Origin of the sequence: Aeromonas popoffii, from assembly GCF_000820025.1 — a bacterium.
Lineage (GTDB): Bacteria > Pseudomonadota > Gammaproteobacteria > Enterobacterales > Aeromonadaceae > Aeromonas > Aeromonas popoffii.
Window position 1 is genome coordinate 1 of sequence record NZ_CDBI01000016.1, and the last position, 56,153, is coordinate 56,153.

The window sequence follows — 56,153 nt, forward strand, 5'->3', positions numbered from 1 at the left end:
GCCGCCATGGCGGCACCACTCAGCAGGGTAGTGGCCAGGGTCAGGTTGCGGATCAGGGTGTTGTTCATCGGGTATTCCTCATCAAGTCATCAGGGGTTCATCAGATGGACACAGTTTATTGGATCATTAACGGTACAAATACAGCATAATAAGCGCATCACTGTTGCATTAATCGAGCATATAGAGGGCCTGCATATGGATCGACTGACCGCATTACGGGTCTTTGTCAGCGTAGTCGAGCAAGGTAGCCTGAGCGGCGCCGGGGAGAAGCTGGAGATGTCGCGCGCCATGGTGACGCGCTACCTCGCAGAACTGGAGCAGTGGATGGGAGCCCGTCTGCTGCATCGCACCACGCGACGCCTGAGTCTGACCGGCCCGGGGGAAGAGGCATTGAACCGCGCCAGGGCCATGCTGGCATTGGGGGAGGAGATGGAGCAGATCGCCATTCGCGGCGATGAGGCGCCCAAGGGGCAACTGCGCATCACCAGCAGTTACTCTCTCTCCGAGGCCCTGCTGGTGGGGGCCGCCAACGACTATCTGGCCCAGTATGCCGGTACCGCTATCGATATCCTGCTGCTGGACCGCACCGTCAACCTGGTGGAGGAGCGGATCGATCTGGCCATTCGCATCACCAATGATCTGGATCCAAACCTAGTGGCCCGCCGGCTCGGCACCTGCCACTCCGTGGTCTGTGCCAGCCCGGCCTATCTGGCCAGACACCCGACCCCGCACAAGGTGCAGGAGCTCGCCCTGCATAACTGCCTCACCTACACCTATTTCGGCAAGAGCCTGTGGGAGTTTCAGGGGCCCACCGGGCCTGAATCCGTGCCGGTCAGCGGCAATCTCAGTGCCAACATTTCCAACCTGCTGCTGGAGGCGACCCTGGGTGGTGCCGGCATCAGCATGCAGCCCCGCTACTCGGTGCAATCACACCTGGAGAGTGGCGCCCTGGTACCGCTGCTCGACGCGTGGCAACCCAAGCGACTCGGGGTCTACGGGGTCTATGGCACCCGCAAGCAGATGTCCCCCCTCTTGCGCAGCTTTCTCGATTTCCTGGTAGTGCGCATGGCAGCCGATCCCATGTGGCAGGAGTAACGTCACCATGCACAAGGGGCCCGCAGGCCCCTTTTTAATCATGACATCCCGGTCACTTGCATCCGGATCAGGCTTCGAAGCCGGTGAGCGGCGCCTCGGTGTGTACCTCCTGCGACACATCCAGATAGATATCCCGATACGCCACATAGATGGAGTAGTTGAGGGCCGGTATCACCACCAGCAGGCCGACCAACATCAGGGCGGCACCCAACAGCATCAGCCCTGCGCCGATCAGCCCCCACCAGAAGAAGGGCCACATGTTGATCAGACAGCCTTTGAAGCTGAGCCTAGCGGCCTGCAATATGCCGACATCATGGAAATAGATGAGGGCCGGTGCGAAGGTGATGGCCATCAGTACGGGGATCAGCAGTGCTAACCCCAGCAACAGGCAGAGCAGCAGCCCCTGCACCTGCGCCACGCTCGCCACCATGGATGCGGGATCCTGGGTCAGCAGGGGGGTCAACCCCCACATGGAGAGCAAGGCCAGGCAGATGAGTCCGATCAGGGTAAACAGAGCCAGCACCAGCAGGCCACCCAGCATCAGCGGAGTCAGCTTGTTGCGAAACCCGGCGAAGAAGTCGGCAAACTTGAGCTGATTGCCCTCGTAGCCGCGCTGGGCTACCACCATCCAGCCCGCGCCCCACACCATGTAGAGCAACTGAGAGATGAGGCCACCCGCCGGCAGGCGTTCCAGCAGCAGACCGACCGCGAACCAGATCAGGACCATGGCGACACTGACGCCCATGCCCTTGTTGAAGACATCGAAGCCAGATCGCACCCAGACCCAGCCACGCCCGATGGGGTGACGGGCCGGCTCGGCGCGCAGGGGGGACAATCCATTCATAACGTTTCCTCAGATGATGACGGGCTGGCTGCTGATTCTAGAGCCATGGGCCGGCTGACTCAATGGCGGACGATCATGGGTTGGCGCTTCGCACATCAAGGCTGCTTGTATCAGGCGTTACGGTTATCATAAGAGCCCCCCGCACAAGGGGCATTTACTTATTCAAGAGAATCCAAGATGCGTACACTTCATCTGGCACCGATCCTGCTTGCTTCCCTGCTGCTCAACCTCTGGCAATGGCAGGCTCAACCCGCCACCAGAGCGTCTCACACGCAACCCGACTCCGCTGAAAACCCAGCCGTGGCCCAGTGCGACACAACGGCCAGCCAGAGCGCCAGTCAGAACCTGATGGCCAAACTACCCGGCAAAGGCACGCAGGGAGAATCCGCCCCCGCGCAAGAGGCCATGGCCCCCAATCCGGAGCTGGAGGCCGCCATCAGCCAGTGGAGCCAGTCCAGCGACGGCTCTGTGCTGATAGAGCGGCTCTACGATGCCGAGCAGGGCAGCCAGCTCACTACCGTTTTCGATCGGCTGGACGTGGTGGAGGACGTGCGCGGTCAGGTGCAGGAGCAGTTGCGCGAACTCTATCGCCTTGGCTTCGATCACCCCGATGCCTACGAGCAGGAGAGCCAACGCATCTGGAGCAACATCAGCAACCTGCTGGGTGACGACACGCGCACCCGCTTGGAACAGGAGCTCTACTCGGGTGACATCAACCGCCTGCTGGAGATCCAGGGCCGACTGGCGGAGCGCGGCGAGCTGCTGGCCCCGACCCAGCGCCAATCCCTGACGCGTCTGCTGAGCGATGCCAACCAGCAACTGGCCCAGCAGGAGAGTGGCGATGCCAGCACCTATCTGGAGAACCAGAAGGCCTATACCCAGCGTGTGCTGGAGAGCAGCCGCGCCTTCCTCAACCCGAGCCAACTGAAAGTCGTGCAAGAGATGCTGGAGCTGGAGCTGGTTCGCCAGGAGGTATCGGTCCAGATGGAGGCCATCTATCAGCGCTTCCAGCCAGCCTCCTGATGCCCTTACCCTTGTTCGTTTGACCCAGCCCATAGCGTGGAACCGTCATGAGAGTTGTTTGTTGTATTTTGTTGCTGCTGGCCAGCCAATCTGCCCTCGCCGAGGGATTTATCAGCCGTCTGCTCAACCATCCAGTGCCGGGCGGCGTTGCCGTGGTGCCGCTTGGCAATGCAGAGCAGGCCCCAGCCGCCCGTTATCAGGAAAAGCCCGTGCTGGTGGTGCGGGAAGAGGATCGCCGCTGGATCGCCATCGTCGGCATTCCCCTCAACAGCCAGCCGGGGGCTCATACGCTGATGGTGAATGATGGCAGCACCCTCAGTTTCACGGTCGGCAGCAAGCACTACCGCGAGCAGCACATCAAGCTGAAGAACGGCCGCCAGGTCAATCCGCTGGCTGAGGATATGGTGCGCATCAACCGCGAACTGGCGGAGCAAACCCGTGCCTACCAAACCTTCAGCCCTACCCAGCCCAGCAACTTGCTGTTCGACAAGCCGGTACAGGGCCCGCTCTCCAGCCCGTTCGGCCTGCGCCGTTTCTTCAACGGTGAAGAGCGCAACCCCCACTCAGGCCTCGACTTCGCGGTCGGTTCCGGTACCCCGATCAAGGCCCCGGCCGCCGGCAAGGTGATCCTGATCGGCAACTACTTTTTCAATGGCAACACCGTCTTTGTCGACCACGGCCAGGGGCTGATCAGCATGTTCTGCCACATGTCGAAGATCGATGTGACCCTGGGACAGAGCCTGCCCCGTGGCGGCATCGTCGGCCGGGTTGGCGCCACAGGTCGCGCCACTGGCCCCCACATGCACTGGAACGTCAGTCTCAACGATGCCCGCGTCGATCCCGCCATCTTTATCGGGGCCTTCAAACCCTGACGCGACATAGCCAATCCAGGCCATCTGCAGTGATGAGCAGGCCGGATAAAACGAAAAAGGCAGCCTGGGCTGCCTTTTTCATGGAGGGATGGCGGTGTATCAGGTGGCGGCGGCGTGCAGGCGGGCCTCCTTGCGCATGGCCCGCCACATCACCAGCACCAGCACAGTGCTGCAAGTCGGCAACGCCAGCCAGACCCCGGCCACACCCCACAGGGAAGAGAAGCCCCACAGGAAGCCGCCAATCAGTACCAGCTTGCCGCCGGTGAGCAGGGAGGCGATGCGGGGCCGGTTGATGGCCTGGAAGTAGGTGGCCCCTACCAGCAATAGCCCTTCCATCGGCAGGCCCCAGAAGTAGAGCCAGATGCCGAGGCTCGCCACCGGCAAGAGAGCCGCGTTGTCGCCGACAAACAGATAGACAACCCCTTCCGGCCAGAGATAGAGCGGGATGATACCGCACAGCGCCACCAGCAGGGTGACTCCCAGCGCCAGGTTGCGCACCCGCAGTACCCGTTGCCAGTTGCCCGCACCGGCGTTGAAGCTGGCGATGGGCTGTATGCCCATGGCGATCCCCTCGAAGATGAGATAAAAGAAGGCCTCGCTGTAGCTGATGACGCCATAGGCGGCCACGTGCAGCGAGGTGCCCACCACCAGCAGCGCCTTGTTGTGCAACGTCAGCACCACCGACAGGTAGAGGTACATCAGAAAGCTCGATACCCCGAGCCGCAGCGTCTCCCGCATCAGTCGCCAGTCCGGCATGAGCGTATCCCAGCCAATACGCAACTGGCTGCGCGGGGTGAAGAAGTGCCACAGACAGAGGCCACCGGTCACCGCCTGGGAGAGCATGGTGGCGATGGCCGCCCCTGCGAGGCCCCAGGGGAGGACAGCCATCAGCAGATAGTCGAGCAGCACGTTGAGCACGCCGCCGCCGACCAGGATCCAGGTGGCGAGACCGGGTCGTCCGTCATTGCGCAGCAGGGCAGTGAACGCCATGGAGAGTACGGCAAACACCCCGAGCCAGGCGTACCACTGCAGATAAGCGAGGCCGGCATCGAAAATTTCCCCCTCGGCCCCCATCCAGGCCAGCATGGACTCGCCATAACGGATGCCGATGAAGGCGAGCACGGCCGAAGCGAGCAGCACCATCACCAGCGCATTGCCGACTATGTGACGCGCCTTCGCCTGCTCCCCCTTGCCGAGGTAGAAGGAGGCGAGGGACGAGGAGCCCATGCCGATCAGTGCCCCCACCGCATAGAGCACGGCGCAGATGGGATACGCCAGCATCATGCCAGCCAGCCCGTTCTGGCCCAGAATATGGCCGACAAAGATGCCATCTATGGTGACATAGATGCCGGTGACCAGCATGGCGGCCACGGTCGGTGTGACGTAGCGCCAAAGCAGGCGGGAAAGGGGGGCGGTGCCCAGATCGACTGCAGACATCAGATACTCAAAGGAGGGAAAAACGGCCAAAATAATAGCCAAACATGGTCCGAAGCGCCCGTTATTTATGTTACAAATCATTAATATGGAAAACTTTACCCGCCTCAGCCCCTGCTTTAGGCTAGGGCGACCTCTCATGAACGGAAACGTGCGCCATGTTGCAACGCCTGCTCTCCCTGCTGCTGATCTCCCTCTGCCTCTTCCCCGTATTCGCTCAGGCCAATGACGCTATCACCGAGGTGGAGGAGCTGCTGCAGAGCGTGCCCAAAACAGACACCCCGGAAAACCAGAAGCTGCGGGAAAGTTATCAGCAGGCGCTGCAATTTGCCCGGGAAGCCCAGCGCTATCGCGAGCAGGGCAAGACCTATCAGCAGATCCTCATCGACTACCCCAAGGAGTCGGCCCGCCTCAAGGAGCGCCTGCACAACTATCAGCCCCAGCCCCGCCCGCAGCTCTCCTCCCTGAAGGAGGAGGCGCTGCGCCAGGCCATCGGCCTGAGCAGCAACCGCCAGCTCAACCTGCGCAAGGAGCGCCAGGCTGTGATGGACAGCCTCAACCAGCTGGAGAGCACGGGTCAGGAGTATCACCTGCGGGTCGACGAGCTGCGCAAACAGTTGCAGCAGACTCGCACCCTGCTCGATCGACTCAGCTTCAGCAGCGAATCGGACCGCCAGCAGGAGGCCAAGCAGCTGGTCACCCACCTCAAGGAGCAGAGCCTGTCAGACCGGATCCAGATGCTGGAGCTGGAGCAGCTCTCTGCCCAGCAACGCAACGATCTCGGCAAGCTGAAGTTGCAGGATCTCAACCTCGCCATCACGGACGAGGACGAGTGGCAGACCAGCCTGCTCAACCAGCAAAACCAGCTACGGCGCGAGAAAACGGAGCAGGCGCTGGCGGAGAGCGAGCGGATGCGCAAGCAGCTCACCTCCGACATGCCGCTGCTGCTGGAACAGCAACAGCAGAACCAGGCGCTCTCCATCCAGCTCGGCGCGCTGGAAGATCAGATAGAGCGGGTACAGGACGATCAAAGGGCCATCGACAAGAACCTCTCGGCCCTGAACGATCTGGCCAACTCGGTGCGCGAGCAGATGGAGTGGCTGCAGATCAGCAATGCCTACGGCGAGAACCTGCGCAGCAAGCTCTCCGATCTGCCGGCCTACTTCCCGCTCGACAAGCTGGAATCCGCCATCGTCAACGCGCGCATGGCCAAGTACCAGTACGAGACAGAGCAGGACGCGCTCAAGGATCCGCGCCAGATGCGCGAGCAACTGATGGCCACCGGTGACATGGCCCTCGACCGATCCCAGCAGGCCGTGCTCGACAACCTGCTCAAGGCCAGGCGGCAGTTGCTGACCCGCCTCAACGACGCCTCCGACAGTCTGATCCAAGAGCTGACCCGACTCAAGCTGCTCTACAGCCGCCAGAACAGCAAGATCGACGAGATCCGCGATCTCAGCGCCAGCCACCTGTTCTGGATGCCGGATGTGCGCCCGCTCACCCCGGCCGTGCTGCTCGGGGTACCGGCAGCCCTCGGCCTCGCCCTCAACCCGGTCAACTGGTTGCAACTGCCCCAGGCCATTGCCGATAACCACCCCATCACCCTCACCTTCGCCGGTATCGGTATCCTGGTGCTGGCATGGTGCTGGTTCAAGCTGGCCCGCCATCTGACCCAATTCAGCCAGCACATAGCGCCACGCATCGGCAAGGTGACCCAGGACAAGTTCAGCCTGACCAGCCGGCTGCTGATGCGCTCCCTGCTTGCCTCCCTGCCCCTGCCCGCTATGGTGCTGATGGTGCGCGGCCTGCTCGACGACGCCTGGCAATATCCGTTCGCAGTGGCGGTGGCCCGCGGCCTCGGCGAGATCTGGTTCCTGCTGCTGGCACTCTTGATGGCACGTCACCTGACGCTTGAGAAGGGGATCCTGATCCTGCATTTTCGCTGGCAGAAGGAGCGAGTACAGAAGGTGTGGGGCCAGTTTCGCACCCTGCTGCTGGTGATCATCCCAAGCTTCTTCGTGCAGGGGATGGCCAACAGCTATCAGGATCACGCCTTCTACGACTCCCTCGGCCGGATGGCCTTCATCCTCGGCGCCCTCTGGCTGCTGCTGTTCTTCGCCCGTCTCAACCGGGAGCGGCTACCGCTAACCTGGGGCCAAGCCGACATGAGCAAGCCCCACCTGCTGCACCATTTCATCTGGAACAGCCTGATGATGGCCCCGCTGCTGGCGGTGATAGGCTCCCTGCTCGGCTATTTCTACACCTCGCGCATCCTGCTGCGCCAGCTGGAGCTGAGCCTGCTAATGGGGCTGGGCTGCCTGCTCATCTACTATCTGGCGCACCGCTGGATGTTGATCCAGCGCCGCCGTCTCGCTTTCGAACGGGCCAAGATCAAGCGCGCAGAGATAGTGGCCCAGCGTGGCAGGGAAGAGGGCCACGACGATCTCAGCTCGGAGATCCCTGACGTGGTGGAAGATACCGAGCTGGATCTCGAGACCATCAGTGCCCAGTCGCTGGGGCTGGTGCGCACCCTGCTGATGCTGGGCTTCACCATGCTGGTGGTGGTGCAGTGGTCCGAACTCAACTCGGCGTTCAGCTTCCTGCGCAGCATCGAGGTGTGGCAGGTCACCAACAAGATTGGCGGCATAGAACAACTTTCCGCCATCACCTTGCAGGATCTGATGCTGACCGCATTTACCTTCATCCTGACCGTGGTCACGGCCCGCAACCTGCCGGGCCTGATGGAACTGACCCTGCTCCAACACCTGAGCCTCTCCCCCGGCACCGGCTTTGCCATCACCACTGTCACCAAATACATAGTGTTGGTGGTGGGGGCGCTGAGCGGCTTCTCCATCCTCGGCATCGACTGGTCCAAGGCGCAGTGGATGGTAGCGGCACTCTCTCTTGGCCTCGGTTTCGGCCTGCAGGAGATCTTCGCCAACTTCGTCTCCGGTCTCATCATTCTGTTCGAGAAACCGATCCGGCTCGGCGATACCGTCACCATCCGCGAGCTGACCGGCACAGTGACCAAGATCAAGACCCGCGCCACCACCATAGTGGATTGGGATCGCAAGGAGATCATCGTCCCCAACAAGGCGTTCATCACGGAGCAGTTCATCAACTGGTCCCTGTCCGATGCCATCACCCGGGTACGGCTGCGCATCCGCATCGGCCTGACCCAGGAGCCAAGGCGAATACAGACCATTCTGGAAGAGTCGATCCGGGCCTCCACTCTGGTGCTGGAGACCCCCTCCCCCGAGGTATTTCTGATCGAATTTACCGACTCGGCGCTGATCTACGAGATCCGGATCTATGTGAACAGCATGGATCACCGCATGCCCATCACTCACGAGGTGCACTCGCTGGTGCTGGAGAAGCTGCAACAACAGGGGCTGGGGCTGCCGCACCAGCAGATCGACATTCGACTGAGCCGCGCCTGAGCAGGGTGCAACAGGAGCCATATCATGCAGATCATCGCCCATCGCGGAGCCAGCGGGCTGGCGCCGGAAAATACCCTCAAGGCCATTCGGCTGGCTCTGGCACTGGGAGCCCAGGCCATAGAGATAGACGTACAGCTGGCTGACGGCGAGCTGTGGGTATTTCACGACCGGCGACTGGAGCGTTGCACGAACGGCGGCGGCGTGCTGACGGCGCAATCCCGTGCCTATCTGGCAGGACTTGATGCAGGAGAAGGAGAGCCTATCCCTACTCTGTGGCAGGTGATGGAAGCCATTGCCGGTCGCGCCGAGCTGCATATCGAGCTGAAAGGGGTGCAAACAGCCGACGAGGTGGCCGTGCTGACCCGCCGCGCCGAGGCACAGCTGGGCTTCACGCCAGCGCACTGGGTCGTCTCCTCCTTCCACCACCCGGAACTGGCTCGTTTTGCCGCCTTGCGACCCGAGATCCGGCTTGGGGCACTGACCGCCACGATTCCGTTCACCCTGGCCGAGTTTGCTGCCGAGCTCGGAGCCTGGTCGCTCAACTGCGACGTGGACTTTGTCGACGCAGCACTGGTCATGGATGCCCATCGACGGGGATTAAAGGTACTGGTCTATACGGTCGATCATACTGCCGATCTTGCCGCACTGGTCGCCATGGGGGTGGACGGGATATTTACCAACCGGCCAGATCGCTTCCTTCCGCCAGCCTGATCGGACGCCTTATTTCGGCAGGTGACCGATAAACGCTGACTTAGGCTATACATTTATCGCACGTACCGGGATACAAAAAGTTCTACTTTGGCCGATAACAGTTGGCTCATAACAATAAAACAACACATCGCAGACTGACGCTCACAAGGATGTAAATATGAACTTATCCATCAAGAACAAGCTTGTCCTCGCCATCGGGGTCATTATCCTGGTCATCACAGGCCTGCAGGTCTGGTACAACACCACCCAACTGAGAAACGAAACCCAACGACTGATCTGGAGTTTTATCAACGACAGCTCGGCTGCCAATGTGAAAGGCATCTCCCGCTGGCTGGACGCCCGGATGAGCATAGTCACCGCCACCAAGGATGCCTTCACCAAGGAAGATGAACCTGTCAGCCATCTGGCCCAGGCCATGAACGCCGGCAATTTCAATCTCATCTATGTGGGCACGAAAGATGGCAAGATGATCCAGAGCAGGCCGACCAATTTGCCGGCCGGCTATGACCCCCGTCAACGTCCCTGGTACAGGGATGCCATCGCGGCAGGCAAGATGGTGGTGACAGCCCCCTATGCTGACATCACCACGGGTCAACTCATTATCACCATCGCCGAGCCCTTCACCCGCGGCAATACCCAGGGGGTGATCGCCGGTGACGTCTCCATCGATGCGCTGATACGCGATGTACTGGCCATCAGCTCGGAGGGCACCTACGCCCTCCTGATGGACAGTAATGGCACCATCATTGCTCACCCGGACAAGGGGCTGACCCTCAAACAGGCCACCTCCCTCTCTCCTATTCTGACTGCCGCCAAGGTCAACGAGCTGGCCCATGACAACACCATCTCCGAGATGGAGATCAGCGGTAAGCCAAGCGTGTTCGACCTGACCGAGATCCCCAATACCAACTGGTATTTCGGCATAGTGGTGGATGAGGCGGTTGCTTATCAGTCCGTGTCACGCATGGTCACCTCCGCCCTGCTGCAAGGCCTGCTGACCATTCTCATCGTGGCCGGCTTCTCCTATGTGGCCATCAACAGCTCCCTGGCCCCGCTTAAAACCCTGGGGGAGGCCATCGCCGACCTCTCTCGCGGCAACGGTGATCTGACTCGTCGTGTCAAGATCGAGCGTGAAGATGAGGTGGGGATTGTAGCCAAGCACCTCAACACCTTCATCGATCGCATCCACGTGATGGTGCAAGATATCTCCAACTCTTCCAGCCAGCTGAACCAGCAGGCCAACTCCTCCCACAACATGGCGGAGAAATCCAGCCAGGGTCTGGCACGTCAACAGAACGAGATCTCCCAGATCGCCACCGCAGTGCACGAGATGTCCGCTACCGCAGTGGAAGTGGCCAGCAACGCAGAGCAGACCGCAGATGCGGCCCGCAGCTCCGCCGGCAGCTGTGATCATGGCAAGCAGGTCATCGCCCGCAACCAGCGTTCCATCACGGATCTCGCCACCCAGGTCAAACAGGCTTCCGGCATCATTCAGGAACTGGAGAAGAACGCGCAGGAGATCAACACCATACTCTCCACCATTCAAGGCATAGCCGAGCAGACCAACCTGCTGGCGCTGAACGCCGCCATCGAGGCGGCACGGGCCGGCGAACAGGGCCGTGGCTTTGCCGTGGTGGCCGACGAGGTGCGGGTGCTGTCACAGCGTACCCACAGCTCCACCGTCGAGATCCGCAGCATGATAGAGACACTGCAACGCAACACCCAGGGCGCGGTCAGCACCATGCACGAAGGCCAGCTGCTGGCCCAAAACAGCGTAGAAGATGCGAACGATGCGACTCAGGCGCTGGAGCAGATCACCGCCTCCATCAACCAGATCTCCGACATGGCCACCCAGATCTCCAGTGCCGCCGAGGAGCAACGCGCCGTGACCGACGAGGTCAGCCGCAACATCCAGGCAGTCAAGGATGTCTCGGACGAACTGGCGGTAGACGCCGACAGCTCTCGCCATCTGTCTGAGCAACTGAAAAATATTTCAGGTGAACTGAGCAATCAGGTCGGCATGTTCCGCATCTGATCAGCGCAAAGCAAAGGGGCCACACAGGCCCCTTTTTTATGAAAAAATGCTTTTATTTCAATAGTTATTACCACATCAACGATCAGGGTTATGGGAATGGAAATTCTCATACGATGCGGAAACTCGTCATAAAGCAACACATCACCACCAACTTTATGATTAGTTTTTCTAACTATTGCGCGCCATTAGCCAATCAGCGAATAATTCTTATTAAATATTTTTGATAAAAAACTTAAAAACTTTATGGGTAATACCTAAAAAGAGAGGCATTTCTCATTTTTTTGAAAGAAAACTACATATAATCCTGAGCTTAAAATAACCATAGAAATAACAGCGGCTGATACCGATAACTGAAGGATGGCGATAATTACGGCGTTTTCATCCAGGGAATGGGGTGATTTTGATAAAAGTCACCATTGCCAAGCACTAAAACAAACCAGTTTGACTTGCATCAAGCCTGAATTTTTTTTATAGCGCAAAATCGTGCCCAGCAAATCTATCCCTTAAGGAGGCAGATGTGGATATTATCAAGACCGATGTTGCTATCATCGGTGCCGGTGGTACTGGCCTGCGTGCCGCTATCGCCATTGCAGAAGCCCATCCGGAACTCGAAATCGCCCTGATTTCCAAAGTCTATCCGATGCGTAGCCACACAGTGGCTGCGGAAGGCGGTGCGGCAGGCGTAGTACGCGATGACGACTCACTCGAAAACCATTTCAATGACACCGTTTCCGGTGGTGACTGGTTGTGCGAGCAAGACGTGGTCGACTACTTCGTCAACAACGCCACCAAAGAGATGGTCCAACTTGAGCACTGGGGTTGCCCCTGGAGCCGCAAGCCGGATGGCAAAGCCAACGTGCGTCCTTTTGGTGGAATGAAGATCCCCCGCACCTGGTTTGCAGCAGACAAGTCCGGTTTCCACATTCTGCATACCCTGTTCCAGACCTCTATCAAATACCCGACCATCAAGCGCTTCGATGAGCATTTCTGTCTCGATTTGATCGTGGATGATGGCCGTGTACAAGGTGTTCTGACCTTTGACATCCAGAACGGCATTACCCGTTTCATCCAGGCCAAATCCGTGATTATGGCTACCGGTGGTGCGGGTCGTGTTTACCGCTACAACACCAACGGTGGCATCGTCACCGGTGACGGCATGGCGCTGGCTTATCGTCACGGCGTACCGCTGCGTGATATGGAGTTCGTCCAGTATCACCCGACCGGCCTGCCTGGTACCGGTATCCTGATGACCGAAGGTTGCCGTGGTGAGGGTGGTGTTCTGCTGAACAAAGATGGCTACCGTTACCTGCAAGACTACGGCTTGGGCCCGGAAACCCCGATTGGCCAGTCAAAAAACAAACACATGGAGCTGGGTCCGCGTGACCGTCTCTCTCAGGCATTCTGGCAAGAGCAGCAAAAAGGCCGCGTGATCCAGGGCCCGATGGGCGATGTGGTTCACCTTGACCTGCGCCACCTGGGTGAGAAGTACCTGAAAGAGCGTCTGCCTTTCATCTGCGAACTGGCCAAAGCCTACGTGGGTGTGGATCCGGCCAAAGAGCCGATCCCGGTACGTCCGACTGCCCACTACACCATGGGTGGTATCGAAACCAACAGTCTGTGCGCAACCCGCATGCCAGGCCTCTATGCCGCAGGCGAGTGTGCTTCTGTGGGTCTGCACGGTGCCAACCGTCTGGGTTCCAACTCCCTGTCCGAGATCGTGGTATTCGGCAAGCTGGCGGGTGAACAGGCTGCCGAATTCGCAGCGACTCAGCAGCACGGCAATACCGAAGCACTGCTCGCCAAAGCCGAAGCGCTGATCAAACAGCACCTCTCGCTGATGGACATCGACGGTACCGAAAATCCGGCGGATATCCGCAACGAATTGGGCCTGTCCATGGAAGCCGGTGTCGGTATCTACCGTACCGAAGAGCTGATGCAGGGCACCATCGACAAGATCAACGAGCTGAAAGCCCGTTACAAAAAGGTCAAAATCAACGACAAGTCCTCTGTCTTCAACACGGATCTGCTGTACGCCATCGAACTGGGCTACATGCTGGACGTGGCCGAAGCCATGGCTCACTCCGCCATCAACCGTAAAGAGTCTCGTGGTTCCCACCAGCGTCTGGACGGTTATGAGGAGCGTGATGACGTGAACTTCCTCAAGCACTCTCTCTCCTTCTACGCACCGGAAGGCGCCCCGACCATCGATTATTCCGATGTGAAGATCACTAAATCCCAACCGGCCAAGCGCGTGTACGGTTCCGAGGGTGAGAAACAAGACGAGGCTAAGAAGAATGGCTGAGATGATTGAAATTGAAATCCTGCGCTACCGCCCAGAGCAGGACAATGAACCCTGGATGCAAACCTTCCAGGTACCGTACCTCAGAGAGATGTCTCTGCTGGATGCCCTGCAATACATCAAGGATCACCTGGACTCTACCCTGAGCTTCCGCTGGTCCTGCCGGATGGCGATCTGCGGCTCCTGCGGCATGATGGTCAACGGTGTACCCAAGCTGGGTTGCAAAGCGTTCCTGCGCGACTATCTGCCAGGCAAGATGACTATCGAGCCGCTCAACAACTTTCCGATTGAGCGTGACCTGGTGGTCGACATGTCCGATTTCATCGAGAAGCTGGAGAGCATCAAGCCCTACATCATCCCGAGCGAACCGCGCAGCCTGTGTGATGGCGAATACAAGCAGACCCCTGCTGAAATGGCCAAGTATCACCAGTTCTCCCAGTGCATCAACTGTGGTCTGTGCTACGCCGCCTGCCCGCAATATGGCATCAACAAGAAGTTCACCGGTCCGGCGGCACTGGCGTTGGCCTATCGCTACAACGCCGACAACCGCGACAGCGCGTCCAAAGAGCGGATGAAGATCATCAGCCAGGATGAAGGCGTCTGGGGTTGTACCTTCGTGGGTTATTGCTCCGATGTCTGCCCCAAGGGTGTGGATCCGGCCGCAGCCATCCAGCTTGGCAAGGTCGAGAGCGCCAAGGACTACATGATCGCCATGTTCAAGCCAGATTGAGATCAGGAATGAGACCATGAACAACACCAATAGCAAACGTAAGCCTTACGTCCGCGAAATGAAGAAAGACTGGTGGCTGAAGAATGCCTTCTACACCGGTTACATGATCCGCGAAGGCACCAGCATCTTCGTCTCCATCTATGCCGTTGTGCTGATGTGGGGTCTGCTGCGTCTGGTCCAGGGTCAGGAAGCGTTTAACGGCTGGCTGGAATCCCTGCAAAGCCCGGTGGCCATCCTGTTCCACGTGATCGCACTGGCAGCCTGCCTGTTCCACGCCAAGACCTGGTTCGCCCTGGCGCCCAAGGCCATGCGTATCTTCCGTGGTGAAGACCTGGTGCCGGAGAAGCCTATCGTTATCGCCCAGTATGTGGCGCTGGCAGTGGTATCCCTGCTGATCCTGATCATCGTGGCTTGAGGAGAAAATAATGAGACGTTCTGACGAACCCATTTACTGGGGTCTGTTTGGTGCCGGTGGCATGGTGGTTGCCATGCTGCTGCCGGTGATTGTCCTCATCACAGGTCTGCTGGTGCCCATGGGCATCATGGACGTGGAGACCATGAGCTACGAACGTGTACTCGAGTTCGCCAGCTCCTGGTGGGGTGCCTGCATCCTGCTGGTGATCATCGCCCTGCCCATCTGGCACGGCATGCACCGTATCTACCACGGCCTGCACGATCTGGGGATCCACACCACCAAGCTGCACCACTATGTGTTCTATGGCTTCGCTTTCCTGGTGTCTGCCATTACCGTCGGTCTGCTGATGGTGCTGGTATTCCAGTAAGCGCATCCTGACTGAATGACCAACCGGGCCAAGTGCCCGGTTTTTTTATGACGTTCACTTCACCGGCGGCAAGAATCTGCGCATCACCTCGTCGCTGTCATCACTTCCCTGAAAGTCGATGAGCACCTGATTGAGACGGATCAGCAGCGCATAGACACATGGCCAGCCCTTGCGACTGGGCTGGGTGAGGGTGAGCAGACCGCTCTCGCTCATCAGCTGCTCGATGTCACTTGGCAAACCGTCGCAACGACGCCCCCAATCCTATCAACAGCCGCATGGCTCGGTTCATCTTGTCCTCCTTGACAACCCTTTGCCGCTTAGTTCCGAGGGCAGTATCGATCACATCCATCAGGAGCCGTCGAGATCGCGCCACAGAGCCAGCAGGGGGGGGAATGGCGCCGTATTGCAGGCGCGGGGTCAGCAGCCACTGGCCGCCAGTTGCAGATGACGGGCGTCCATCAGCGAGAGATGGGGCATCGACATGAAAAACCACTCCTTGGTTTCAGGGTGCCGCGCTCGCCGCGCCAGTGCGATGATAAACGGGGAAGCAACGTCCTGCGGTCAGGTCATCAGCATGCCCAACTCGGCGGTAAATGAAAATGCCCCGCTCAGGGTTTGGTGATGACGGCCACATCGGCATGGGGAAAGAGAACGTCGGCCTGCCAGCGGGCCGCCAGGGCGCGAAACGAGGCCTCGGCAAAGAAGACAATGTGGGTCGGGTCGTGGCGGTAGCGCCAGCTCCTGAAACGCTCGTCGCTGAGCACCCGCTGGGTCTGCAACACCAGGATGCCGCCTGGCTTGAGGCAGCCCCATAGCCCGTCCAGCACGGCGCGCGGCTCGGCGATATGTTCGATCACCTCGGTGCTGGTGATGAAGTCATACTGCCGCGTCAGCAACTCAGGGAAGTCGGCATAGAACTTGTCGTAACCCGCCATCTCGTAGCCCGCCTCTGTGCCCATGGCCACCAGCGCCGGCCCCGGGCCGCAACCGAAATCGAGACCACTGGCAGGCAGCGGCACCCGACTCAACACCTCGCCAAAGGCCCGCATCAAAAAAGCGCGATAACGGGGATCATCCACCTGATTATCGTGACCGTCATAAACCGCCTTCTCCGCCGCTGGCGCCAGATGGCCGCTGGCATCCAGCCAGACCAGCTCGCAGGCCTGGCAACGATGGTACTGCTTGCCGGCCACCGGCAGCACATAGGAGTCGACTGCACCGCACAGCGGGCAAGGGGACGGGCACATGGGGTTTCCTCACGAGAGTGGCTGGCCCAATCCGGGATGGGCTCGAAATGGGCGCCAGCTTGCCTGCCCTGACCGCCGCTGACAAGGGGTTTGTCCCCGGGGATCATGGCCTGCCATTTGGCTGACAACCCCGTTTTTCACCACCTACCGGTACAAATCGACACTTATTTTCCCCTCTTAAGGGTTTCTTAAGTTTGCCCATTTAGTCTGACAGCAACAGACCAGAAGGAGCCATCCATGACCACAGACATTCAAGCACCCTACCGTTTGGTGCTGGCCGATACCCAAGAGCAGGTCATGGCGTTGCAGGCCTACATACAGGCGGCCTACAGCCACGAGTTCGACGCCCGCATTCCCCATTTCCTGCCCTGCCTGCTCGGTCTCTATCGGGCAGATGGCATCCTGGTGGGTGCTTGTGGCCTCAAGTTGGCCAGCACTGAGCATCTCTATCTGGAACAGTATCTGGACCACCCCATAGAGGCCGCCATCGAAACCCGATTGGGGGTACGCGCCCGGCGGGATCGCATCGTCGAGGTGGGCAATCTGGCTTGCAGCGAACCAGGCAACGCCCGCCTGATGTTTGCCGCGCTGTGCCGCCTGCTGTGTGACAACGACCTCGATTACGTTGTGTTCACCGGCACCGCCAAGCTGCGCAACAGCTTCCATCGCCTGCACCTCACCCCGGTCGAGCTGGCTCCCGCCCAAGCCGACAAGGTGGGTGACGATGCCAGCGCCTGGGGCGCCTATTACCACTGCCAGCCCAAGGTGATGGTCGGGGATCTCGGCCAGGGACGTCAGGCGCTGACCCAGGGCAGCCTGCTGCTTTCCCTGCTGGCGCCCATGCCATTCCTGTTCAACTGCCCGCACCGGAGCGCCTTATGATGCTGTTTGACCAGATAGCCCACTTCGCCCGTCATGCGCCCCACAGCCCGGCCCTGAGCGGCAGCGAGCATCGCATCAGCTACGCACAGTTGTGGTTGCAGATCTCCGCCCTGGCCGAACGCCTGCAACAGGCTGGTATTGCCCGGCTGGCGCTGCAACTGGACAACGGCCTGCCCTGGGCACTGATCGATTTGGCCTGTGCCAAGGCTGGCATAGTGGTGATCCCGGTCCCCCACTTTTTCAGCCCGGAGCAACAGGAGTGGCTGCTGGAGAGCAGCGGGGCCGACGCCCTGATCGGCCCCCATCACCCGGGCTGGCAAGCAAGCGAACCGCTGCACCTCTCGATCGGTGAGCTGCCACTGTGGCGCAAAGAGCCGCCCCACATAACTCCCCTACCTGCTGGCACGGCCAAGATCACCTACACCTCCGGCAGCACGGGGCAACCCAAGGGGGTCTGCCTCTCCCTTGCACATATGATGGCGGTCTGCGAATCGCTGGCGCAGCGTGTCGCCCCGGCCGGGGTCGAAAAGCACCTGACTCTGCTGCCACTGACCACCCTGTTGGAGAACCTGACCGGCCTCTACGTGCCACTGCTCACCGGCGCCAACAGCCATATTCCCTCGCTGGGGGAGCTGGGCTTTTCCGGCTCCAGCAAACTGGATCCCGCCACCCTGGCCCAGGCCCTGCTGCGCTGGCCCACCCACAGTCTGGTGCTGGTGCCCGAATTGCTGCGCCTGCTGCTGGCCCTGTGCAACGCCAATCCGGCACTGGCCAAACAGCTGGCGGCGCTGCGTTTCGTCGCCGTGGGCGGGGGCAAGGTCTCGCCCGAGCTCATCAGTCGCGCTCGCAAGCTGGGACTGCCGGTCTATGAAGGTTATGGCCTCTCGGAATGCGGCTCAGTCGTTGCACTCAATGGCCCGGATGGACACAGCCTTGGCAGCGTCGGCCAACCGCTGCCCCACTGCCGGGTATCGATCGCCGCCGACGGTGAAATTCTGGTGGAAGGAGCCGCTATGCTCGGCTATCTGGGGGCTGAGGAGCCACAACGGCTCCAGCTTGCTGTCCCCCAGCAGATTGCCACCGGCGATCTGGGCCGCCTGGATGATGAGGGCTATCTGCACATCACGGGCCGCAAGAAGAACGTGCAGATCACCGCCTTCGGTCGCAACTTCTCCCCCGAGTGGATCGAGGCGGAAGCCCAGCTCTGCCCGGCCATCGCCCGCATCGTGATCTTCGGCGACGGCCAGCCCGCCAACGTGGCCCTTATCCAGCCGCTGCCCGGTGCAGACGCCCAACTGACCCAACAGATAGCGCAGCTCAACCACCGCCTGCCCGATTACGCCCGTATCCATCACTGGCTACCGGTGGCACTGGATCAGCATCCCGACCTACTGACCGCCAACGGTCGCCCCCGCCGCGAGCGGATCTTTCACCACTTTTCCCGGCAAATAAGCCAATGCCTTACAGGAGAAACTTCATGAGCTTCTATCACCTGCTGCAACAAGCCACAGCCCCGGATCGGGAGCATCTGTTCAAGGCCCCCATCATAGAGGCGTGTCGCAAGGGCGAGATCTCCCGTGACACCTATCTGCGCTTCCTCTCCCAGGCCTTCTATCACGTGCGCCACACTGTGCCGCTGTTGATGGCCACCGGCGGCAAGCTGGGTCAGGAGTATGAGTGGGTACGCGGCGCCATTGCCGAATATATCGATGAGGAGTATGGCCACCAAGAATGGATCTTAAACGATATCCGCGCCTGTGGCGGCGATGCCGAGGCGGTGCGGCACGGCCAGCCCGGGCTGCCCATCGAGCTGATGGTGGCCTTTCTCTATGACCAGATACAGCGCGGCAACCCCATGGGCTTCTTTGGCATGGTGCAGGTGCTGGAAGGCACCAGCGTCGCCATCGCCCTCACCGTGGCAGACCAGCTGAAAAAGGGCCTAGGTCTGCCCCCTCAGGCGATGAGCTACCTGAGCTCCCACGGCGCACTGGATCAGGAGCACCTCAAGTTCTTCGAATCGCTGATGGATCGGGTCGAAAACCCGGCGGATCAAGCCGCCATCATTCACTCGGCCAAGGTGGTTTACCGCCTCTACGCCGACATGCTCTATCAACTCACGGAAACACAAGCATCATGAAGCTTGAAGGAAAAAAGGTGTTGCTCACGGGCGCGAGCGGCGGGATCGGCGAAGCGCTGGCCCAAGCGCTGGCGGCCCAGGGGGCGCACCTGCTGCTGCATGGACGCAGAGCCAGCGTGCTGGAGCGCCTCTGCAAGGAGCTGCCGTACCCGGAGCGCCATCAGATAGTGATCGCCGATCTGGGATCTCCTCAGGAGCGGGCCCGGCTGTTGCAACATCCCGCGCTGGAGGAGGGGCTGGACGTGCTGATCAACAACGCTGGCTGCAACCAGTTTGCCTGGCTGGAAGATCAGAGTGTGGAGCAGGTAGAACGCCAGCTGCTGCTTAATATCGAGGCGCCGATCCAGCTGACCCGCGCCCTGCTGCCCCGGCTGCGCAAACCCGCCGTGGTAATGAACATAGGCTCCAGCTTCGGCGCCATCGGCTATGCGGGTTACAGCGTCTACTGCGCCAGCAAGTTCGCCCTGCGCGGCTTTAGCGAGGCGCTGGGCCGCGAGCTGGAAGGCACCGGTATCAAGGTGCTGCACTTCGCCCCCCGCGCCACCCGTACCCGCCTTAATTCGGAGGCGGCCTACGAGATGAACGCCGAGCTTGGCACCCAGACTGACAGCCCGCAGGACGTGGCCGAAGCCGCCGTCATCGCCCTGTGCAACGAGACTCGCCGCAGTTGGCTCGGCTGGCCGGAGAAGCTGTTCGTGCGACTCAACGCCCTGCTACCCGGCCTCGTTGACCGGGCACTGGCCAAACAAAAACCCATCATAGAGCGCTACGCTCGCCACTCGCCGCCCCCACCCGCGGCGGGCAAAGGCAACCCCACCGCCGTCATGACAGAGAAGGAACGTTAACATGAAGCACGCCACTCTCCGCCCCCGTTTGGGTCATAGCGCTATCCTGCTCCTCGCGCTGGGCTCTGGCCTGGCTCAGGCCGCCGACTCCTTGCACGTCATCCAGCAACAGTGGGCCGTCTGCCAGTATCAGCAGACCGGCAAGGCCAAGGAGAGCTGCCTGGAGCAATTGAGCAGCCAGGCCGATGAGGCCAGCGCCAAGGAAGCCTTTCGTACCGACCTGTTGATCTGGTCGGCCATCGTCAAGAGCAGCTGGGCCGGCGCCAAGGGCGGGCTGGGGGCCCTGGGTCTGGTCAAGGAGGCCAAGGCCAAGCTGGAGATAGCCCTCAAGCAGGATCCCAAGATGCTGGAAGGCTCCGCCTACACCAGCCTGGGTTCGCTCTATTATCAGGTGCCGGGTTGGCCGGTGGGATTTGGCGATAACGAGAAGGCCGAACAGCTGCTCAAGCAGGCGCTGGCCATCAACCCGACCGGCATAGATCCCAACTTCTTCTACGGCGACTTCCTGCTCGATCAGGGCCGCAAGGACGAAGCCAAAACCTATCTGGACAAGGCACTGGCGGCGCCGGACCGCCCCGGCCGCGAGGTGGCAGATCAGGGTCGTCGCATCGAGATCCGGGACCGCCTTGCCAAGCTATAAAATCAAGCTGGATCAAACAGCTATTTAAACTCTGCCCGCCCGCTTGCATACTGGTGGGCAGCGTCGTTTAAGGGGTAGTGACTATGCGGATCCTGTTGGTCGAAGATGATGTGATGCTGGGCGATGGCATGGTGGATGCCCTGCGCAGTAGTGGCTATACGGTGGACTGGTTGCAGCAGGGGCTGCCCGCCCTGCAGGTACTCAAGAGCGAAGAGTTTGCGGCCCTCATTCTGGATCTCAACCTGCCGGATATCGACGGCATCAGCCTGCTATGCAAGTTGCGACGGGAGGGCCAGACACTGCCCGTGCTGATCCTCACCGCCCGCGATGCCCTGGACGACAGGGTACTGGGGCTGGATGCTGGCTCCGATGACTACATGGTCAAACCCTTCGCCCTGCAGGAGCTCAACGCCCGTCTGCGCGCTCTGGTGCGGCGCAGCAAGGGCCAGGCTCAGGCGATACTGGAATATGGCGAACTGCTGCTCAATCCCGAGTCACAGCAGGTCACCTATCGGGGCGAACCGGTCAAACTGACCCCTCATGAATACAAGCTGCTGAAGGAGCTCATCACCCAGAGCGGCCGGGTACTGAGCAAGGATCAGCTGCAACAGAGCCTCTATGGCTGGGACGAAGGCGCCGAAAGCAACGCGGTGGAGGTCCATATCCACCACCTGCGCAAGAAGTTCTACAGCGACCTCATTCGCAATATTCGCGGGGTCGGCTACATCATTCCGCAGCTTGAACTGCCACAACACAGAGACAACCGGGCATGAATCGTCCCCGCTCCATCCGCCATTTTCTGCTCTCAGGCATACTGGCTCTGGTCAGTGCCAGCCTGGCTATCAGTGCCCTCATCGGCTATCTCGAGGCCAGCCATGAGATGGAGGAGCTGTTCGATGCCCGCCTCGCCCAATCTGCCCGCATCACCAACCAGTTGCTCAGCCGCTATCTGGAGCAAAATGGCGATCTGCCCGCCAACGGCACCGTCTACGAAGATTGGGAGCAGCAAAACCCGGATCAGTGGCAGAAGGACACCAGCCTCAATCTGCGCGGCGAAGACAGGGAGCTGACCCCCTTCGGCCACGAGTTCGAGCGCAACCTCTACTTCCAACTGCTGAACGAGCAGGGCAGCATACTGCTGCGCTCCCCCAGCGCCCCAAGCCAGCCGCTGGTCGAACTGGCACCCGGTTTCAACACGGTCGAAAAAGACCAGCATCAGTGGCGCACCTTCACCCTCTACAACCAGGATGAACATACCTGGCTGGTGGTGGCAGAGCGGGACGACGAGCGCAGCGAACTGGCCAGCAAGATAGCCATCCTGACCATGTTGCCGCTGCTGATCACCTTGCCCTTCCTGCTCGGCCTGCTGTGGTGGCTCATCTCCCGTGGTCTGGCGCCGCTGCGGCTGCTGGCCCAGGCCATAGGCGAACGTCACCCCGCCAATCTGAGCCCGCTCAACCTGAAGATCCGCGCCCAGGAGCTGACCCCGCTCACCAACGAGCTCAACCGCCTGATGCACGCGCTGGCCGACACCATAGAGCGGGAGAAACAGTTCACTAACGAGGCGGCACACGAGCTGCGCACCCCGCTGGCGGTGCTGCGCATACACAGTGAAAATGCGCTGGCTGCCGAAGATAACGCCAGCCGCGAGCAGGCATTGCAAAAGATGCTGCTGGCGCTCGATCGCAGCGATCGCCTGCTGCGCCAGCTGCTGACTCAGGCCCGCATCGACAGCCAGCAGGGAGTGACGCTGACCGAGCTCAACCTGAACCAGCTGCTGCGAGGTACGCTGGCGACCCTGGCCCCCATCGCCCTGAAAAAGGATCAGCAGCTGTCGCTGGAGGGGGCGGAGCAGCTGACCGTGATGGGCCAGGCCACCCTGCTGGATCTGATGTTCAGCAACCTTATCGACAATGCGCTGCGCTACACCCCAGCCCGGGGTGAGATTGCGGTCGAGGTGCGGCACGAAGGTAACAGGGTCAGGGTCGATATCCGCGACACTGGCCCCGGTATCCCCACCGCCGCCCTGCCACGCCTGTGCGAACGCTTCTTTCGGGTCAATCCCCAGCAGGGAGACGGCGTCGGCCTCGGCATGGCCATCGTTTCGCGCATCGCCCAGCTGCACGGCGCGGATCTGGATATCCACAACCGGCCAGAGGGAGGGCTGGAGGTGAGCGTGCTGCTGCCTGTTCCGCCGCGGCCTTCCTCATAAAATCGAGTCGGCGCACATAGCACACGGGGGCCTGAGCCCCCGTTTCTGTTGTTTGCAGCGCATCGGTGCGACACCACTCAGCGGCAGCCGGGCTGCACCGTGAAGGTACGGCTCGCATCCACGGCCCCCAGATCCGCCAGCAGACGGCGACCAAGCAGCACCGGATAGATCATCTTGCTGCGATCCCGCAGGGTGAACCACTCCTCATACACCTTGTCACCCAGGCAGATAGCCATGGTGACAGTGGGTCTCTGCTCCATGCCGCCAGCGCCGCGCACCGTCACCATGTGCTCCACCGGCCGCTCCAGGGTCTGGCGCACCTGCTGGGCGGTGTTGGCATCCGTCAGCTGCAAGGTAAAGCGCACCCAGGGTTTGCCATCGCGCTTGAAGTGGTGCAGATCCCGTGCATCCATCGAGGAGGTGAGCGCCCCGGTATCCAGCTTCATCTTCACCGCCACGCCGCTTGGCATGAGGAGCCCCTTCTCGATCCAGCCATACACGGCGGGAGCAGAGACGGCACGGGCCGCCCCCGGCAGGGAGAGGCAGGCAAGCAGCAACAGCGGCATCATTCGCGATCCAAACATGTCAGTTCCTCGTCCAGACAGGGCCCAGGCTGGCCCGAGAGGCCAAGAATGAGGATGCAAACGGCGGCTGTCAACTGGCGAAACCCGGCGGCTGGCGGGCTTGTTCTGCCAGGGTCGGAGGCGCAACATGGGTGGGTAAAAAGGCGTGATTGAGGGCTATGTTCGCAGGGAGGTTCAAACCGAAAGGTGGTGTTGGATGACACCCAGCGCCGCACTCAGGTTGTGACGCCAAAGGCTAACACAATGATGAGCGAATTATCAGTCTTGTTCTGGCGGGATTTGTGCCTACACTGTTGTAAACCGGAGGCCCTGAAAACCACCGGTTTTTTTGCGCCTGCCGAAAATTGACCACTGCAAAAGTGACTTTCAACAAGGCTCAATAAGGAATTCGTCATGCGTATCGAAGAAGACTTGAAGCTCGGTTTCAAGGATGTTCTGTTTCGCCCCAAGCGCTCTACTCTCAAGAGCCGTTCCCAAGTTAGCCTGACCCGTCAGTTCACCTTCAAGCACACCCAGACTCAATGGCAGGGCGTCCCCGTCATCGCCGCCAACATGGATACCGTCGGCAGCTTCGCCATGGCCAGAACCCTGGCCGGTTTCGAGATGATGACGGCGGTACACAAGCACTACAGCCTTGCGCAGTGGCAAACGTTCGTGAGCGAGACAGACCCGACCCTGCTCGGTCATGTGATGGTATCGACCGGCACCTCCGAAGAGGACTTCATCAAGACCCGCCAGATCCTGGCCATGTCAACAGCCCTGCGCTTCATCTGCGTGGACGTGGCCAACGGCTACTCCCAGCATTTCGTCGAGTTCCTGCGCAAAATACGTGAAGCCTGCCCGAACCACGTCATCCTGGCCGGCAACGTGGTGACCGGCGAGATGGTGGAAGAGCTGATCCTCTCCGGCGCCGACATCGTCAAGGTCGGCATAGGCCCGGGCTCGGTCTGCACCACCAGGGTCAAGACAGGTGTCGGCTACCCCCAGCTCTCTGCCATCATAGAGTGCGCCGATGCGGCCCACGGCCTCGGTGGCCAGATCGTCGGTGACGGCGGCTGTACCTGCCCGGGGGACGTGGCCAAGGCGTTCGGCGGTGGCGCCGACTTCGTGATGCTGGGCGGCATGCTGGCAGCCCACGAGGAGTGCGGTGGCGAAGTGGTTGACGTGGATGACGCCCCTTTTATGAAGTTCTACGGCATGAGCTCATCGAGTGCCATGGACAAGCACGCCGGCGGCGTCGCCGACTATCGCGCATCCGAGGGCAAAACCGTGCTGCTGCCCTATCGCGGCCCGGTCGAGAACACGGTGCGCGACATCCTGGGTGGCGTGCGATCCACCTGCACCTACGTCGGCGCCAGCCAACTCAAAGAGCTGACCAAACGCACCACCTTCATCCGGGTGCGTGAACAAGAGAACAACGTCTACGGCAAGGAGTGAGCCTGTCCCGAGAAAGGCGCTGAACTCAGCACACACCACCTTCATCCGGGGGCGCGAGCAAGAGAACAACGTCTACGGCAAGGAGTAAACCGGCCCCTGCTAGCCACGAGCGCAAAAAGCTGAGGCAAGCAGAATGACGACGCCCCCTCTGCCAGGGGGAGCAGGGAGAGGGTCAATGCCCCCTTAGAAGCCAATCCACCGGTGTGCTACCCTGCACACCGGTTTTTTTGTATCTCTCATTTCCATCGGATCCCTGACATGACGACCTCTTCGCCAAGCAATCTGCCGCCATTCGACTGGGATATCTTCTGCTGCGTCGTGGATAACTTCGGTGACATTGGCGTCACCTGGCGGCTCGCCCGCCAGCTGGAGCAGGAGGGGCATGGTAAGGTGCGGCTCTGGGTGGACGATCTGGCCAGCTTCGCCCGCATCTGCCCGGGACTCGATCCCGCGCAGGATGGCCAGTGGGTAGCCGGCATCTATATCCAGCTCTGGCACGACGCCCTGCCGGCGGATGTTCTCCCGGCAAAGGTGGTCATAGAAGCGTTCGCCTGCGAACTGCCCGCCCCCTTTATCGATCGCATGGCCGGGCTCACACCATCCCCCTGCTGGGTCAATCTGGAGTACCTCTCGGCGGAGAGCTGGGTCGAGGATTGCCACGGCCTCGCCTCGCCCCAGCGGGTCGGCAACCAGAGCCTCAACAAATACTTCTTCTTCCCGGGCTTCACGGCTAAAACCGGTGGTCTGCTCTGCGAGCGTGGGCTCATCGCCGAACGCGATCAGTGGCAACAGGATAAGGCGGGCCTTGCCGCTTACTGGGCCAGCCTCGGTTTGCCCGCGCAACAAGAGAACGAGCTGCGGGTCAGCCTCTTTACCTACGAGAGCGACGCGCTGGTGAGCCTGGTTGCAAGCTGGTGCCAAAGCCCAACCCCTGTCACCTTGCTGCTGCCGCTCGGTCGCTCGCTACAGGATGTGCTGCGCGGCGCTGGCCTTGAACAAGCTATCGCCACCGCCAAGGCGGGTGACCTGCTCCACTCGGGCAACCTCACCATCAAGCTGCTGCCCATGACGGATCAGGCCGGTTACGATCAGCTGCTGTGGAGCTGCGATCTCAATCTGGTGCGCGGCGAGGACTCCTTCGTGCGGGCCCAGTGGGCCAGCCGTCCCTTCCTGTGGCACATCTACCCGCAGGAAGAGCAGGCCCACATGGTCAAGCTGGACGGTTTTCTCGATCACTACCTGGCAGACTTGCCCCCGGACACAGCCCAGTGGCTGCGCGCCTTCAGCCACGCCCTCAATCAGGGGGAGCAGACCTGCGAACTTTGGGCCCAATGGCCCCGATATAACGCCAGTTGGCAGCAACATGGGCGAAGCTGGTCACAGAAGCTACTCACGGACGGGGATCTCGTCACGCGATTGGTGAAATTTTTAGAAAGCCGTATATAATCTGGCAGTTTTTATCCGTCCGTTTCACGAACAGGAATTTTTTACATGAAAACCGCACAGGAAATCCGCGCTGGTAACGTAGTCATGATCGGCACCGAGCCGATGGTGGTCCAGAAGGCTGAGTTCAACAAATCCGGCCGTAACTCCGCCGTGGTCAAGATGAAACTGAAGGGTCTGCTCAACGGTAGCGCGACCGAGACCGTATTCAAGGCCGACGACAAGCTGGACGTGGTTCAGCTGGAGCGTAAAGAGTGCACCTACTCTTACTTCTCCGACCCTCTGTATGTCTTCATGGACACCGAGTACAACCAGTACGACGTCGAGAAAGACAACCTGGGTGACGTGCTGAACTACCTGGTAGACGGCATGGAAGACATCTGCGAAGTGACTTTCTACAACGAGAAAGCCATCTCCGTAGAACTGCCGACCACCATAGTGCGCGAAGTTGAGTACACCGAGCCGGCCGCCCGTGGCGACACCTCCGGTAAAGTGACCAAGCCTGCCCGCCTGAAGGGCACTGCCTACGAGCTGGCTGTTGCCGCCTTCGTAGAGATCGGTGACAAGATCGAAATCGACAGCCGCACCGGCGAATTCAAGCGTCGCATCTCCTGATCGACCCCTTGAGTTGAATGCAAAAAAGCGAGCCAATGGCTCGCTTTTTTATTGATGCCATACCCGCGCTTCAGAAAACCGGCCCAGTGCCGCTAACCCAGTTAACCGGGGAGCGCACTATGGCCAGATTATCCTTATCACTGCTGTTACTGACCCTGCTGGCAAGCCACGTTTCGCAGGCCAGCGACGTCGCGCCCCCCATCGCCAAGCCACAGCCCCTCGACTACTGGCAAAACAGCGACTGGCAGGGGCTGCCCAACAGTATCCAGATAGACAAGCAGACGGTGCTGTTTGCCAAGCACGACAGCGACAGCTATGTCGGACTGGCGATCCTGCTGCCGGACTGGCAGCGCAGCGGCCAGCTGTGGCAGCTGACCCGCACCCTCGGCCAGCTTGGCTTCGATACCCTGCTGCTGCTCCCCTCCCCCCAACAGATTGAGCTGGATCCCGCTGCCGAGAAGAAACAGCAGGCCATTGATGACTTTCGCAAGCAGTTTGCCACCCGCATCAGCACGCTGGGGGACGCCAAGCTGCAGGAGGGGGGCTTCAAGCTGATACTGGCGCAGGGCACCAGCGCCGCCTGGGCCGTCAACCTTATCGCCAGCGAGCAACTGCCCGCCCCCGATGCTCTGGTGCTGCTGGACGGCTTCTTCCCCAATCAGCAGAGCAATCAGACCCTGGCCAAGCAGATAGCCCAGGCCACCATGCCGACCCTGGATCTCTATCAGGAAGAGGGCGGCCGCTGGCCCCTGCTGGCCGCCGAGGCCCGCCAGAGCGAGAGCCGCCGCAGCCACAAGCTCAACTACCGTCCCTACGCCCTGATGGATCTGGATGAGACGTCAACCCGCATTCAGGGCTGGCTCAACCACCTCGGTTGGCTCTGAGCCCTGCCGCCGCGCCAAAATGCTGCCTGCCTCACATCCGTCGCGATCAGATCGCCGCTGAGCCCGTTCGGGCTGGCTCCCGGACGCCCATATTTGGCATCATGACGGCTCCAATGGCAGGAGGCGTCATGCAGCAGATAGTTTTTCTCGATAGCGATACCCTGGATGCGGGTGTCACCCTGCACCATCCCGGCTTCCCCCACCACTGGCAAAGCCATGCGAGCACGGCTCCCGAACAGGTGGTGGAGCGGCTCCGATGCGCCAGCATTGCCATCATCAACAAGGTGCGCATCGGTGCCGCCGAACTGGCCCAGTTGCCGGATCTGAAACTCATCGCCCTGGCCGCCACCGGCAGCGACAACGTGGATCTGGAGGCATGCCGCGCCGCTGGCGTCGGGGTGTGCAACATCCGCAACTACTCGGGCCCCTCGGTGCCGGAGCACGCCATGGCGCTGATGCTGGCCCTGTCGCGCAATGTGTTCGCCTGGCGCCAATCTCTGCAGGAGGGGCGCTGGCAGCAGAGCGGCCAGTTTTGCTTCTTCGATCACCCCATCATGGATCTGCACGGCAAGCGGCTCGGCATCATCGGCAAGGGCACCCTGGGCCAGGCGCTCGGCGAGCGGGCCAAGGGGATCGGCATGGAGGTGCGCTACGCCCAGAGTCAGGTGGGCGCCAGTCACGATGAAGATCGGCTGCCACTGGACGCGCTGCTGCAAAGCTCGGATGTGATCAGCCTGCACTGCCCGCTCACCCCCTACACCCGTCACCTGATTGGCGAGCGGGAGCTGGCGCTGATGAAACCGGGCGCGCTGCTGATCAACGTGGGCCGGGGCGGTCTGGTGGATGAAGAGGCCTTGCTGCGGGCGCTGGCCAACGGCCGGCTCGGTGGTGCCGGCTTCGACGTGGCGAGCGTCGAGCCGCCGCCCCCCGATCACCCGCTGATGCAGGCCCTGCAATACCCCAACTTTATCCTGACCCCACACGTGGCCTGGGCCAGCGAGGAGTCGATGCAGCGTCTCGCGGATCAGCTGATCGACAACATCAACGCCTTCGCCGAGGGACGACGCCAGCACCGGCTGGTCTGAACCACAGCATGCGAAAAGGGGCCGGTTGGCCCCTTTTGCTTATGGCTCATCACTATGGTGCGCCAGCCAGCACGGCTGACATCAGTCATCGTGGTGCCATCTGTGTTTCTTGTGCTTCTTGTGTTTCTTGTGGTGCCTGTGCCTATCGTCGTAGTAGCGGTCGTTGTTGCTCTTGTGACCATCTCCCGTCTTGGCACCTATGGCCGACCCACTGGCACCGCCGATGCCGGCACCGATCAGCTGGCCCGTGCTGCCTCCCACGCTCTTGCCGATGGCTGCCCCGCCCAGCGCACCGACGGCGCCCCCCAGGGCCGCTTCATTCTTGTTGCCCTTGTTGGCAGTGGCGGCGCCACCGGCCGCGCCACCGACGGCCGCTCCCACCAGGGCGCCGGTATCGCCTCCCAGCTCCTTGCCGATCATGGTGCCCGCCACGCCACCGGCACCACCGCCGAGTATGGTGTTGAGGGTTTCCGAGGCCTGCACTGCGCCGCTCACCAGCAACAGGGAGCCCAACAGGGCCAGGGCGCTCATGCCGTGCTTTTTCATCTCCATGGGATACTCCTGTCAAACCTGATTAATTTCCCCTGCACTATACAAATCGCCGCCCACTCCGCCAGTGGCCCCCGCGGCCTGACACCTCATACAAAAGCATCCGAGCCAGAAAAAGGCGCTCAAGATGAAAGACTAATTATATGAAAATAAAGATAAAAAAATGCTGTTCAGCACAAGGTGAGCGGTATCTCCCCCCGGCCAGGACTGTCGCAGCCCGCTACGCTCACGCCGGGATAAGACAGATATTGTCAGCGAAGGGGAGCCAGACTCACCGCCAGTCTCCGGTGACGAAGAGGGATGCCAGCGATCCCGCCCCAGCCACTTGCGCTGATAGCGGCAGTCGTCGGCCCGCTCGAACAGAAAAGAGGGCGAACAGCCGGAGTGACAGTATCTGATGGTGAAAATACCGGATTACTCATTGATTTAAATACGCTGAACGAGGGCTAATTGACAAAAAAGATAACAATGTGAGCGCACTCATTCAGGCTGTGCATATGTATATCCACAAAAAGTAAAAACAGTGACCACTGTGCGTTGACGGTTAAGCGGGAAGGCGGTGTTATAGTCTATAGCTTGCACAATCGTAGCCGGATGGCCTTCTCTCTGGCCACCGAATGCGATTATCTGTCAAACCAAGGAGATGTTATGAGCAGTCCGTTTATCGAACAGATCAAAGCACGTCGTACCATCTATGCCCTGGGCGACCAGGTCTCTCACACACCGGAGCAGCTGACGGCCCTCATCCAGGATGCCATCAAGCACAGCCCCTCCTCTTTCAACTCCCAGAGCTCCCGCGCCGTCATTCTGTTTGGCGCCCAGCACCACACGCTGTGGGACATCGTCAAGGCGGAGCTGAAGAAGATAGTACCGCCGGAGGCCTATGCCCAAAGTGAAGCCAAGGTGGATGGCAGCTTCCGGGCCGGCTTCGGTACCGTGCTCTTCTTCGAAGACACCGACGTCATCAAAGATCTGCAACAGAAATTCGCGCTGTATGCCGACAACTTCCCCATCTGGTCCGAACATGCCACCGGCATTGCCCAGTTTGCGGTCTGGACGACCCTGGCTCAGGAGAAGATCGGCGCCTCCCTGCAGCACTACAACCCGCTGATCGACGAAGCGGTGCGCAAGGAGTGGAACCTGCCCGCCAGCTGGCTGTTGCGCGCCCAGATGCCCTTTGGCAGCATCAAGCAACCGGCCGGAGACAAGACCTTTATCGACGACACCAGCCGTTTCCGCGTGTTCAAATAACGGTTGAGATAGCAAAACGCCCCCGGAGTTCGGGGGCGTTTTTATTGCGGCAGGCCGTGCTGATGGCGATAACTCATACCGCAATATGCGGCCGCCGCGCGCTCCGCCGCTCAGGCGGGCAGCGTCACCAGCAGGGACTCGCCTTCCCCCAACTCCACCTTCACCTCTCGCCAGTCGCGGATCACCGCCACCACCGCCGGATTGAGCGGCGCATCGCCCCCTACCTGCACCACGGTGCAGCCTGCATGCAAGGCGCTCTCGATACCGGCCGGCGCATCCTCGAATACCAGACAGTAAGCGGGCGACCGGCCAAGCCGTTCGGCGCCCAGCAGATAGGGTTCGGGATCGGGTTTGCCATTGGTCACCGCTTCGGCCCCCACCAGCACGGCGGGCAACGGCAAACCGGCACAATTCAGGCGATGGCGAGCAACCCGATCACTGGCGGAGGTCACGATGGCCCAACGCTGTGGCGGCAAGCGGCGCAGCAGCTCGTCACACCCGGTGATGGCCTCGCCACCGGTATGCAGCATCTCCAGCTCGTCGAGCCGCGCGGCCTCCCGCTCCACATCCAGTTGCGGGGCCAGCGCCCGGATCACCTCCCGCGAGCGCATGCCGTGGCACATCGCCAGCACCGGCTCGGGGGCAAGCTGATGATGCTGGCACCAGAGCCGCCACACCTTCTCCACATCACCGGTCGAGCAGACCAGGGTGCCATCCATATCGAGCAGCAGGGCGGATACCGACAAGGTGATATTACTCATGCCGGCACTCCTTTCTGTTCTCATATCGGCGCTCATACCAGTACTCATGCAGACACCCCGGCCAACTCGGGTGCAGCGCCAGAGATCGCATCGGCAAAGGCCTGTTGCTGGGCGGCACGCTCATAACAGGCCAGCGCCTGCTCGGCACTGCCAGCCCACACCTGCAAGGGACCGACCACAAACCCCTGTTGCAACAGGCTGGCGAGCAGCTCCCCCGTCTCAGGTGCTGCCAATGGCTGGGCCAGCACCAGCGTGCCCTTGATCAAAAAAAGATAACGTTGAGTCGACATGATATGGCTCCTTGTTTCAGGTCGGAGGGAGCTGCGACTCCCTTTACCGGACCATTAGAACAAGTCGATTAGATAATTTATAATCAATAAATCACCACTTTAGATAACCATATGGAATGAAATTCGACCTGAGGCAACTGCAGGCATTCGTGATGCTGGCCGAGACCGCCAACTACCGGGAAGCAGCCAGCCGGCTGTTCATCACCCAACCGGCCCTGACCAAGCAGATCCAGGGGCTGGAGCAGGCCCTTGGCAGCACCCTGTTCAATCGCGGTCGCCACGGCGCCGGATTAACGGCCATCGGCGCCCAGCTGCTCACCCAGGCGAGCGCACTGGTCGAACACGGCAGGGAGTTTGAAAGCCACGCGCTGGCGGTGGCGAGTGGCGTGGCCGGGCGGCTCAAGATTGGTTTCGGCCTGTCGAGCTTTGCACTGGCCCCTGCGCTGGTGGCCCGCTTCAAACAGCAGGTCACGGACGTGATGGTCCATCTGCAGGATATGCCCTCCGCCATCCAGCAGGAGCAGCTGATCTCCGGCCAGTTGCAGCTTGGCTTTATGCGCAGGCCCCAGATACCACAGCTGCGGGAACACCGGCTGCTGATCGATCGGCTGGTGCTGGCAGTACCGACCCGGATGACCGCGCCCGATCCGGCCGCATTCGATGTCCAGCACGCCTTGGCCAGCCAGCCACTGCTGCAGATGGTGGGCCGCCGCTGTCCCGGTCTCAGCCAGCAGATCGCCGGTTTTCTCGGCGCCAACCGGCTGACGGGCATGATCCAGGAAGCCGAAGATATCCAGACCCTGGTGGCACTGGTGGCCGCTGGCATCGGCAACGCCATACTGCCGCGCAGCGTCAGCTTTATCGCACGCCCCGATGTCACTCTCTACCCCCTCTTTGGCCCCGGCTCCGAGTGGGAAGTCAGCATGGTATGGAACCCTGATGTGGCCGACCCCATACGGGATCACTTCGTCAGGCAGGTGATCGCCAGCCACCCCACGCCGGTATCGGCCACTCCCGAGCGCTGATACCGACGCTCACGGGCGGCCAAAACAGTGCGCCCCATGAAGGGGCGCATTCAGAATGAGAGCAGCAGCAAGGATCAACAGTTGGCACAGTGACGGCGGTGTTTACCCGCCCCTTTGACGCAATAGAGCACCGCATCGGCCACCGCCAGCTTCCCCCTCCCCGTCCATCTTCATATTCGGGCAGTGTTGCAGGAATCAGGTTGCCTCGTCGCAGGAGGTCATCTGGGAACAATACTCACGACCATCGTACTCATAGCGACGAGCCGGCATCTGCGAGGCGCTGGAGGCACGGCTTTCGCCGCCGACGGAGGAAACCGGCAAGGGGGCCATCGACTCGCCAGAAAAGCGGGAATAGATGGAAAATAGGCCAGCGAGCGCCAGCCGTACCTTGTTCATGAACTCAGATCCCTCGTGATGGCGCTCGGCGTCTTATACCAGCCCCAGCGCATAGCGCAGCGCCATCTCCTTGACCGGGCCTGCCTTGTCCGCCAGATTGAGGGCCAGATTGCGGGCCAACTTGAGGGGACCTATCTCGTTGCTGAACACCCCGTAGAAGAGATCCATCCCCGATTGCATCAGCAGGTTATCGGGGCGACGGCGACGCTCGTAACGCTCCGCCAGGGCCAGCTGATGCCAGTCGGCACCGGCCTTTTCCAGTAACCCGGCCCAGCAGGCCACGTCCTTGAAGCCGAGATTGACCCCCTGCCCCGCCAGCGGGTTGATGGTGTGGGCAGCATCGCCGAGCAGCACCACCCGACCGGCGTGATAGTCATTGGCGTGGCGTCGTACCAGCGGGAAACTCCCCTTGGCCGTCACGGTAAACCCGCCGAGCCGGGCCGGAAAGTGGCGACGCACCTCCTCCCCCAGCCTTTCGTTGCTCATGGCCGACAGGGCGCGAATGCGGGCCGGGCTGTCATACCACACCAGGGAGCCATGCTGGCCGGGCAGCGGCAGGAAGGCACGCGGGCCGCTCGGGGTAAATTGCTGCCAGGTGATGTCCTCCTGTGCAAACGCTGTGTCGATATTGATCAGCATACAGTGCTGGCGATACTCGAAGCGCGACACGCCTATGCCCGCCAGCCGACGCATCTGGGATTCGGCGCCATCGCAGGCCAACACCCAGTGGGCGGCGAGTTCAGTGCCATCGTCCAGGGTCAGCACCGCCTCGTTCCGCCCCTGCTGCAGGCGAGTGACCGCCGCCGGTGTGTGGGTCTGGATGTTGGGAAAATCCTCCATCCGCTTGAGCAGGGCCAGCTGCACCAGCCGGTTTTCGATGATGTAGCCAAGCAGGGGCAGGCCCAGATCGGCCGCATTGAAGCGGGTGGCAAAACCATCCAGCTCCCAGGTCTCCAGCCGGCGGTAGGAACAGAGTCGCATCTGCTGCAAGTGCGACCAGGCGCCGGCCTGAGCCAACAACGCCACCGAGGCCTGGCTGATAGCGGAAACCCGCAGATCCAGCGGCTGCGAGCAGGCGTATTGCTCGGGCAATTGGGTCTCTATCACCCGAATGGAGAGGCCCTGCGCCGCCAGCAGACAGGCGGTAGCGGCACCGACCATGCCAGCGCCGACAATAGCGATATCACACTGTTCCATAACTTGATTCCTGAAAGGGGACGCCCCGGACAAGGGTAGACGGGGCCAAACCGAATGGAGACATGATACCGCAAGGGACCGGCAGAAACAGTGAGACAAATTGCGAATTGCCACGCAAAATCAAGGAGAAAGCCCGAGCAAATACCGGCGGGCCAAGAGGGAGAGAGCCCCATGACGGGCTGGATATTAGCTAGGCAGTATCCAGATTGCGGAGTAAAATGCCCGGTCCTTTGACCATGCCGATTTCAACACAAGTCAAGAGAAGCAATGAGCAAGAAACTTCACATTAAAACCTGGGGTTGCCAGATGAACGAGTACGACTCGTCCAAGATGGCCGACCTGTTGGATGCCAGCAATGGCTATGAACTGACCGAGGAGCCCGAAGAGGCAGATGTCTTGCTGCTGAATACCTGCTCCATCCGCGAAAAAGCACAGGAGAAGGTGTTCCATCAGCTGGGGCGCTGGAAAAAACTCAAGGCCAACAAGCCCGGTCTGGTGATCGGTGTGGGTGGCTGTGTCGCCTCTCAGGAGGGGGACAACATTCGCACTCGCGCCCCCTATGTGGATATCGTCTTCGGTCCCCAGACCCTGCATCGCCTGCCCGCCATGATCAAGCAGGTGCAGGAAGGCCGGGGTGCCCAGGTGGACATCGCCTTCCCCGAGATCGAAAAATTCGACAACATGCCGGAACCCCGTGCCGAAGGCGCCACCGCGTTCGTCTCCATCATGGAAGGCTGCTCCAAATACTGCTCCTTCTGCGTGGTGCCCTACACCCGTGGCGAGGAGGTGAGCCGGCCGATGGACGACGTGCTCTACGAAATCGCCCAGCTCGCCGAACAGGGCGTGCGCGAGGTGAACCTGCTGGGCCAGAACGTCAACGCCTACCGGGGCCCGACCTTTGATGGCAGCATCTGTTCCTTCGCCGAGCTGCTGCGACTGGTCGCTGCCATCGATGGCATAGACCGTATTCGCTACACCACCAGTCACCCGATCGAGTTCACCGACGACATCATCGAGGTCTACAAGGACACGCCGGAATTGGTCAGCTTCCTGCACCTGCCGGTGCAAAGCGGTTCGGATCGCATCCTGACCATGATGAAGCGCCCGCATACCGTGCTGGAGTACAAGTCCAAGATCCGTCGCCTGCGCGCCGCCCGTCCCGACATCACCATCAGTTCCGACTTCATCGTCGGCTTCCCGAACGAGACGGACGAGGATTTCGAGGCCACCATGAAGCTTATCGAAGAGATCAACTTCGACATGAGCTTCAGCTTCATCTATAGCCCGCGCCCCGGCACACCGGCCGCCGACATGCCAGACGACGTCGACATGGAAGTGAAAAAGGCCCGGTTGGCCCGGCTGCAGCATGTCATCAACAACCAGTCGATGCAGATTGGCCGTGCCATGCTGGGCTCCACCCAGCGCATCCTGGTGGAAGGCCCCTCCCGGCTCGACCCCATGCAGCTGTGTGGCCGCACCGAGAACAACCGGGTGGTCAACTTCGAAGGGCTGCACACCCTGATCGGCGGCTTTGCCGACGTGGAGATCACCGAGGTACGCCCCAACTCCCTGCGCGGTCGTTTTATCCGCGGCGAGGATGAGATGAACCTGCGCATTGCCACGGCGCCACGCGAGATCCTGGCACGCCGTCCAGATAACGTGCCGGACGAGCTGGGCGTAGCCGCCTTCACTCCCCACTAATCTCTTCGTGCCCATCTGGCCTGGCCTGATGGGCACTGCATCAAGACGAGGATATTTTGAGCCGACATATCTCGACCCTGAACCTGCATCTGGAGCCCGCCGACAATCAGCGCCTCGCCAGCCTGTGCGGTCCCTTCGATGACAACATCAAGCAGCTGGAACGCCGCCTCGGCGTCGAGATCAGCTACCGTGACAGCCACTTCCAGCTGGTTGGCAAACCGGCCCAGCTGGATGCCGCAGCCGTCATCCTCAAGCACCTCTATGTGGAAACCCAGCCCCTCAAGGGCGGCAAGGTGACCGACATAGTGCCAGAGATGGTGCACCTGGCCATTCAGGAGTCGCGGGTGCTGGAGCAAGATGACGAACCGGCCGCCAGCATCCCCCATGGCAAGGAGGTAACGGTCAAAACCAAGCGCGGCCTCATCAAACCACGCAGCCCCAATCAGGCGCAGTACATCGCCAACATAGTCCAGCACGACATCAGCTTCGGCATTGGCCCGGCCGGTACCGGCAAAACCTATCTGGCGGTGGCCGCCGCCGTGGACGCGCTGGAACGTCAGGAGATACGCCGCATCCTGCTGACCCGCCCGGCGGTGGAAGCGGGCGAGAAGCTCGGTTTTCTGCCCGGCGATCTCTCCCAGAAGGTTGACCCTTACCTGCGCCCGCTCTACGACGCCCTGTTCGAAATGCTGGGCTTTGAGCGGGTCGAGAAGCTGATGGAGCGCAACATCATCGAGGTAGCACCGCTTGCCTATATGCGCGGTCGCACCCTCAACGATGCCTTTATCATCCTGGATGAGGCCCAGAACACCACCACGGAGCAGATGAAGATGTTCCTGACCCGCATCGGCTTCAACTCCAAGGCGGTGGTCACCGGCGACATCACCCAGGTGGATCTGCCGCGCAGCACCAAGTCCGGCCTGCGCCATGCCCTGGAAGTGCTGCAAGGGGTCGACGGCCTGTCGTTCAACTTCTTTGAATCCAAAGACGTGGTACGCCATCCTGTGGTCGCCCGTATCGTGCAGGCCTACGAGGCGTTCGACGCCAAACAGGCCGAGTCCATCCCTGCCAAAGCCCATAAAGAGAGTGCCCAATGAGTGTGACCCTGGATCTGCAACTGGCCTGCGCTCAGACGGAAGATCTGCCGAGCGAAGCCAGGCTGCAAGGCTGGCTTGACGGCACCATACTCGGCTTTCAGCAAGAGGCAGAGGTGACGGTGCGTATCGTTGACGAGGCGGAGAGCCGCGAGCTCAACCTCACCTATCGCGGCAAGGACAAACCCACCAATGTGCTCTCCTTCCCGTTCGAGGCGCCACCCGGCATGGAACTGCCGCTGCTCGGCGATCTCGTCATCTGCCGCCAGGTGGTGGAACAGGAAGCTGTTGAGCAGAACAAACCGCTGGAGGCCCACTGGGCCCACATGGTTGTGCACGGCAGTCTGCATCTGCTAGGTTATGACCATATCGAGGATGAGGAAGCCGAAGAGATGGAAGCGCTTGAGCGCGACATCATGCAGGAACTCGGTTTTGCCGACCCTTATCTGAACGACGAAGAGTAAACGCATAAAGGACGAGACAGTCATCGCCTTGAAACAGCCGATGGCCATCCTTATATCACCAAGACAATTCCAAATGTGTTCAAACGAGTAACCAAGAGAAAAAATGACCGACGATCACCCTAGTACCGGCTCGCCGAAGAAAACCTGGCTCGACAAACTCAGCCAACTCTTCCAGGGCGAGCCAAAAGACCGCAACGATTTGGTGGATGTGATAGCCGATGCCGAGGAGCGCGATCTTATCGATCAGGACACCAAAGACATGATTGAGGGCGTGCTCGAAATTGCCGAGCTGCGCGTTCGCGACATCATGATCCCCCGCTCCCAGATGGTCACCATAGAGAAGTCCCAGCCGGTGGACGACATCTTGCCCGTGATCATCGAATCCGGTCACTCCCGCTTCCCGGTGATCAACGAAGACAAGGATCATGTGGAGGGCATCTTGCTCGCCAAGGATCTGCTGCCGTTCGGGTTTGGCGGCCATCACGCCAGCGAGCCGCTGCAGCTCGAGAAAATCTTGCGCCCTACCGTGATCGTGCCCGAGAGCAAGCGGGTCGACCGTCTTCTCAAGGAGTTTCGTGAAGAACGCTACCACATGGCCATCGTCGTGGACGAGTTTGGTGGCGTCTCGGGTCTGGTGACCATTGAAGACATACTGGAGCTCATCGTCGGCGAGATCGACGACGAGTTTGATGACATCGAAGATGAGCCGGACGAGATCCGCCGCATCAGCAAGCGGGTCTTCTCGGTCAGCGCCCTCACCGAGATCGAGGATTTCAACGACTTCTTCGGCACCCAGTTCAGCGATGAAGAGGTGGATACGGTGGGCGGTCTGGTGATGCACGCCTTCAGCCACCTGCCGAAAAAGGGCGAGGAGATAGAGCTGGACGGCTACCTGTTCAAGGTGATGCACGCCGACAGGCGCCGCCTGCAGCAGCTGCAGGTGAAGATCCCCGACAACCATGTCGCGGCCCAGTCTGAAGCCCAGTAAATTCAGCACGGCTCCCAGCCAGCCGTGAAGCATCAGCGCCCCGATCGTCGGGGCGCTTGCCATTTGGCCACAGGAGAAGGTAACCCTACCCTCTGACCCCGCACGTCATTCCTTGCCCGGCACGCCGCCCTTTATTTCCCGTTTCCCGCCCGGTGGCGCCCACCACAGCTGGGAGGCTCGCCGTTGACCGTATTTACAGGTTAAGATACCGGCCAATCAACCTGTTGCAGTCCAATCCGAGCCTCTATTGCCCGTGAAATCGAAACTCCTGACAAGCCTCTGTGCCATGGCATCCGGCGCGCTCGCCGTGCTGGCCTTCTCCCCTTTTAACTACTGGCCGCTGGTGATCCTGTCTCTGCTCGGCCTCTATGCCCTGCTGGACAAGGCCAACCCCAGGCAGGCAGCCTGGCGTGGCTTTGGCTATGCCATGGGTCTGTTTCTGCCCGGGCTCTGGTGGATCCACGTCAGCATGACCATGTTTGGTGGCATACCACTGCCGGTCGCCTTCGTGCTGCTGGTCGGGCTGTCGGCCTATCTGGCGCTCTACCCGACCCTGGCCTGCTGGGCCTTCGCCCGTTTCTTCAGTGGTCGTCACTGGAGCCGCTGGCTGCTCGCCTTCCCTGCGCTCTGGCTGGTGGCCGACTGGTTGCGCGGCTGGGTGATGACAGGCTTCCCCTGGCTCTGGTTTGGTTACAGCCAGATCGACGGGCCGCTCAAGGGCCTGGCCCCCATCCTGGGGGTGCAGGGCATCACGCTGGCACTGCTACTGTCGGCCTCCGCTCTCTGGCTGGTGTGGCAGAGCCGCAAGCCGGTCTGGCTACTGCTGCCCGTCGCGCTGATCGGTGCCGCTCAGGGGCTGATGCAGATCAACTGGGTGACCCGGGGCGAGCCGGTCAAGGTCGCCCTGGTGCAGGGCAACATAGCGCAGTCTCTCAAATGGGATCCCGAGGCGCTGGTACCGACGGTGCGCAAGTATCAGGATCTCAGCCGCGAGCACCAGGATGCCGACATCATCATCTGGCCGGAATCGGCGATCCCGGCCATCGAGAAGGAGATGGGCAACTACCTGGATAGCCTGGACAAGGCGATGAAGGTGAACGACACCGGCCTGCTGGTGGGCATCATTCATTATGATTTCGAGCAGCAGCGCTTCTTCAATACCGTGCTGGGCATGGGGGTGCAGGACGCGGATGGCAAGGAGTCGTATCACTATGGGCACCAGAACCGCTACTACAAGCATCACCTGCTGCCCATCGGCGAGTTCGTGCCGTTTGAAGATCTGCTGCGTCCCATCGCGCCCCTCTTCAACCTGCCCATGTCCTCCTTCAGTCGCGGGAATGCGCAGCAACCGAACCTGATCGCCAAGGGGTTCAAGTTCGCCGTCGCCATCTGCTACGAGATCATCTTCCCGGACGAAGTGCGCCGCAACGTGCAGCCGGATACCGACTTCCTGCTGACCATCTCCAACGATGCCTGGTTCGGCACCAGTATCGGTCCCTGGCAGCACATGGAAATAGCCCGCATGCGCGCGCTGGAGCTGGCTCGCCCGCTGCTGCGCAACACCAACACCGGCATCACCATAGTCACCGAAATCGACGGCAGCATCATAGCCCAGCTCCCGCAGTTCGAGGCCGGGGTGCTGAGAGCCGAGGTGCGTCCCGCCCACGGTTCGACCCCCTACCTGCGCTTTGGCAGCTGGCCGCTGTACGGGCTGACGGCCCTGCTGCTCGGTCTGGCACTGGCATTGCGCCCCCGTGCTCATCCCTGGGCCCGCGAGCTCTGAACCGGCAGTCCGGCTCATCGCTGAACACAAGAGGCGCCCCCTGGGCGCCTCTTTCCATCTGGTTATTTGACGGGATCAGGGCGAGAGCGGCTCGCGGTGATACTCGTAGCCGCCGCACTCGGGGCAGGTATCCAGCGGCTGTGGATGCAGCACAGTATGGCGCCAGCCACACTGCTCGCACACCATGACGCCGAGGCCCACCCAGTCACCCGCCTCGTACACCCCCTTGTGCTCCAGCTCGTCGGCCAGCTCGCGCCACTCCACCTGGGCGCGGTCGGTCACGTCCGCCAGCCAGGACCAGGCGGTGTCTTTGAGAGCCAGCATAAAGGCAGACTCCTCCACCTCGGCGCGCCCCTCGTCATAGTTGCCCAGATCCCGCTTCACGTACTCGGCAATCAGCGCCAGCTCATCCTGAGTCAGGTCACCGGCCGCCTCCAGATAGGCCTGCACCTTGGCGATCATCCGGTTGAGGCGCTCCCCCTGAAACTCTTCAGTCTCTTGCCACTGTTTTTGCAGCTCTGCAATGAAGGCTTCGTACCCTTTTTGACGCTTGTCCATGGTCGTTACTCCTCTACTGAACCCTGATCATGCCCGGCATAAGGGCTGACGGATGCTGGCGGTTGTTGCCGCCGCTGGATATGGGTATTCTATTGCGATTTCCCAGCTGATTTATCTATTCATTTCACAGATCCGGATGTCACCAATGCAAGAGCAATACGTTCCCCAATCCATAGAACCAGCAGTGCAACAGCACTGGGATGCCAAGAAAACCTTCAAGGCGGTGGAGAAAGTAGACAAGGAAAAGTTCTACTGTCTCTCCATGTTCCCCTATCCGTCTGGTCGTCTACACATGGGGCACGTTCGCAACTACACCATAGGTGATGTGATCTCCCGTTATCAACGCCTCAATGGCAAGAACGTGCTGCAACCCATAGGTTGGGACGCATTCGGTCTGCCGGCGGAGAACGCCGCGGTCAAAAACAACACGGCACCGGCCCCCTGGACCTACGAAAACATCGAATACATGAAGAACCAGCTGAAGATGCTGGGGCTGGGTTATGACTGGGATCGCGAGCTGGCGACCTGCAAGCCGGATTACTACCGCTGGGAGCAGTGGTTCTTCACCAAGCTGTACGAAAAGGGGCTGGTCTACAAGAAGACCTCCTCCGTCAACTGGTGCCCGAACGACATGACGGTACTGGCCAACGAGCAGGTGATCGACAACTGCTGCTGGCGCTGCGACACCCCGGTGGAGCAGAAAGAGATCCCCCAGTGGTTCATCAAGATCACCGACTACGCCGAAGAGCTGCTCAGCGATATCGACAATCTGGACGGCTGGCCGGAGATGGTCAAGACCATGCAGCGCAACTGGATTGGCCGCTCCGAAGGGGTCAACATCAGCTTCGCCATCGAGGGTCAGGCTGAGCAGCTGGAAGTCTACACCACCCGTCCGGACACCTTCATGGGCGTCACCTATGTCGGTATCGCCGCCGGTCACCCGCTGGCGCTGCAGGCTGCTGCGACCAATCCGGAACTGGCCGCCTTTATCGACGAGTGCAAGAACACCAAGGTAGCCGAAGCGGAGCTGGCCACCATGGAGAAGAAGGGCATGGCCACCGGCCTCTATGCCATTCACCCGCTGGATGGCCGCCAGGTGCCGGTCTGGGTCGCCAACTTCGTGCTGATGAACTACGGCACCGGCGCCGTGATGGCGGTTCCGGGTCACGACCAGCGCGACCATGAGTTCGCCACCAAATATGGCCTCGACATCAAGGCGGTGATCAAGCCAGCCGATGGCGAGGTGGACGTGAGCGAAGCCGCTTACACCGAGAAGGGCGTGCTGTTCGCCTCCGGCGAGTTTGACGGTCTCGAGTTCCAGGCGGCTTTCGATGCCATCGCCAGCAAGCTGGAAGCGCTCGGCAAGGGCAAGCGCACCGTCAACTTCCGTCTGCGTGACTGGGGCGTCTCCCGTCAGCGTTACTGGGGTGCCCCCATCCCGATGCTGACCCTGGCGGACGGCACAGTCGTGCCGACCCCGGAAGATCAACTGCCGGTACTGCTGCCGGAAGATGTGGTGATGGACGGTATCCAGAGCCCGATCAAAGCCGACGCCGAGTGGGCCAAGACCACTTACAAGGGTCAGGAAGCGTTCCGCGAGACTGATACCTTCGACACCTTCATGGAGTCCTCCTGGTATTACGCTCGCTACTGCTCCCCCGACTACGACAAGGGCATGCTGGACCCGGCTGCTGCCAACCACTGGCTGCCGGTGGATCAGTACATAGGCGGTATCGAACACGCCTGTATGCACCTGCTCTACGCCCGCTTCTTCCACAAGCTGCTGCGTGACGCAGGGCTGGTGAACAGCGACGAGCCGTTCAAGCGTCTGCTCTGCCAGGGCATGGTGCTGGCCGACGCCTTCTACTACAAAGACGAAAAAGGCGGCAACGTCTGGGTCAGCCCGACCGACGTCAAGGTCGAGCGTGACGAGAAAGGTCGCATCACCAAGGCCATCGACCTTGAGGGCCGTGAAGTGATCCACTCCGGCATGACCAAGATGTCCAAGTCCAAGAACAACGGCATAGACCCGCAGCTGATGGTGGAGCGTTACGGCGCCGATACCGTCCGTCTGTTCATGATGTTCGCCTCCCCGGCCGAGATGACCCTGGAGTGGTCCGACTCCGGCGTGGAGGGGGCCCAGCGCTTCCTGCGTCGCCTGTGGCGCACCACCTTCGAGCACGTCTCTGGTGGCGCTGTTGCCGCGCTGGATGTGGCGGCTCTCACCAACGAGCAGAAAGCGGTACGCCGTGAACTGCACAAGACCATCGCCAAGGTGAGCGACGACGTGGGTCGCCGTCAGACCTTCAACACCGCCATCGCCGCCATCATGGAGCTGATGAACAACCTCTCCAAGCTGGGCTGTGACGAGCAGGACCGCGCCCTGATGCAGGAAGCACTGGAAGCGGTTGTGATCATGCTCTCCCCCATCACCCCGCACATCGGCTTCGAGCTGTGGAAGATGCTGGGCAAGGGCGACGATGTGGACCACGCTGCATGGCCAGTGGCCGATGACGCGGCCATGGTCGAGACCGAGAAGCTGGTGGTGGTGCAGATCAACGGCAAGATGCGCGGCAAGCTGACCGTACCGGCCGAGATCAGCCAGGCTGACGTCGAGAAGCTGGCCATGGCCGATGCCTCGGTGCAGAAATTCACCGACGGTCTGACGGTTCGCAAGGTCGTCTATGTGCCGGGCAAGCTGCTCAATATTGTCGCTAACTGATGGTAGCGAGGACCTCGTCCACCCCTTGCCAGGGAGGGCGCATGTTGCGCCTCCCCGTGCAAAGGGGAGACAGGGAAGAGGTCCGCTGATCGTTGCCAACGAGGATGACGGCGGGCCCTGCGCCCGCCGTGCTTCACTTTATGCAAAGAGGATTTCATATGGGCACCCCCCTCATTCGCTGGATGGCTATCGTGCTGATGGGCCTGCTGTTGCAGGCTTGCGGTTTTCAGATGCGAGGCACGGCAATTCCGCCCGAGTTGATGACCATGAAGGTGGTCGGTGACAACAAGAGCGACTTATACCGACTGGTCACCACCCGCCTCAAGGCGGCGGGCGTCAAGCTCGCCGACAAAGAGGGCATACCTGTGCTGACCCTGTCCGGCGTCAGCAGCACCAGCCAGGTTGCCTCGGTCGACGCCATCGGCCAGGCCCGTGAATACTTGCTGGGCTACAACACCCAGTTCACCGTCTCCATGCCGGGCAAGCCGACCCAGGTCTTCCCCATCACCTTCAACCGCAGCTTCCTGAACAAGCCGGATGCGGCACTGGCCTCTTCCCGCGAGCAGGAGCAGCTTGGCAAGGAGATGCAGGAGCAGGCCGCGAACTTGGTTATCCGCCAGCTGAGCCAGCTCAAGTTCTGATGCGAGTATCTTGATGAGAGTCTATCCCGAGCAGTTTGCGGATCACCTCAAGGCAGGGCTCAAGCCCTGCTACCTCGTTTTTGGTGACGAGCCCCTGCTCAATCTGCAAGAGCAGGCCATCGACCTTGCGACCCACCTACTCAACCAGGCCAAGTTCTGATGCGGATCTACCCCGAGCAGTTTACGGATCATCTCAAGGCAGGGCTCAAACCCTGCTACCTCATCTTTGGTGACGAGCCCCTGCTCAAGCTGGAGGCCATCGACGCCATCCGTCAGGCCGCCCGCAAGCAAGGGTTCGATGAGCGCCATACCTTCGTGGTGGAGCAGGGGCTGGACTGGAATCAGGTTTATGATGCCTGTCAGGCCATGAGCCTCTTCTCCGCCCGCCAAATCATCGAGCTGGAGCTGCCGGCCAAGGTCGACAAAGATCTGGCCGCCCGCATCAGCGAGATTGGCAAGCAACTGCATCCGGATCTGCTGCTGGTGCTCAGCGGTGGTCGCCTCAACCAAACCCAGATGAAGGCGGCCTGGTTCGACAAGCTCAGCCAGAACGGCACCTATGTGCCGGTCAATCACCCCGAGCCACGCTTCTTTCCGCGCTGGATGAGCGCCCGCTTCCAACGTTTCGGCCTCAAGGCGCTGCCGGATGCCATCAACTTCATGTGCCACTCCTACGAGGGCAACCTGCTGGCCGCCAGCCAGGAGATAGAAAAGCTGACCCTGCTGGCGCCGCCCCAGCCCATCAGCGTCGCCTATCTGCAAGAGACCATAGTACGCCACGCCCATTTCACCCCATTCCAGCTCATCGATACCCTGCTGGAGGGCAAGGTGAACCGGGCCCAACGCATCCTGCTGGCCCTGCGTGCCGAGGGCACAGAGCCAGGCATGCTGGCCTGGGCCCTGTGCCGCGAGCTGGAGCAGCTCACCGAGCTGGCCCTGGCCGCCAGAGCCGGTCAACCGCTGGTGGAACACTTCTCCCGCCTGCGTATCTGGCAGAGCCGCCAGCAGTTGATCCAGCAGGCCCTGACCCGGCTGCCCTTCACCAAATTGCAGCAGCTGTGGCAGCTGATGGCCCAGCTTGACGACGCCCAGCGTCGCTTCGACACCGAGCAAGCCTGGCTGATGTTGCAGACCATAGCCCTGGGTTTTCGCGATGGCACCCCGTTGCCGCTGGTCATGGAGAACAGCCCGTGCTGAAGGCTGCGAAGGCTCCTATCGGCCTGCTTGGCGGCACCTTCGACCCTATCCATATCGGCCACCTGCGACCGGCTATCGAGGCGCGGGACGCTATCGGGCTGGCCGAAATCCGGCTGATCCCGAACCATATTCCCCCCCATCGCGCCAACCCCTTCTGTTCGAGCGAGCAGCGCCTCGCCATGGTCAAACTGGCGGCCGCAGAGAATGCGGGATTCGTGGTGGATGAGCGGGAGCTCAAGCGGGACAAGCCCTCTTACACCATCGATACCCTCATCGAGCTGCGTCATGAACTGCCCGACACCCCGCTCTGCTTTCTGATGGGGATGGACTCCTTGCTCGGCCTGCCTGGCTGGCACCGCTGGCAAGAGCTGCTCGATCATGCCCACCTGGTGGTGAGTGTGCGACCGGGCTGGCGACCTGATTACCCCGGGGAAGTTGCCGAGCTGCTGGCTCGCCATCACACCACGGATGCCACCGCACTGCACCAGCGCCTGGCTGGCCATATCTGGCTGGCGGACAACCAACCCATCGAGCTGTCGGCCACCCGGCTCAGAGCCCTGCTGGCGGCCGGGGAGGATCCCCGCTACCTGCTGCCGCCGTCGGTGGCCGATTACATTCGGCAGCAAGGCCTCTACCCGGCAAGCTGACCGCAACCGGCGCCGACTATTGTCTCTGCCGGTTGCGCACTATATTGATCAACAGGGGCCTGGTTTGCCAAGCGGGCACGGCCCCCGTTCCACTCCCCTTCGCCAGACTGGGAAACGGGAGTGACCATGATATAATCCGCCGCCCTCAGGCGTCGGAACACAGGAGAAGATCATTGCAAGGCCAAGAACTGCATGCCTTTATCGTCGACAAGATCGATGACATGAAAGGCCGCGACATCATCACCCTTGATGTGCGCGGTAAATCCAGCATCACAGACACCATGATCGTCTGTTCCGGCAACTCCAGTCGCCACGTCAGCGCCATCGCCCATCATCTGGCCAGCGAAGCTCGCCATGCCGGGCTCGATCTGCTGAGCGTGGAGGGGCAGCTCACGGGGGAATGGGTACTGGTGGACCTGGGACAAGCCATAGTGCACGTGATGCAGGACGAATATCGCGACTTCTACCAACTGGAAAAACTCTGGGGCGCTACCGCTCAAGTGAATGCGCAATAACAGAGCACAAGTGTAACAAACGATGAAGATCCAGTTGATTGCAGTGGGCACCAAGATGCCTGCCTGGGTAGAGCGTGGCTTCGAAGAGTACCGTCGCCGTTTCCCCAAAGACATGCCGTTCGAGCTGGTCGAGATCGGCGCCGGAAAGCGCGGCAAAAATGCCGATATTCCCCGCATCCTGCAAAAGGAAGGGGAAGCCATGCTGGCCGCCGCTGGCCGCTCGCGTATCGTGACCCTGGATATTCCCGGCAAACCCTGGACCACGGAGCAGCTCGCCGTGCAACTGGAAGCCTGGAAGCTGGATGGTCGCGACGTGGCACTGCTGGTCGGAGGCCCGGAGGGCTTGTCGCCCGAGTGCAAGGCCGCCGCCGAGCAGAGCTGGTCGCTGTCGCCGCTGACCCTGCCCCACCCGCTGGTGCGGGTGCTGGTGGCCGAGAGCCTCTATCGCGCCTGGAGCATCACTACCAATCATCCGTACCACAGGGAATAACCCATGGGGTTTTTGTCTTCTCCCTTCGTCTGTCATAAGGTAGCGGCATGCTGAAGAATCGCATCGAAATGCGCGACCACAGCGCCGAGGGTCGCCTCTTCTTCCGACGCACCCTAGTTGCCTACATTGGCATGATAGTGCTGATGCTGGTGCTGCTGGGCAATCTCTATTACCTGCAGGTCGAATCCTTCGAGACCTATCAGACCCGCTCCAATGACAACCGGATCCGGGTCGTGCCCGTGGCGCCGCCACGTGGCCTCATCTATGACGCCAACGGTGTGCTGCTGGCGGAGAACCGCCCCGTCTACAGCCTGGAAATCGTGCCGGAAGAGACCAAAGACCTGGAAAAGACCGCCGACGAACTGATCACCCTGCTGGCACTGCCGGAAGGCACCAAGGAGAAGTTTCTGGCTGAGGTCAAACGCCAGCGCCGTTTCAAGCCGGTGGCTCTGTTCGAGAAGCTGACCGAGTATCAGGTCGCGCTCTTCTCGGTCAACCAGCACAACTATCCGGGCGCCAGCATAGAGGCCTACCTCAAGCGCTACTATCCGTTTGGTGACACCCTCACTCATGCGCTGGGCTACGTGGCCAAGATCAACACCCGCGACGTGGAGCGCCTCGACAAGGAGGACAAGCTCGCCAACTATGCCGCCACCAAGGATATCGGCAAGCAGGGAGTGGAGAAGTTCTACGAGGATCAGCTGCACGGGGTGGCCGGGTATCAGGAGGTCGAGGTCAACAACCGCGGCCGCGTGGTGCGCACCCTCAAGTTCCAGCCACCCGAGCCCGGCAAGGACATCTACCTCAACATCGACATTCGCCTGCAGCTTAAAGCACAAGAGTTGCTGGCCGGTCGCCGGGGCGCCATCGTCATGATGGATCCCAATACCGGCGCCATCCTGGCCATGGAGTCGAGCCCGAGCTACGACCCCAACCTGTTCGTGACCGGCATCTCTAACACCAACTATTCGGCGCTGCTCAACGATCCGGCCCGCCCGCTGGTGAATCGCACCACTCAGGGCATCTATGCCCCCGCCTCCACCGTCAAGCCCATGCTGGCAGTGATGGGGCTGAACGAGGGGGCCATCACCCCCAACTACCGCTACTTCGGCGGCCCCAGCTTCTCCATCCCGGGCACCACCAAGAAGTTTCGCGACTGGCGCCGCTGGGGCCATGGCTGGCTTGATGTCTACCGCGCCATCGAGGTGTCGGCAGATACCTATTTCTACGATCTCGCCTATCGGGTCGGCATCGACAAAATGCATAACTACATGACCAAATTTGGCTTTGGTCAGTACAGTGGGGTCGATATCTATGAGGAGACCAAGGGGGTCATGCCATCAAGAGACTGGAAGATGGCTCGCTGGCGCCAGCCCTGGTATCAGGGTGACACCATCTCTGTCGGTATCGGTCAGGGCTACTGGAGCGCCACCCCGATCCAGCTGGCCAAGGCCACCAGCATACTGACCCAGAACGGCCACGATGTGACGCCACACCTACTCAAGAGCACGGCCTCGCAGGATGGGGTTGTCAACGCCCCCGTCAACCCGAACATGGCGCTCAAGGCCAAGAATGATGCCTATTGGCAGGTGGCCAAGGACGGCATGTGGCGCGTCATCAACGGCACTGAAGGCACCGGGCGCCGCGCCTTTGCCAACACACCCTACAAAGCGGCAGGCAAGTCAGGCACCGCCCAGGTGGTGGGCATGAAAGAGAACCAGGTCTACGACGCCAGCACCATGAAGGTGGAACACCGTGACAACGCCCTGTTCGTCGCCTTTGCTCCGTTTGACGCCCCAAAGGCCGTAGTCGCCTTGGTGCTGGAAAACGCCGGCGGCGGCAGTAGCATGGCCGCGCCAGTGGCACGCCAGATGCTGGATGCCTATCTGGTGCCACCAGAGCCCCAGTTGCCACCGGCTCCCAAGCAGCCGCCCCCATCACCCGAGGCCGTTTCCCATGAGTAATTCCGCGCAGCGACAGAGCATCTGGTACCGGCTGCATATCGACCTGCCGCTGTTTCTCGGCCTGCTGGCCCTGATGTCCCTCTCCATGGTGGTGCTCTACTCTGCCTCAGGTCAGAGCGTGGACTCCATCGTGCGCCAGCTGGTGCGCGGCGGACTGGCCTTCGGCCTGATGATCGGCATGGCCCAGCTGCCTCCTTCCCTCTACGCGCGCTGGTCTGTGCCGCTGTTCGTGGTGGTGGTGCTGCTGCTCATTGCGGTGGACGTGTTCGGCCACATCGGCAAAGGGGCCCAGCGCTGGCTGGATCTCGGCTTCATGAAGTTCCAGCCCTCCGAGGTGATGAAGGTCTCCATGCCCATCATGGTGGCAGCCTGGCTCAGCCGCCATTCGCTGCCCCCCAAATTCAGCCATGTGGTCATCGCCCTGGTGATGGTGCTGCTGCCCACCCTGCTGATCGCCGCCCAGCCCGATCTCGGCACCTCCATCCTGGTGGCTGCCTCCGGCTTTTTCGTCATCTTCCTGGCGGGGATCAGCTGGTGGCTGATCGGCCTGGCGGTGCTGCTCATCTGCGCCTTCATGCCGGTGCTCTGGTTTTTCTTGATGCACGACTACCAGCGCCAGCGGGTACTGATGCTGCTCGACCCGGAAAAAGACCCGCTTGGGCGCGGCTATCACATCATACAGTCCAAGATAGCGATCGGCTCTGGCGGCGTCTTTGGCAAGGGCTGGCTGCAAGGCACCCAGTCCCAGCTTGAATTTCTGCCCGAGCGCCACACCGACTTTATCTTTGCGGTCTTCAGCGAGGAGTTCGGACTGGTGGGGGTCGCCTTGCTGCTGGTCATCTATCTCTACATCATCAGCCGCTGCCTGTTCATCTCCATGCAGGCCCAGAACAGCTTCGAGCGTCTGCTCGGGGGGGCCCTGACCCTCACTTTCTTCGTCTATGTGTTCGTCAACATGGGCATGGTGAGTGGCATACTGCCGGTGGTAGGGGTGCCCCTGCCACTGGTGAGCTACGGCGGTACCTCCATGGTGACCCTGATGGCGGGTTTCGGCATCCTGATGTCGATCCAGACCCACAGAAGGCTGCTGGCCTGATGAGAGGGGGCTGGTTGGCGCTCGCCCTGTGCTCGCTGACGGCGAGTGCAGCCCCGGAGCCCGCGCGGCTGGCCCTGCTCGCCGAACAGCAGCAGGTGCCGCTGGCCGAATTGCAGGCGGCCACGGCGCAGGCCCGGTTGCGCCAGGAGGTACTCGACACCATCAGCCGACCGTGGGAGGCCAAGCCCTGGCATCGCTACCGCCCGCTGTTCGTCACTCCGGATCGCATCCGTGACGGGCAGCAGTTCTGGCAACAGCATGCGACGACGCTGGCCCGCGCAGAGCAGATCTATCGGGTGCCCGCCTCCCTCATCGTCGCCATCATCGGCATAGAGACCTTCTACGGCCGCCAGATGGGCCGCCACTCGGTGCTCGACAGCCTCTACACCCTGGGATTTCACTACCCCGCGCGCGAGGAGTACTTCGCCAAGGAATTTGCCCAGCTGGTGCTGCTGGCCAAAGAGGAGAAGTGGCCACTCACCCGCCTCAAGGGCTCCTATGCGGGTGCCATGGGCATGGGGCAGTTCATGCCTTCCAGTTACCGCCACTACGCTGTCGATTTTGACGGGGATGGCAAGCGGGATCTGTTTGCCAACCCGGTCGATGCCATCGGCAGCGTCGCCAACTATTTCGCCGAGCATCAATGGCGCTGGGGCGAGTCTGCCGTCGAGCCCGCCTTGATCGGCCTGGCCCCCGTCAGTGCTCTGCTCAGACCCGAGCCCGAGCTCAAGCAGCAGTGGGCAGAGCTGGCCGCCGCCGGCATTGAACTCGCCACACAGTTGGCGCCACAGACGCCAGTGAAATTGCTGGTATTGGAACAGGCCGATGGACCGGAATACTGGGTCGCGCGCCACAATTTTTATGTGATAACCCGCTATAACCGCAGCCCTCTCTATGCGATGGCGGCACATCAACTCAGTCAAGCAATCCAGGAAGCGTATGCATTACAGCCACAAATTTCTCCCGCTCAGCCTGAGCTTGTTGCTGGCCGCCTGTAGCAGCCAGCCGGAGCAGGCCCCCCTGCCGCAGGAACACGTCCAGCAGGAAAAACCCCAGGTCATCGAGATCCCGCAAGCCACAGGCGCCATACCACGTCCCGAGCCCCTGAGTGCCAGCGGCAACCGGGACTACTGGATCGGCAAGCAGAAGCACGAGGTGTGGCGCGACATCAAACACTACAGCGAAGAGGGCACCGCCAGCTGGCTGTCGCCGGACTTGGATGGCCAGAAGACCGCCAACGGCGATGTGCTGGACAGCACGCTGTTCAGCGCCGCCCACCGCAACCTGCCGCTGCCAAGCTATGTGCGGGTAACCAACCTGGCCAACGGGCTGGAGACTATCGTGCGAGTCAACGATCGCGGCCCGTCCGACAGCACTCGCCTCATCGATCTCTCCTACGCTGCCGCCAAGCAGCTGGAGATGATCGATAGCGGTGAAGCGCGGGTACGGCTGGAGCTGATCAACGACAAACCGGATCAGATGATCGAAATGGTGCCCATGATGCCGATGCAACCCATGCAACCGGCGCAGAGCCCAGCGATCCCGGCCGCGCCGAAAGCTTCGGCGCAGGAGGGTTTTATGGGTGAACCGACCTCGCTCGCCATGGCCACGCCAGCCGCCAAACCGGCGCCGGCCAAGGCGGCCGCCCCCGCCAGCAGCGGTGACGGCAAGATGATCCAGGTGCTGGCCAGCGGCTCCCAGCCCAGGGCTGAAGCCATGGGCAAGGTGATGACTCAGCGCTACGGCGTGCCGTATCAGGTGGTGGTCCACGGCGCCCTCTTCCGGGTCCTGCTGGGACCGGTCGCCGCCGATCAGCAGGCAAGCCTGCTCGAGCAGATCCGTCAAGGAGGGGTGGAGCAAGCCTTTATCGTCCCCTGAAACCATGCGGCTCATCCCGGTGAGCCAGCGTCTGGAGCCCGTCGTCACGTCGTTTCCCGGCGTGACGACGGCTCCCGATGGAGAAAAAACCAGACCAGATAGTACGCCGGACTATGACCGACGGGCGCTTCTGGTATAGTTAAGCCCGCATTTTAACTTGGGTTACCCCCCTTCCAGGCTCCAGGAATTTCAAGATGTCCAAATTTGCCCGTTCAGTTATTCTGGCCTCCCTGATCAGCGCCACCGCCCAGGCCAATACGCCAGTCCCCACTCCGAACGCCGCCCCCATGGTCGTTCCCGCCGCGCCGGAGATCTCCGCCAAGGCCCATATTCTGATCGACTACTACTCGGGTCAGGTACTGGCAGAAGCCAATGCCGATGAACGCCTGCCGCCTGCCAGCCTGACCAAGATGATGACCTCCTACATCATTGGTCACGAGTTGCTGGAAGGAAACATCAAGAACACCGACATGGTGACCATCAGCAAAAACGCCTGGTCCAAAAACTACAGCGACTCCTCCAAGATGTTTATCGAGGTGGGCAAACAGGTCTCCGTCGATGATCTGAACAAGGGCATCATCATCCAGTCCGGCAATGACGCCTGTGTCGCCATGGCCGAATTCCTGGCGGGCAGCACGGACTCCTTTGCCAGCCTGATGAATGCCTGGTCCGCCAAGCTGGGGATGAAAGATACCCAATTCAAAAACCCCCACGGACTGGATGAAGAAGGTCACTACAGTACTGCTCGCGACATGGCTCGCCTGGGTCAGGCCCTGATCCACGATCAGCCGGAGGAGTACAAGATCTACGCCCAGAAATCCTTCGTGTTCAACGGCATCACCCAGCACAACCGTAACCGCCTGCTGTGGGATCAGTCCCTGCAAGTGGATGGCATCAAGACTGGCCACGTCAGCCAGGTCGGCTACAACCTGGTATCCTCCGCCACCAACAACGAAGGCATGCGCCTGATCGCCGTGGTGCTGGGCGCCAACAGCGAAGGTTCCCGCGCCGCCGAGAGCAAGAAGCTGCTCACCTACGGTTTTCGCTTCTTCCAGAGCCTGACCCCGTACAAGGCCGGCACCGAGCTGGTCACCCAGAAGATCTGGATGGGCGACAAGTCTGAAGTGAAACTGGGCGTCGACAAGGATGTGTCCGTGCTGGTCACCCGTGGTCAGGGCAACAACCTGAAAGCGGACTTCCAGCTCGAGAGCGAACTGAAAGCCCCGCTGGCCAAAGGCCAACGGGTCGGTACCGTGTTCCTGAAGCAGGGCGACAAGGAGATCAAGCAGGTTCCGCTGGTCGCGCTGGAAGAAGTGCAGGAGGGCGGGCTGATGAGCCGTCTGTGGGATTACCTGGTAATGCTGGTCTCCAGCTGGTTCAAGTAAGAAAGACGCACAATCCTGACCAAACAGCGGCGCTAACAGGCGCCGCTGCTGTCTTTACCCGGTCATACCAGCGAATAACCCTGCATTCTGCAGGTTCCGCCGACTGTCGATTTGTGGTAAAAAGCAGCATCTCCATGTCTTGTCGAGCTGTCCGGGCCTTGATCTCTGCCCGGGCAATGCCCATATAGGCTTGTACATGACGGCCTGATGAGCCATAGGCCATCAGCCACGCAAGATTAAAGATGAAGTCATCCCGTGATGACGCCAAAAGGTGAGTAGATGAATACCAAGTTTGATGAACTGCTGGAGTTTCCCTGCAAGTTCCCGTTCAAGGTGCTCGGCGTTGCCGACCCGGCCCTGCCGGATCAGGTGGTGGAAGTGCTACAGCAACACGCCCCTGGTACTTACAGCCCGACCGTTCAACCCAGTACCAAGGGCAACTACCACTCGGTGCGGGTCACAGTAACGGCCCAGAGCAAGGAACATATCGAAGCCATGTATACCGCCCTCGGTAACATAGAGCTGGTTCGTTACGTCCTGTAAGCTGCCTCTCTCGCCCCGCCAGGGGCGATTGATTTTGTGCCACCCCGAGTGCTGACCCATGGTGCCGACTCAAGCACCAGCCTGTGAGGAAAAGATGTCATCCCAGATCCCCGCCCAGCCACAGCTGCTCGTCAGACACCTGGGTCGCCGCCCCTACCAGCCGGTATGGGACGCCATGAAGGCCTTCACCGATAGCCGCACCAGCGACACCCCGGACGAGTTCTGGGTAGTGGAGCACGATGCCGTCTATACCCAGGGCCAGGCCGGCAAGGCCGAGCACCTGCTCGCACCGGGCGATATCCCCGTGGTGCAGAGCGATCGCGGCGGTCAGGTGACCTATCACGGCCCTGGCCAGCTGGTGCTCTATGTCCTGGTGGATGTGCGCCGCAGCAAGCTGTCGGTGCGCGAGCTGGTGACCTGTCTGGAAACCGCCATCATCAAGACCCTGGCAAAGAGTGGGATTGAGGCTTATGCCAAACCCGATGCCCCCGGCGTCTATGTGAAGAACGAGCTGGGCACCTCGATGCAGACAGAAGCCAAGCTGGCCTCGCTGGGCCTGCGCATCCGCAAGGGCTGCTCGTTCCACGGGCTGGCGCTCAATATCAACATGGACATGACCCCCTTCCTGCGCATCAACCCGTGCGGTTATGCGGGCATGGCCATGACCCAGACCAGCGACCTGGGCGGCCCGCAGAGCGTGGCCGAAGCACAGGCCCTGCTGGTGGCCGAACTGGCCAGCCTGATTGGCTATCACACGATCACGAATATCGACGATGCGGCCTGAGCAAGCCCTGCCGTACGGCCGCGAGGGCACAGAGATGACCCTGACGGCTATCAACCAAACAATAACAAACACCGAGAGTGAATCATGAGCAAACCCGTTCGTATGGAGCCGGGCGTCAAGCTGCGCGATGGCGATAAGATGGCCCTGATCCCGGTGAAATTCATGCCGGATCCCAACGAGGAAGTGCTGCGCAAACCGGACTGGATGCGGATCAAGCTGCCGCCGTCCAGCCAGAAGATCGAGCACATCAAGAGCACGCTGCGCAAGAACAAGCTGCACTCAGTGTGTGAAGAGGCCTCCTGCCCCAACCTGGCAGAGTGCTTCAACCACGGCACCGCCACCTTCATGATCATGGGCGCCATATGCACCCGTCGTTGCCCCTTCTGCGACGTGGCCCACGGCCGCCCGCTGGCGCTGGATCCCGACGAGCCGAAGAAGCTGGCACTCACCATCAAGGAGATGGGGCTGAAATACGTGGTCATCACCTCGGTGGACCGCGACGATCTCCGTGACGGCGGTGCCCAGCACTTCGCCGACTGCATCAAGCAGATCCGCGAGCACAGCCCGCAGACCCGCATCGAGATCCTCACCCCGGACTTCCGTGGCCGGATGGAGCAGGCGCTGGAGGTGTTCCGCGAGACGCCGCCGGACGTGTTCAACCACAACCTGGAAACCGCCCCGCGCATGTACCGTGTCGCCCGCCCCGGTGCCGACTACAAGTGGTCCCTTGAGCTGCTGCGCCGCATCAAGGAGATGCACCCCCATGTGCCGACCAAGTCCGGTGTCATGATGGGCCTTGGCGAGACCAACGAGGAGATAGTGCAGGTACTCACCGATCTGCGCGAGCACGGCGTCAACATGCTGACCCTGGGCCAGTATCTGCAGCCGAGCCGCCACCACCTGCCGGTAAAGCGCTACGTGCCGCCCGCAGAGTTTGACGAACTGAAGGATATCGCCA

At 61.0% G+C, this 56,153-nt stretch carries 54 protein-coding genes and 1 pseudogene (1 of these 55 running past the window's edge); 44 read left to right on the forward strand and 11 right to left on the reverse strand.

The window, feature by feature from the left end; all coding sequences use genetic code 11:
- Positions 1–195 precede the first annotated feature (195 nt).
- Entirely contained in the window at positions 196–1,095 is a 900-nt protein-coding gene (locus BN1129_RS04100) for a LysR family transcriptional regulator (protein ID WP_042034665.1), read from the forward strand.
- Positions 1,096–1,162: 67 nt separating this feature from the next.
- On the opposite strand, the gene BN1129_RS04105 is transcribed toward BN1129_RS04100, so the two are convergent.
- Positions 1,163–1,939 (reverse strand): BPSS1780 family membrane protein, encoded by a 777-nt coding sequence (locus BN1129_RS04105; RefSeq protein ID WP_042034666.1) that lies wholly within the window; start codon positions 1,937–1,939, stop codon positions 1,163–1,165.
- Positions 1,940–2,116: 177 nt separating this feature from the next.
- On the opposite strand from BN1129_RS04105, the gene BN1129_RS04110 reads away from it, so the two are divergent.
- Both BN1129_RS04110 and BN1129_RS04115 read left to right on the forward strand, forming a co-directional pair.
- The gene (locus tag BN1129_RS04110; protein WP_042034668.1) at positions 2,117–2,962 is read left to right on the forward strand and encodes a hypothetical protein; all 846 of its coding nucleotides are present in this window, start codon (positions 2,117–2,119) and stop codon (positions 2,960–2,962) included.
- A 47-nt stretch (positions 2,963–3,009) separates the two neighbouring features.
- A complete protein-coding gene (locus BN1129_RS04115; RefSeq protein WP_042034669.1) occupies positions 3,010–3,834 on the forward strand; it encodes a M23 family metallopeptidase in 825 nt (274 codons plus the stop codon).
- 99 nt (positions 3,835–3,933) lie between these two features.
- Here BN1129_RS04115 and BN1129_RS04120 read toward each other — a convergent pair whose 3' ends face one another.
- Positions 3,934–5,271, reverse strand: a complete 1,338-nt coding sequence (locus BN1129_RS04120) for an MATE family efflux transporter (protein ID WP_042034670.1) — start codon at positions 5,269–5,271, stop codon at positions 3,934–3,936.
- 155 nt (positions 5,272–5,426) lie between these two features.
- On the opposite strand from BN1129_RS04120, the gene mscM reads away from it, so the two are divergent.
- The 7 genes from mscM (at position 5,427) to frdD (ending at position 15,265) form a co-directional block, all read left to right on the forward strand.
- Positions 5,427–8,708, forward strand: a complete 3,282-nt coding sequence (gene mscM / locus BN1129_RS04125; RefSeq protein WP_042034671.1) for a miniconductance mechanosensitive channel MscM — start codon at positions 5,427–5,429, stop codon at positions 8,706–8,708.
- A gap of 24 nt (positions 8,709–8,732) precedes the next feature.
- A complete protein-coding gene (locus tag BN1129_RS04130) occupies positions 8,733–9,419 on the forward strand; it encodes a glycerophosphodiester phosphodiesterase (RefSeq protein ID WP_042034672.1) in 687 nt (228 codons plus the stop codon).
- 157 nt (positions 9,420–9,576) lie between these two features.
- The gene (locus BN1129_RS04135) at positions 9,577–11,454 is read left to right on the forward strand and encodes a methyl-accepting chemotaxis protein (RefSeq protein WP_042034673.1); all 1,878 of its coding nucleotides are present in this window, start codon (positions 9,577–9,579) and stop codon (positions 11,452–11,454) included.
- 517 nt (positions 11,455–11,971) lie between these two features.
- Positions 11,972–13,756, forward strand: coding sequence for a fumarate reductase (quinol) flavoprotein subunit (gene frdA / locus BN1129_RS04140; protein WP_042034674.1), 1,785 nt, complete (start codon positions 11,972–11,974; stop codon positions 13,754–13,756).
- A complete protein-coding gene (locus tag BN1129_RS04145) occupies positions 13,749–14,483 on the forward strand; it encodes a succinate dehydrogenase/fumarate reductase iron-sulfur subunit (protein ID WP_042034675.1) in 735 nt (244 codons plus the stop codon). Before frdA ends, BN1129_RS04145 begins: the two co-directional genes overlap by 8 nt.
- A 16-nt stretch (positions 14,484–14,499) precedes the next feature.
- The gene (locus BN1129_RS04150) at positions 14,500–14,898 is read left to right on the forward strand and encodes a fumarate reductase subunit C (RefSeq protein ID WP_042034676.1); all 399 of its coding nucleotides are present in this window, start codon (positions 14,500–14,502) and stop codon (positions 14,896–14,898) included.
- A 10-nt stretch (positions 14,899–14,908) separates the two neighbouring features.
- Positions 14,909–15,265, forward strand: coding sequence for a fumarate reductase subunit FrdD (gene frdD / locus BN1129_RS04155; RefSeq protein WP_042034677.1), 357 nt, complete (start codon positions 14,909–14,911; stop codon positions 15,263–15,265).
- Positions 15,266–15,319: 54 nt separating this feature from the next.
- On the opposite strand, the pseudogene BN1129_RS04160 reads toward frdD, so the two are convergent.
- A pseudogene (locus tag BN1129_RS04160) lies at positions 15,320–15,514 on the reverse strand (hypothetical protein); the annotation flags it as partial.
- A gap of 359 nt (positions 15,515–15,873) precedes the next feature.
- Positions 15,874–16,512 carry a class I SAM-dependent methyltransferase gene (locus BN1129_RS04165; RefSeq protein WP_042034680.1) on the reverse strand — a complete coding sequence of 213 codons (639 nt, stop codon included), beginning with the start codon at positions 16,510–16,512 and terminating at the stop codon, positions 15,874–15,876.
- 237 nt (positions 16,513–16,749) lie between these two features.
- Here BN1129_RS04165 and BN1129_RS04170 point away from each other — a divergent pair, with 237 nt between their 5' ends.
- The 7 genes from BN1129_RS04170 (at position 16,750) to BN1129_RS04200 (ending at position 23,228) form a co-directional block, all read left to right on the forward strand.
- Positions 16,750–17,394 carry a thermostable hemolysin gene (locus tag BN1129_RS04170; protein WP_042034681.1) on the forward strand — a complete coding sequence of 215 codons (645 nt, stop codon included), beginning with the start codon at positions 16,750–16,752 and terminating at the stop codon, positions 17,392–17,394.
- Positions 17,391–18,875: an AMP-dependent synthetase/ligase gene (locus BN1129_RS04175; RefSeq protein WP_042034682.1), complete on the forward strand. Its 1,485-nt coding sequence runs from the start codon at positions 17,391–17,393 to the stop codon at positions 18,873–18,875. Before BN1129_RS04170 ends, BN1129_RS04175 begins: the two co-directional genes overlap by 4 nt.
- Positions 18,872–19,531: an iron-containing redox enzyme family protein gene (locus tag BN1129_RS04180; RefSeq protein WP_042034683.1), complete on the forward strand. Its 660-nt coding sequence runs from the start codon at positions 18,872–18,874 to the stop codon at positions 19,529–19,531. The genes BN1129_RS04175 and BN1129_RS04180 overlap by 4 nt, the downstream gene beginning before the upstream one ends.
- A complete protein-coding gene (locus BN1129_RS04185; RefSeq protein ID WP_042034685.1) occupies positions 19,528–20,376 on the forward strand; it encodes an SDR family oxidoreductase in 849 nt (282 codons plus the stop codon). The genes BN1129_RS04180 and BN1129_RS04185 overlap by 4 nt, the downstream gene beginning before the upstream one ends.
- A 1-nt stretch (position 20,377) precedes the next feature.
- Complete coding sequence (locus tag BN1129_RS04190; protein WP_042034686.1) at positions 20,378–21,016, forward strand: tetratricopeptide repeat protein; 639 nt, start codon at positions 20,378–20,380, stop codon at positions 21,014–21,016.
- Positions 21,017–21,099: 83 nt separating this feature from the next.
- Positions 21,100–21,789 (forward strand): response regulator, encoded by a 690-nt coding sequence (locus BN1129_RS04195; protein WP_042034687.1) that lies wholly within the window; start codon positions 21,100–21,102, stop codon positions 21,787–21,789.
- Positions 21,786–23,228, forward strand: a complete 1,443-nt coding sequence (locus tag BN1129_RS04200; RefSeq protein WP_042034689.1) for an ATP-binding protein — start codon at positions 21,786–21,788, stop codon at positions 23,226–23,228. The genes BN1129_RS04195 and BN1129_RS04200 overlap by 4 nt, the downstream gene beginning before the upstream one ends.
- Before the next feature lie 77 nt (positions 23,229–23,305).
- On the opposite strand, the gene rloA3 is transcribed toward BN1129_RS04200, so the two are convergent.
- Positions 23,306–23,812 (reverse strand): retropepsin-like aspartic peptidase RloA3, encoded by a 507-nt coding sequence (rloA3, locus tag BN1129_RS04205; protein ID WP_042034690.1) that lies wholly within the window; start codon positions 23,810–23,812, stop codon positions 23,306–23,308.
- A gap of 393 nt (positions 23,813–24,205) precedes the next feature.
- On the opposite strand from rloA3, the gene BN1129_RS04210 reads away from it, so the two are divergent.
- From BN1129_RS04210 to BN1129_RS04230, 5 genes are all read left to right on the forward strand, one after another.
- Positions 24,206–25,249, forward strand: a complete 1,044-nt coding sequence (locus BN1129_RS04210) for a GMP reductase (RefSeq protein WP_042034691.1) — start codon at positions 24,206–24,208, stop codon at positions 25,247–25,249.
- 258 nt (positions 25,250–25,507) lie between these two features.
- Positions 25,508–26,695, forward strand: a complete 1,188-nt coding sequence (earP, locus tag BN1129_RS04215; protein WP_042034693.1) for an elongation factor P maturation arginine rhamnosyltransferase EarP — start codon at positions 25,508–25,510, stop codon at positions 26,693–26,695.
- 45 nt (positions 26,696–26,740) lie between these two features.
- Positions 26,741–27,307 carry an elongation factor P gene (gene efp, locus BN1129_RS04220; protein ID WP_042034694.1) on the forward strand — a complete coding sequence of 189 codons (567 nt, stop codon included), beginning with the start codon at positions 26,741–26,743 and terminating at the stop codon, positions 27,305–27,307.
- 119 nt (positions 27,308–27,426) lie between these two features.
- Positions 27,427–28,191 (forward strand): DUF3530 family protein, encoded by a 765-nt coding sequence (locus tag BN1129_RS04225; RefSeq protein WP_042034695.1) that lies wholly within the window; start codon positions 27,427–27,429, stop codon positions 28,189–28,191.
- A 128-nt stretch (positions 28,192–28,319) separates the two neighbouring features.
- Entirely contained in the window at positions 28,320–29,276 is a 957-nt protein-coding gene (locus BN1129_RS04230; RefSeq protein WP_042034697.1) for a D-2-hydroxyacid dehydrogenase, read from the forward strand.
- Between the two features lie 81 nt (positions 29,277–29,357).
- On the opposite strand, the gene BN1129_RS04235 is transcribed toward BN1129_RS04230, so the two are convergent.
- Positions 29,358–29,828 carry a YMGG-like glycine zipper-containing protein gene (locus tag BN1129_RS04235; protein WP_042034698.1) on the reverse strand — a complete coding sequence of 157 codons (471 nt, stop codon included), beginning with the start codon at positions 29,826–29,828 and terminating at the stop codon, positions 29,358–29,360.
- 645 nt (positions 29,829–30,473) lie between these two features.
- Here BN1129_RS04235 and BN1129_RS04240 point away from each other — a divergent pair.
- A complete protein-coding gene (locus tag BN1129_RS04240) occupies positions 30,474–31,076 on the forward strand; it encodes a nitroreductase family protein (protein WP_042034700.1) in 603 nt (200 codons plus the stop codon).
- A gap of 110 nt (positions 31,077–31,186) precedes the next feature.
- Here the strand turns inward: BN1129_RS04240 and BN1129_RS04245 are convergent, their stop codons facing one another.
- Both BN1129_RS04245 and BN1129_RS04250 read right to left on the reverse strand, forming a co-directional pair.
- Positions 31,187–31,837, reverse strand: a complete 651-nt coding sequence (locus BN1129_RS04245) for an HAD-IA family hydrolase (protein WP_042034702.1) — start codon at positions 31,835–31,837, stop codon at positions 31,187–31,189.
- A gap of 44 nt (positions 31,838–31,881) precedes the next feature.
- Positions 31,882–32,127, reverse strand: a complete 246-nt coding sequence (locus tag BN1129_RS04250; RefSeq protein ID WP_042034703.1) for a hypothetical protein — start codon at positions 32,125–32,127, stop codon at positions 31,882–31,884.
- 116 nt (positions 32,128–32,243) lie between these two features.
- Here BN1129_RS04250 and BN1129_RS04255 point away from each other — a divergent pair, with 116 nt between their 5' ends.
- Positions 32,244–33,152 (forward strand): LysR family transcriptional regulator, encoded by a 909-nt coding sequence (locus BN1129_RS04255; RefSeq protein ID WP_042034705.1) that lies wholly within the window; start codon positions 32,244–32,246, stop codon positions 33,150–33,152.
- A 195-nt stretch (positions 33,153–33,347) separates the two neighbouring features.
- Here the strand turns inward: BN1129_RS04255 and BN1129_RS04260 are convergent, their stop codons facing one another.
- Entirely contained in the window at positions 33,348–33,548 is a 201-nt protein-coding gene (locus tag BN1129_RS04260) for a hypothetical protein (RefSeq protein ID WP_084204567.1), read from the reverse strand.
- Positions 33,549–33,581: 33 nt separating this feature from the next.
- Positions 33,582–34,745 (reverse strand): FAD-dependent monooxygenase, encoded by a 1,164-nt coding sequence (locus tag BN1129_RS04265; RefSeq protein WP_042034706.1) that lies wholly within the window; start codon positions 34,743–34,745, stop codon positions 33,582–33,584.
- 267 nt (positions 34,746–35,012) lie between these two features.
- Between BN1129_RS04265 and miaB the strand changes: the two genes are divergently transcribed.
- The 5 genes from miaB (at position 35,013) to lnt (ending at position 40,775) form a co-directional block, all read left to right on the forward strand.
- On the forward strand, positions 35,013–36,446 hold the full coding sequence (gene miaB, locus BN1129_RS04270) for a tRNA (N6-isopentenyl adenosine(37)-C2)-methylthiotransferase MiaB (protein ID WP_042034708.1): 1,434 nt from the start codon (positions 35,013–35,015) through the stop codon (positions 36,444–36,446).
- A gap of 56 nt (positions 36,447–36,502) precedes the next feature.
- Positions 36,503–37,543: a PhoH family protein gene (locus BN1129_RS04275; RefSeq protein WP_042034709.1), complete on the forward strand. Its 1,041-nt coding sequence runs from the start codon at positions 36,503–36,505 to the stop codon at positions 37,541–37,543.
- On the forward strand, positions 37,540–38,004 hold the full coding sequence (ybeY, locus tag BN1129_RS04280; RefSeq protein ID WP_042034711.1) for an rRNA maturation RNase YbeY: 465 nt from the start codon (positions 37,540–37,542) through the stop codon (positions 38,002–38,004). Before BN1129_RS04275 ends, ybeY begins: the two co-directional genes overlap by 4 nt.
- Before the next feature lie 103 nt (positions 38,005–38,107).
- Positions 38,108–38,992, forward strand: coding sequence for a CNNM family magnesium/cobalt transport protein CorC (gene corC / locus BN1129_RS04285; RefSeq protein ID WP_042034712.1), 885 nt, complete (start codon positions 38,108–38,110; stop codon positions 38,990–38,992).
- A gap of 286 nt (positions 38,993–39,278) precedes the next feature.
- A complete protein-coding gene (gene lnt, locus BN1129_RS04290; RefSeq protein ID WP_042034714.1) occupies positions 39,279–40,775 on the forward strand; it encodes an apolipoprotein N-acyltransferase in 1,497 nt (498 codons plus the stop codon).
- Between the two features lie 75 nt (positions 40,776–40,850).
- Here the strand turns inward: lnt and BN1129_RS04295 are convergent, their stop codons facing one another.
- Entirely contained in the window at positions 40,851–41,333 is a 483-nt protein-coding gene (locus BN1129_RS04295; RefSeq protein ID WP_042034715.1) for a zinc ribbon-containing protein, read from the reverse strand.
- Between the two features lie 145 nt (positions 41,334–41,478).
- On the opposite strand from BN1129_RS04295, the gene leuS reads away from it, so the two are divergent.
- The 15 genes from leuS to lipA all read left to right on the forward strand — a co-directional run.
- Positions 41,479–44,055, forward strand: a complete 2,577-nt coding sequence (gene leuS, locus BN1129_RS04300; protein ID WP_042034716.1) for a leucine--tRNA ligase — start codon at positions 41,479–41,481, stop codon at positions 44,053–44,055.
- Positions 44,056–44,213: 158 nt separating this feature from the next.
- Positions 44,214–44,696: an LPS-assembly lipoprotein LptE gene (locus BN1129_RS04305; RefSeq protein ID WP_042034717.1), complete on the forward strand. Its 483-nt coding sequence runs from the start codon at positions 44,214–44,216 to the stop codon at positions 44,694–44,696.
- Between the two features lie 13 nt (positions 44,697–44,709).
- Positions 44,710–44,856, forward strand: a complete 147-nt coding sequence (locus tag BN1129_RS04310; RefSeq protein ID WP_042034718.1) for a hypothetical protein — start codon at positions 44,710–44,712, stop codon at positions 44,854–44,856.
- Positions 44,856–45,893 (forward strand): DNA polymerase III subunit delta, encoded by a 1,038-nt coding sequence (holA, locus tag BN1129_RS04315; RefSeq protein WP_042034719.1) that lies wholly within the window; start codon positions 44,856–44,858, stop codon positions 45,891–45,893. The genes BN1129_RS04310 and holA overlap by 1 nt, the downstream gene beginning before the upstream one ends.
- A complete protein-coding gene (nadD, locus tag BN1129_RS04320) occupies positions 45,890–46,540 on the forward strand; it encodes a nicotinate-nucleotide adenylyltransferase (protein WP_157013258.1) in 651 nt (216 codons plus the stop codon). Before holA ends, nadD begins: the two co-directional genes overlap by 4 nt.
- Before the next feature lie 173 nt (positions 46,541–46,713).
- Complete coding sequence (gene rsfS, locus BN1129_RS04325) at positions 46,714–47,055, forward strand: ribosome silencing factor (protein WP_042034721.1); 342 nt, start codon at positions 46,714–46,716, stop codon at positions 47,053–47,055.
- Between the two features lie 22 nt (positions 47,056–47,077).
- On the forward strand, positions 47,078–47,545 hold the full coding sequence (gene rlmH, locus BN1129_RS04330; protein WP_042034723.1) for a 23S rRNA (pseudouridine(1915)-N(3))-methyltransferase RlmH: 468 nt from the start codon (positions 47,078–47,080) through the stop codon (positions 47,543–47,545).
- 47 nt (positions 47,546–47,592) lie between these two features.
- Positions 47,593–49,509, forward strand: a complete 1,917-nt coding sequence (mrdA, locus tag BN1129_RS04335) for a penicillin-binding protein 2 (protein WP_042034724.1) — start codon at positions 47,593–47,595, stop codon at positions 49,507–49,509.
- Positions 49,502–50,605 carry a rod shape-determining protein RodA gene (gene rodA / locus BN1129_RS04340; protein ID WP_042034725.1) on the forward strand — a complete coding sequence of 368 codons (1,104 nt, stop codon included), beginning with the start codon at positions 49,502–49,504 and terminating at the stop codon, positions 50,603–50,605. The genes mrdA and rodA overlap by 8 nt, the downstream gene beginning before the upstream one ends.
- Positions 50,605–51,603, forward strand: coding sequence for a lytic murein transglycosylase B (gene mltB / locus BN1129_RS04345; protein ID WP_042034726.1), 999 nt, complete (start codon positions 50,605–50,607; stop codon positions 51,601–51,603). The genes rodA and mltB overlap by 1 nt, the downstream gene beginning before the upstream one ends.
- A complete protein-coding gene (locus BN1129_RS04350) occupies positions 51,545–52,483 on the forward strand; it encodes a septal ring lytic transglycosylase RlpA family protein (RefSeq protein WP_042034727.1) in 939 nt (312 codons plus the stop codon). Before mltB ends, BN1129_RS04350 begins: the two co-directional genes overlap by 59 nt.
- A 194-nt stretch (positions 52,484–52,677) precedes the next feature.
- Positions 52,678–53,868 (forward strand): serine hydrolase, encoded by a 1,191-nt coding sequence (locus BN1129_RS04355; protein WP_042034728.1) that lies wholly within the window; start codon positions 52,678–52,680, stop codon positions 53,866–53,868.
- A 279-nt stretch (positions 53,869–54,147) separates the two neighbouring features.
- Positions 54,148–54,411, forward strand: coding sequence for a DUF493 family protein YbeD (gene ybeD, locus BN1129_RS04360; RefSeq protein ID WP_042034729.1), 264 nt, complete (start codon positions 54,148–54,150; stop codon positions 54,409–54,411).
- Positions 54,412–54,505: 94 nt separating this feature from the next.
- Positions 54,506–55,195, forward strand: coding sequence for a lipoyl(octanoyl) transferase LipB (lipB, locus tag BN1129_RS04365; protein WP_042034730.1), 690 nt, complete (start codon positions 54,506–54,508; stop codon positions 55,193–55,195).
- 84 nt (positions 55,196–55,279) lie between these two features.
- A protein-coding gene (gene lipA, locus BN1129_RS04370) for a lipoyl synthase (protein ID WP_042034731.1) crosses the window boundary here: on the forward strand, positions 55,280–56,153 show its 5' portion. 92 nt of this gene lie beyond the right edge of the window; 874 of the gene's 966 nt are visible here — the first part of the coding sequence; its start codon is at positions 55,280–55,282; its stop codon lies off the right edge, out of view.

What these genes read in the sequence shown, in the direction of transcription:
- BN1129_RS04100 (WP_042034665.1), top strand. Translation starts at nt 196, where the DNA reads ATGGATCGACTGACCGCATTACGGGTCTTTGTCAGCGTAGTCGAGCAA.
- BN1129_RS04105 (WP_042034666.1), bottom strand. Translation starts at nt 1,939, where the DNA reads ATGAATGGATTGTCCCCCCTGCGCGCCGAGCCGGCCCGTCACCCCATC.
- BN1129_RS04110 (WP_042034668.1), top strand. Translation starts at nt 2,117, where the DNA reads ATGCGTACACTTCATCTGGCACCGATCCTGCTTGCTTCCCTGCTGCTC.
- BN1129_RS04115 (WP_042034669.1), top strand. Translation starts at nt 3,010, where the DNA reads ATGAGAGTTGTTTGTTGTATTTTGTTGCTGCTGGCCAGCCAATCTGCC.
- BN1129_RS04120 (WP_042034670.1), bottom strand. Translation starts at nt 5,271, where the DNA reads ATGTCTGCAGTCGATCTGGGCACCGCCCCCCTTTCCCGCCTGCTTTGG.
- mscM (WP_042034671.1), top strand. Translation starts at nt 5,427, where the DNA reads ATGTTGCAACGCCTGCTCTCCCTGCTGCTGATCTCCCTCTGCCTCTTC.
- BN1129_RS04130 (WP_042034672.1), top strand. Translation starts at nt 8,733, where the DNA reads ATGCAGATCATCGCCCATCGCGGAGCCAGCGGGCTGGCGCCGGAAAAT.
- BN1129_RS04135 (WP_042034673.1), top strand. Translation starts at nt 9,577, where the DNA reads ATGAACTTATCCATCAAGAACAAGCTTGTCCTCGCCATCGGGGTCATT.
- BN1129_RS04145 (WP_042034675.1), top strand. Translation starts at nt 13,749, where the DNA reads ATGGCTGAGATGATTGAAATTGAAATCCTGCGCTACCGCCCAGAGCAG.
- BN1129_RS04150 (WP_042034676.1), top strand. Translation starts at nt 14,500, where the DNA reads ATGAACAACACCAATAGCAAACGTAAGCCTTACGTCCGCGAAATGAAG.
- frdD (WP_042034677.1), top strand. Translation starts at nt 14,909, where the DNA reads ATGAGACGTTCTGACGAACCCATTTACTGGGGTCTGTTTGGTGCCGGT.
- BN1129_RS04165 (WP_042034680.1), bottom strand. Translation starts at nt 16,512, where the DNA reads ATGTGCCCGTCCCCTTGCCCGCTGTGCGGTGCAGTCGACTCCTATGTG.
- BN1129_RS04170 (WP_042034681.1), top strand. Translation starts at nt 16,750, where the DNA reads ATGACCACAGACATTCAAGCACCCTACCGTTTGGTGCTGGCCGATACC.
- BN1129_RS04175 (WP_042034682.1), top strand. Translation starts at nt 17,391, where the DNA reads ATGATGCTGTTTGACCAGATAGCCCACTTCGCCCGTCATGCGCCCCAC.
- BN1129_RS04180 (WP_042034683.1), top strand. Translation starts at nt 18,872, where the DNA reads ATGAGCTTCTATCACCTGCTGCAACAAGCCACAGCCCCGGATCGGGAG.
- BN1129_RS04185 (WP_042034685.1), top strand. Translation starts at nt 19,528, where the DNA reads ATGAAGCTTGAAGGAAAAAAGGTGTTGCTCACGGGCGCGAGCGGCGGG.
- BN1129_RS04190 (WP_042034686.1), top strand. Translation starts at nt 20,378, where the DNA reads ATGAAGCACGCCACTCTCCGCCCCCGTTTGGGTCATAGCGCTATCCTG.
- BN1129_RS04195 (WP_042034687.1), top strand. Translation starts at nt 21,100, where the DNA reads ATGCGGATCCTGTTGGTCGAAGATGATGTGATGCTGGGCGATGGCATG.
- BN1129_RS04200 (WP_042034689.1), top strand. Translation starts at nt 21,786, where the DNA reads ATGAATCGTCCCCGCTCCATCCGCCATTTTCTGCTCTCAGGCATACTG.
- rloA3 (WP_042034690.1), bottom strand. Translation starts at nt 23,812, where the DNA reads ATGTTTGGATCGCGAATGATGCCGCTGTTGCTGCTTGCCTGCCTCTCC.
- BN1129_RS04210 (WP_042034691.1), top strand. Translation starts at nt 24,206, where the DNA reads ATGCGTATCGAAGAAGACTTGAAGCTCGGTTTCAAGGATGTTCTGTTT.
- earP (WP_042034693.1), top strand. Translation starts at nt 25,508, where the DNA reads ATGACGACCTCTTCGCCAAGCAATCTGCCGCCATTCGACTGGGATATC.
- efp (WP_042034694.1), top strand. Translation starts at nt 26,741, where the DNA reads ATGAAAACCGCACAGGAAATCCGCGCTGGTAACGTAGTCATGATCGGC.
- BN1129_RS04225 (WP_042034695.1), top strand. Translation starts at nt 27,427, where the DNA reads ATGGCCAGATTATCCTTATCACTGCTGTTACTGACCCTGCTGGCAAGC.
- BN1129_RS04230 (WP_042034697.1), top strand. Translation starts at nt 28,320, where the DNA reads ATGCAGCAGATAGTTTTTCTCGATAGCGATACCCTGGATGCGGGTGTC.
- BN1129_RS04235 (WP_042034698.1), bottom strand. Translation starts at nt 29,828, where the DNA reads ATGGAGATGAAAAAGCACGGCATGAGCGCCCTGGCCCTGTTGGGCTCC.
- BN1129_RS04240 (WP_042034700.1), top strand. Translation starts at nt 30,474, where the DNA reads ATGAGCAGTCCGTTTATCGAACAGATCAAAGCACGTCGTACCATCTAT.
- BN1129_RS04245 (WP_042034702.1), bottom strand. Translation starts at nt 31,837, where the DNA reads ATGAGTAATATCACCTTGTCGGTATCCGCCCTGCTGCTCGATATGGAT.
- BN1129_RS04250 (WP_042034703.1), bottom strand. Translation starts at nt 32,127, where the DNA reads ATGTCGACTCAACGTTATCTTTTTTTGATCAAGGGCACGCTGGTGCTG.
- BN1129_RS04255 (WP_042034705.1), top strand. Translation starts at nt 32,244, where the DNA reads ATGAAATTCGACCTGAGGCAACTGCAGGCATTCGTGATGCTGGCCGAG.
- BN1129_RS04260 (WP_084204567.1), bottom strand. Translation starts at nt 33,548, where the DNA reads ATGAACAAGGTACGGCTGGCGCTCGCTGGCCTATTTTCCATCTATTCC.
- BN1129_RS04265 (WP_042034706.1), bottom strand. Translation starts at nt 34,745, where the DNA reads ATGGAACAGTGTGATATCGCTATTGTCGGCGCTGGCATGGTCGGTGCC.
- miaB (WP_042034708.1), top strand. Translation starts at nt 35,013, where the DNA reads ATGAGCAAGAAACTTCACATTAAAACCTGGGGTTGCCAGATGAACGAG.
- ybeY (WP_042034711.1), top strand. Translation starts at nt 37,540, where the DNA reads ATGAGTGTGACCCTGGATCTGCAACTGGCCTGCGCTCAGACGGAAGAT.
- corC (WP_042034712.1), top strand. Translation starts at nt 38,108, where the DNA reads ATGACCGACGATCACCCTAGTACCGGCTCGCCGAAGAAAACCTGGCTC.
- lnt (WP_042034714.1), top strand. Translation starts at nt 39,279, where the DNA reads ATGGCATCCGGCGCGCTCGCCGTGCTGGCCTTCTCCCCTTTTAACTAC.
- BN1129_RS04295 (WP_042034715.1), bottom strand. Translation starts at nt 41,333, where the DNA reads ATGGACAAGCGTCAAAAAGGGTACGAAGCCTTCATTGCAGAGCTGCAA.
- leuS (WP_042034716.1), top strand. Translation starts at nt 41,479, where the DNA reads ATGCAAGAGCAATACGTTCCCCAATCCATAGAACCAGCAGTGCAACAG.
- BN1129_RS04305 (WP_042034717.1), top strand. Translation starts at nt 44,214, where the DNA reads ATGGGCACCCCCCTCATTCGCTGGATGGCTATCGTGCTGATGGGCCTG.
- BN1129_RS04310 (WP_042034718.1), top strand. Translation starts at nt 44,710, where the DNA reads ATGAGAGTCTATCCCGAGCAGTTTGCGGATCACCTCAAGGCAGGGCTC.
- holA (WP_042034719.1), top strand. Translation starts at nt 44,856, where the DNA reads ATGCGGATCTACCCCGAGCAGTTTACGGATCATCTCAAGGCAGGGCTC.
- rlmH (WP_042034723.1), top strand. Translation starts at nt 47,078, where the DNA reads ATGAAGATCCAGTTGATTGCAGTGGGCACCAAGATGCCTGCCTGGGTA.
- mrdA (WP_042034724.1), top strand. Translation starts at nt 47,593, where the DNA reads ATGCTGAAGAATCGCATCGAAATGCGCGACCACAGCGCCGAGGGTCGC.
- rodA (WP_042034725.1), top strand. Translation starts at nt 49,502, where the DNA reads ATGAGTAATTCCGCGCAGCGACAGAGCATCTGGTACCGGCTGCATATC.
- mltB (WP_042034726.1), top strand. Translation starts at nt 50,605, where the DNA reads ATGAGAGGGGGCTGGTTGGCGCTCGCCCTGTGCTCGCTGACGGCGAGT.
- BN1129_RS04350 (WP_042034727.1), top strand. Translation starts at nt 51,545, where the DNA reads ATGCATTACAGCCACAAATTTCTCCCGCTCAGCCTGAGCTTGTTGCTG.
- BN1129_RS04355 (WP_042034728.1), top strand. Translation starts at nt 52,678, where the DNA reads ATGTCCAAATTTGCCCGTTCAGTTATTCTGGCCTCCCTGATCAGCGCC.
- ybeD (WP_042034729.1), top strand. Translation starts at nt 54,148, where the DNA reads ATGAATACCAAGTTTGATGAACTGCTGGAGTTTCCCTGCAAGTTCCCG.
- lipB (WP_042034730.1), top strand. Translation starts at nt 54,506, where the DNA reads ATGTCATCCCAGATCCCCGCCCAGCCACAGCTGCTCGTCAGACACCTG.